This window comes from Pseudomonas sp. P1_F7 (assembly GCF_056405655.1).
This window is the reverse complement of sequence record NZ_JBFUBR010000014.1, coordinates 224,539-282,209: the sequence shown is the minus strand read 5'-3', so window position 1 is coordinate 282,209 and position 57,671 is coordinate 224,539. Positions and strand designations below refer to the sequence as shown.

Here is a 57,671-nt window from a genome sequence, read left to right as displayed (position 1 = left end):
CTCGGCTACAGCACCAAACAAACCAGCGCCTCCCAGCAAATCATTTTCGCCGGGATCCGCGACCAGCGTCTGGACCTGTTCCTCGGCTACTGGAACCCGCTGATGACCCAGACCATCACCCCGTTCGTCGACGCCAAACAGGTCAAGGTGCTTGAAGCCCCGAGCCTGCAAGACGCCCGCGCGACCCTAGCCGTGCCGACCTACCTCGCCGACAAGGGCCTGAAAACCTTCGCTGACATCGCCAAATTCGAAAAGGAACTGGGCGGCAAGATCTACGGCATCGAGCCTGGCTCGGGCGCCAACACCCAGATCAAGGCGATGATCTCCAAGAACCAGTTTGGCCTCGGCAAGTTCCAGCTGGTCGAGTCCAGTGAAGCCGGCATGCTCGCCGCCGTGGATCGCGCCGTACGTCGCAACGAAGCCGTGGTGTTCTTCGGCTGGGCGCCGCACCCGATGAACGTCAACGTGAAAATGACCTACCTCACCGGCAGTGAAAACGCCCTTGGGCCGGACGAAGGAAAGGCCACGGTGTGGACCGTCACTGCACCGACATACGCCGAGCAATGCCCGAACATCGGTCGCCTGCTGAGCAACCTGACGTTCACCGCCGAAGACGAGAGCCGGATGATGCAGCCGCTGCTGGATCACAAGGACGCTTTCGAGTCGGCCAAGCAATGGATCAAGGATCACCCGCAGGACAAAAAGCGCTGGCTTGAAGGCGTCACCACCTTCGATGGCAAACCGGCCGCTGAAAACCTGAAACTGACCAGTAAATAAACCCGAACGAACCACCGAGTCGCAGCCCCGACGGGCTGCGAACGGGACCGTCACACCTGGCCAAAACCAAAAACTCGCCTGTAAGGAACCGCCTCATGAACCACGACGTCATCATCACCTGCGCACTCACCGGTGCTGGCGACACGACCGCCAAGAGCCCACACGTGCCGGTCACCCCGAAACAAATCGCCGCTGCCGCCGTGGAAGCCGCCAAGGCCGGCGCCACCGTGGTTCACTGCCATGTGCGTGACCCGCAAACCGGCAAGTTCAGCCGTGACGTGGCGCTGTACCGCGAAGTGATGGAGCGCATCCGCGAGGCGGACGTCGACATCATCGTCAACCTCACCGCCGGCATGGGCGGCGACCTGGAGATCGGTGCCGGCGAGAACCCGATGGAGTTCGGCCCGAATACCGACCTTGTCGGCCCGCTGACCCGCCTGGCCCACGTCGAAGAACTGCTGCCGGAAATCTGCACCCTCGACTGTGGCACCCTGAACTTCGGCGACGGCGACACCATTTACGTCTCCACCCCGGCCCAGCTGCGCGCTGGCGCCAAACGTATTCAAGAGCTGGGCGTGAAAGCCGAGCTGGAAATCTTCGACACCGGCCACCTGTGGTTCGCCAAGCAGATGATCAAGGAAGGTCTGCTCGACAACCCGTTGTTCCAGCTGTGCCTGGGCATCCCGTGGGGCGCGCCGGCGGACACCACCACCATGAAAGCCATGGTCGACAACCTGCCGGCCGACGCGGTCTGGGCCGGCTTCGGTATCGGTCGCATGCAGATGCCGATGGCGGCGCAAGCGGTGTTGCTCGGCGGCAACGTGCGAGTCGGGCTGGAAGACAACCTGTGGCTGGACAAGGGCGTACTGGCGACCAACGGCCAACTGGTCGAGCGCGCCGGTGAAATCCTCAGCCGCCTCGGTGCCCGCGTCCTGACCCCAGCTGAAGGCCGGGCAAAAATGGGCCTGACCAAGCGCGGTTGACCCTTACACACTTTCCCCCTGTGGGAGCGAGCCTGCTCGCGATGACGTCGGTACATCCGAAGCATCATCTGCGGCAGGAATACCGCCATCGCGAGCAAGCTCGCTCCCACAGTTTTTTTTCCGAGCCAAATTCAGGAAATTGCCATGACCTTCATCACCGAAATCAAAACCTTCGCAGCGCTGGGCAGCGGTGTCATCGGCAGCGGCTGGGTGTCCCGCGCCCTCGCCCATGGTCTGGATGTAGTGGCCTGGGACCCGGCCCCCGGTGCCGAAGCCGCCTTGCGCAAACGCGTCGCCAATGCCTGGGGTGCGCTGGAGAAACAAGGCCTGGCGCCGGGTGCATCGCAGGATCGCCTGCGCTTTGTCGCGACCATCGAAGAGTGCGTTCGCGATGCCGATTTCATCCAGGAGAGCGCCCCGGAACGGCTGGAGCTGAAACTGGACCTGCACAGCAAAATCAGCGCGGCGGCCAAGCCTAATGCGTTGATCGGCTCCAGCACCTCCGGCCTGCTGCCGAGCGAGTTCTACGAGAGTGCCAGGCACCCGGAACGTTGCGTGGTCGGTCACCCGTTCAACCCGGTTTACCTGCTGCCACTGGTGGAAGTGGTCGGTGGCAAAAACACCGCCCCTGAAGCGGTGCAAGCGGCCATGAAGGTCTATGAATCCCTGGGGATGCGCCCGCTGCACGTGCGCAAGGAAGTACCGGGTTTCATCGCCGACCGCCTGCTCGAAGCGCTTTGGCGTGAAGCGTTGCACCTGGTCAACGACGGCGTGGCGACCACCGGCGAAATCGACGATGCCATCCGCTTCGGCGCGGGCTTGCGCTGGTCGTTCATGGGCACCTTCCTGACCTACACCCTGGCCGGTGGCGATGCCGGCATGCGCCACTTCATGGCGCAGTTCGGCCCAGCGTTGCAATTGCCGTGGACCTACCTGCCGGCACCGGAGCTGACCGACAAACTGATCGACGACGTGGTCGATGGCACCAGCGATCAACTGGGCAAACACAGCATTTCGGCGCTGGAGCGCTATCGTGATGACTGCCTGCTGGCGGTGCTGGAGGCGGTGAAGACCACCAAAGAGAAGCATGGGATGGCTTTCAGCGAGTAAGCCCAGGCTTTGGGCCAGCAGTGCTGACCCCATCGCGAGCAAGCTCGCTCCCACATTTGATCGCAGGTGTCTGATACAACTCGGTCACCTGTGGGAGCGAGCTTGCTCGCGATAGCGGCAGTCCAGTCACCACACAAATTGGATCAGAAACGATGCCCACCCTAACCACCTACCAAACCACCATCATCCCCGACTGGGTCGATTACAACGGCCACCTGCGCGACGCCTTCTACCTGCTGATCTTCAGCTACGCCACCGATGCCCTGATGGATCGCCTGGGCCTGGACAGCAACAGCCGCGAGGCCAGCGGCAACTCGCTGTTCACCCTCGAACTGCACCTCAATTACCTGCACGAAGTGAAGCTCGACGCCCAGGTCGAAGTGCACACCCAAATCATCGCCCACGACAGCAAGCGCGTTCACCTCTATCACAGCCTGCATCTGGTCGGTGATGCCCAGGAGCTTGCTGGCAACGAACAGATGCTGCTGCACGTGGATCTCGCCGGGCCGCGTTCGGCGCCGTTCAGCGAACTGTCCTTGGGCCGGCTGCAAGCTATCGTCGCCGAACAGGCGGACCTGCCAACACCCGAGTACATTGGCCGAGTGATCGCATTACCCCAAAAAAAATAACAAGGAGATCGCCATGAACACCGCTGCTGCATTTGCCGACTTTCGTACCTATCCGTTGATCAGCGCGCTGACTGGCGTGCAGACCCTGGCGGACCGTGTTCTGGTGAAGTGGGCCGACAATCGCGTCAGCCCTTTCCACCATCAATGGCTGCGGGATAACTGCCCGTGCCCGCAGTGCGTCTACAGCGTGACCCGCGAGCAAGTGCTTGAAATCGTCGATGTGGCTGAAGATCTGATGCCCGATAACGCCAGTATCGACAACGATGGCTGCCTGGCGGTTGATTGGCAGGACGGCCACTCAAGCCGCTTCGACCCTGGCTGGCTGCGCGCCCATGCCTATGACGACGAATCCCGTGCCGAACGCCAGGCAGGCAAACCGAAAGCCAGGCTCTGGCACAACGATTTATCGTTGCCGGTGTTCGAGTATCAAGCACTGATGAACGACTCCGACGCCTTGCTGCAATGGTTGCTGGCCGTGCGCGATGTCGGACTGACCCAGGTCCGTGGCGTACCCACCGAGCCCGGCTCGTTGAAGCTGATCGCCCAACGCATTTCCTTCATCCGCGAGAGCAATTTCGGCGTGCTGTTCAACGTGCAATCCAAGGCCGACGCCGATAGCAACGCCTACACCGCCTTCAACCTGCCGCTGCACAGCGACTTGCCGACCCGGGAGTTGCAACCGGGGCTGCAATTCCTGCATTGCCTGGTCAATGACGCCGAGGGTGGCGAGAGCATTTTTGTCGATGGTTTTGCCATTGCCGACGCCTTGCGTCGGGAAGACCCCGAATCCTTCAAAAGCCTCTGCGAAATCCCCGTGGAGTTTCGCAACAAGGACCGTCACAGCGACTACCGCTGTCTGGCGCCGATCATTGCCCTGGATGCGTTGGGGCAGGTGTCGGAAATCCGCATGGCAAACTTTCTGCGCGGACCGTTCGATGCATCGGTGGAGCAGATGCCAAGGCTGTATCAGGCCTACCGGCGCTTTATCGCGATGACCCGCGAGCCTCGATTCAGGTTGATGCAGCGGATCAATCCCGGTGAGCTGTGGTGCTTCGACAACCGCCGCACCCTGCATGCCCGCAACGCCTTCGACCCCGCCACCGGCGCCCGGCATTTCCAGGGTTGCTATGTCGACCGGGATGAGTTGTTGTCGCGGATTCTGGTGTTACAGCGTTAAACCGTTGAAAAGATCGCAGCCTCCGGCAGCTCCTACAGGTATACACCGTTCCCCTGTAGGAGCTGCCGGAGGCTGCGATCTTTTGCTTTTCAAACGAAAAAAAAGCCCCGATCAAGCCGTGACAGGATCGAGGCAGAGGGTACTGTTGAGGAGCTGCCGTGCGAGGGTGACCAAACCTTCGTGAAGCGAGCTGAGTCCAGTGTGCCCCCTCCTTTGGCCGGTAAGTTGCCCGAAAACGACCTGTTCATAGCCAATGCTGCCATTGCGACAAATCGTCCTTGCCGACACCCGGCACCCCCACCAGAATCGAACCACGACACCGTTCCCTGAAGAAGGATTGCGTCATGATGCACGCCGATTTGATAGACCAGGAAGACCTGTTGGGCCAGCTCAAGTCGTTGGGATTCAACGTGCCCAGTGGAGCCACTGCCGAGCAGGCTTGCGAGTGCGTGGTAAGGGGCCTGGACGATGCTCGGGCGTATGAGCTTCGCAAGATGGTCAAGGAGATGTACACCAGCAGCGCGACGATCCTGCCGGCAGTGCGCCAGGCCATCGACAAACAATTGCTGCCGGCGTTGTCGGAGTATCAGCAAAGCCATCGCGGCTGACAGAGAATCAAAAGATCGCAGCCTTCGGCAGCTCCTACAGTTGAAACACGTTCCCTGTAGGAGCTGCCGAAGGCTGCGATCTTTTAATGGCTTCTCGGCTTAAAGCCTTACGCTAGCGAAAGTCGACTCATTACGCGCCTGGCTCAGCGCCGACAACGGCCCGGACAACGGCGACAGCACCAGCGCTTGCGGCAGCGGCATCATCGCCACTTGCTGGGTGGTGTTGGACCCTACGCGCTCGTCACGCGGCGGAATGCCGAAATATTCGCGGTAGCACTTGGAGAAGTGCGGCGTGGACACGAAGCCACAGACCGACGCCACTTCGATGATCGACATCGGCGTTTGCTTGAGCAGCTGGCGCGCGCGGATCAAGCGCAGCTTGAGGTAATAACGCGACGGCGAACAGTGCAGGTATTTCTGGAACAGGCGTTCGAGCTGACGACGGGATACCGCGACATACACCGCCAGCTCGTCGAGGTCGATCGGCTCTTCGAGGTTGGCCTCCATCAACGCGACGATTTCTTGCAACTTCGGCTGGTTGGTGCCGAGCATGTGCTTGAGCGGCACACGCTGGTGATCCTGTTCGTTGCGGATGCGCTCGTAGACGAACATTTCCGAAATGGCCGCCGACAGTTCACGGCCGTGATCACGGCTGATCAGGTGCAGCATCATGTCCAGCGGCGCAGTGCCGCCGGAGCTGGTGAAACGGTTACGGTCGAGGGTGAACAAGCGGGTGCTCATCGCTACACGCGGGAAAGCTTCCTGCATCGCCGCCAGGCATTCCCAGTGCACGCTGCAATCGAAACCGTCGAGCAGGCCGGCGCAGGCCAGAGCCCAGCTGCCGGTGCACACCGCGCCGAGGCGGCGGGACTGGCGGGCCTGGCTTTGCAGCCATGACACGTGTTCGCGGGTAACAGTGCGCTGAATACCGATACCGCCGCAGACGATGACAGTGTCCATTGGCGGGGCTTTGTGCATGGACGCGTCGGGGGTGATCTGCAGGCCGTCACTGGCCCAGACCTGGCCGCCATCGACGGTGAGGGTGGTCCAGCGATACAGCTCGCGACCGGACAATTGGTTGGCCATGCGCAGGGGTTCCACTGCGGAGGCCAGAGAAATCAGCGTGAAATTGTCCAGCAGCAGAAAGCCGATGGATTGAGGCGCACGGTTCTGGGGTTGGGCCCCGGAGTTGAACGTCGTCATCGCGGTATCTCCTCACACAAAGCGGGTGATGGCCTCAGGCGGAGGCTCTTTTTATCGCCATCGTTCTCGCGTGGGAGACGGGCTTTGTAATGACAGAGCAATTGCCATGCCTAAATTTGAATGCGCGTTCAATAACTCCTAAAAACGACGTCGGAATGTGTCTATATATGTCTCGCAAGGCGTGGGGATTTAAATGGCCATCAGGGCTGGCAAGCGCCCCGGCCCACAAGCTGTGAGCAATTCGGTAGCACTTGTGGGAACAGGGCTACGAGCGGCCGGGAAAGAGTGTCACCGCAGGCACGGGCGACGGGCGGTCGAAGGCTGGTTGGCCCTCGATCAGTGGCAAGACAATTTATCTGTAAGCGACGCTCTAAAAGGTGGCGCGCTTTTGAGCTGGTGTTCACTTAGTGCGCAGTTTTGACTGGTCTGAAGCTATCGCGAGCAAGCTCGCTCCCACAGGGATTTATGGTGTGTCTCACTTCTCCAATCCACACCGAATCCTGTGGGAGCGAGCTTGCTCGCGATGGGGTCGACGCGGTCTCAGCACTCCACCGCACTCACCGCCAACCCACCCCGCGATGTCTCCTTATATTTGTCATGCATATCCGCACCGGTATCACGCATGGTGCGGATCACCCGATCCAGCGAAATAAAGTGCTGACCATCGCCCCGCAATGCCATTTGCGCGGCGTTGATCGCCTTCACCGCGGCAATCGCGTTGCGCTCGATGCACGGCACCTGAACCAGTCCACCCACCGGGTCGCAGGTCAGGCCGAGGTTGTGTTCCAGACCGATCTCCGCCGCATTGCACAGTTGCTCTGGCGTGGCACCAAGGATTTCAGCCAACCCGGCTGCCGCCATCGCGCAGGCCGAACCGACTTCGCCCTGGCAGCCGACTTCGGCACCGGAGATCGAGGCGTTCTTCTTGCACAGGATTCCCACTGCCGCCGCACCGAGGAAGTAATCCACGACATTGGCGTCGGTCACCGCTTCGCTGAACTTCATGAAGTAATGCAACACCGCCGGAATGATCCCCGCCGCGCCGTTGGTCGGTGCCGTGACCATACGCCCGCCGGCGGCGTTTTCTTCGTTGACCGCCAGGGCGAACAGGTTGACCCATTCCATGGCGCTCAAGGTCGAGCCGATCACGTTGGGTTTGTTCAGTTCCTGCAGGCTGCGATGCAGCTTGGCCGCACGGCGGCGCACGTTCAGCCCGCCGGGCAGGATGCCTTCGTGTTTCAGGCCCTGTTCAACGCAATCCTGCATGGCTTGCCAGAGTTTCATCAGGCCGCTGCGGATTTCGTCCTCGCTGCGCCACACCCTCTCGTTAGCCATCATTAATTCAGCCACGCGCAGCTTGTGCTTTTTACACAGCTCCAGCAGCTCGGCCGCACTGGAAAAGTCATATGGCAACACGGTGCGGTCGAGGTCGACGACACCGCTGGAGGCCTGAGCCTCATCGACGACAAAACCGCCGCCGACCGAATAGTAGGTGTCGCGATGCAACTCGCCGTCATCACCCTCGACAATCAGGGTCATGGCGTTGGGGTGGAATGGCAGGTTCTCGTCGATCAGGCGCATGTCCCGGGCCCAGATGAAGGGCACCGGCAAGCGACTGTCGAGCAGCAACGTATCGGTCTCACGCAGGGTGGCGATACGAATGCCGATTTGCGACGGATCGATCGCATCCGGCCACTCGCCCATCAGCCCCATGATCACGGCATTGTCGCTGCCGTGGCCGATACCGGTGGCCGACAACGAGCCGAACAGCTGGACTTCGACACGCCGTACCTGCTCAAGCAGCCCGCGCTCACGCAAGCCCTGCACAAACAACGCCGCCGCCCGCATGGGCCCCACGGTGTGTGAACTGGAAGGGCCGATGCCGATTTTGAACAGGTCGAAAACACTGATAGCCATTACTGCCGAACTCCTGGATGGGCCCACTGCGCACGCAAAAACGCACGGTGACGGAGCTGCTACGCTCAAGCTGCAATCCGCCGAGATGACCGCATCATCAAGCTTTTATCCAGTTGTTCGACGTCTCTAACCGACGCACTCATGCCCACCAGCGCCGCGTGTCTTTTACGCCGTGTTTTCGCCGTTTTTTTGCGGTTCAGAGGGGGAAAATGGGCTGAAAAAATCTGTAAACGACGTCACCGACACTGGATGCGACCATCCCTGTACTGGATACGACGCACCCTGTAGGCGTCAGATTTTCACTGGTACATGATCATATCGACTCGATTGCAAGGCGCCGTGGTAGAGCTGTCTCCAAAACGCCATCCAACCGCAACCTATAAGTGCGGTGGTCCAGTCGGAACACTGCCAAAAAAAACACCAAGGAGTCCATCCATGAAAGGTTCCCCGTCGTTGTTGTTGGCCGCCATGCTTAGTCTGCCGGTTCTGGCGCAAGCCGCAGAACCGGCGCAATGCAGTACCGTAAACTTCTCCGATGTCGGCTGGACCGACATTACCGCGACAACCGCGACCACCAGCGTTGTACTTAACGCCCTCGGCTACAAGACCAAGACCACCATGATTTCCGTGCCTGTGACCTACAAGTCCCTGGCCGACGGCAAGAACATGGACGTGTTCCTGGGCAACTGGATGCCGACCATGGAAAACGACATCAAGGCCTACCGAGATGCCGGCACCGTGGAAACCGTGCGTACCAACCTCAAGGGCGCCAAGTACACCCTCGCCGTCCCGCAAGCGCTGTACGACAAGGGGCTGCATGACTTCGCCGACATCGCCAAATTCAAGAAAGAGCTCGACGGCAAGATCTACGGCATCGAGCCTGGCAACGACGGCAATCGTCTGATCCAGAGCATGATCGACAAGGATGCCTTCGGCCTGAAGACCGCCGGTTTCAAAGTCGTCGAATCCTCCGAAGCCGGCATGCTGTCGCAGGTGGACCGTGCACAGAAACGCGACACCGCCGTGGTATTCCTCGGCTGGGCGCCGCACCCGATGAACAAGCGCTTCAAGATTCAATACCTGACCGGTGGTGATGATTTCTTCGGCCCGGACTTCGGTGCCGCCACCGTGGCGACCAACACCCGCAAGGGTTATGCGCAGGAGTGCAGCAACGTCGGCCAGTTGCTGAAGAACCTGGAGTTCACCGTCGACATGGAAAGCTCGCTGATGGGCAACATCCTGGATGACAAGATGAAACCTGACGCGGCCGCCAAGGCCTGGCTGAAAAACAATCCACAGGTGCTCGATACCTGGCTCGCTGGCGTGACCACCATTGACGGTAAACCAGGCCTGGAGGCCGTGAAAGCCAAACTGGCCGGGCCCTTGAAATAAAGAAAACCGGTTATGCCGGGCGGCTTCGGCCGCCAGGCTGTTTTATTTCCTTGCATGCGGACGTTCACTACCATGCTGATTGATCAGAAAATCCCCTTAGGCCAGTACATCGCGAGCTTCGTTGAATGGTTGACGCAACACGGCGCCAGCACCTTCGACGCAATCGCCGTGACACTGGAAACGATGATCCACGGCGTGACGTTTGCGCTGACCTGGTTCAACCCGCTGGCACTGATCGGCCTAATCGCACTACTGGCACACTTCATTCAACGCAAATGGGGTCTGACCGCGTTTGTCGTTGCCTCCTTTCTGCTGATCCTCAATCTGGGGTACTGGCAGGAAACCATGGAAACCCTCGCCCAGGTGCTGTTCGCCACCCTGGTCTGCGTGGTCATCGGCGTGCCGCTGGGCATCGTCGCCGCGCACAAGCCGATGTTCTATACTTTAATGCGTCCGGTACTCGATCTGATGCAGACCGTACCGACCTTCGTGTACCTCATTCCTACCCTCACCCTCTTCGGGCTGGGTGTGGTCCCGGGCCTGATCTCCACGGTGGTGTTCGCGATTGCCGCGCCTATCCGCCTGACCTACCTGGGTATCCGCGATGTTCCGGAAGAATTGATGGACGCCGGCAAGGCCTTTGGCTGCTCGCGACGTCAGCTGCTCTCGCGAATCGAACTGCCCCACGCCATGCCAAGCATCGCGGCCGGCATCACCCAGTGCATCATGTTGTCCCTTTCGATGGTGGTGATCGCGGCACTGGTGGGCGCCGATGGCCTGGGCAAACCGGTGGTCAACGCACTGAACACTGCTGATATCGCCCTGGGCTTCGAAGCTGGCCTGGCGATCGTACTGCTGGCGATCATGCTCGACCGTATCTGCAAACAACCCGACGCCAAAGTAGGGGGTGACGCATGAGCATTATTCGCTTCGATAACGTTGACGTTATCTTCTCCAAGGATCCACGCGAGGCACTCAAGCTGCTGGATCAAGGCATGACCCGTAACGAGATCCTGAAAAAGACCGGGCAGATCGTGGGGGTCGAAAAGGCCAGCCTGGATATCGAAAAAGGTGAAATCTGCGTACTGATGGGTCTGTCCGGCTCCGGCAAGTCCAGCCTGCTGCGCTGCATCAACGGCCTCAACACCGTCAGCCGCGGCAAGTTGTTCGTCGAGCACGAAGGCAAGCAGATCGACATTGCCTCGTGCACGCCGGCAGAACTGAAAATGATGCGCACCAAGCGTATCGCGATGGTGTTCCAGAAGTTCGCCCTGATGCCCTGGTTGACCGTTCGCGAAAACATCAGCTTCGGCCTGGAGATGCAGGGTCGTCCCGAGAAAGAACGGCGCAAACTGGTGGACGACAAGCTTGAGCTGGTTGGCCTGACCCAGTGGCGCAACAAGAAACCCAACGAGCTGTCCGGTGGTATGCAGCAACGTGTTGGCCTGGCCCGTGCCCTGGCAATGGACGCCGACATTCTGCTGATGGACGAACCGTTCTCGGCCCTCGACCCGCTGATCCGCCAGGGCCTGCAAGACGAACTGCTGGAACTGCAACGCAAGCTGCACAAGACCATCGTCTTCGTGAGCCACGACCTTGATGAAGCGCTGAAACTCGGCAGCCGTATCGCGATCATGAAAGACGGCCGGATCATCCAGTACAGCAAACCGGAAGAAATCGTCCTCAACCCTGCGGACGACTACGTGCGGACCTTCGTGGCCCACACCAACCCGCTGAACGTACTGTGCGGTCGCAGCCTGATGCGCACCCTGGACAACTGCAAACGCATCAACGGTTCGGTGTGCCTGGATCCGGGCGGCGATTCGTGGCTGGACCTGGCCGAAGGCAATACCATCAAAGGAGCTCGCCAGAACGGGTCTGCGCTGGACTTGCAGAACTGGATACCGGGTCAGGCCGTTGAAGGCCTGGGTCGTCGACCAACCCTGGTGGACTCGAACATCGGCATGCGCGACGCGTTGCAGATTCGTTATCAGACCGGCAACAAGCTGGTGCTGCATGACAACAACAAGGTGGTGGGGATTCTCGGCGACAGTGAGCTGTATCACGCACTGCTCGGCAAGAACCTGGGGTAAGGCAACAGATGCAAAAACGCCGCGATAGAATCGCGGCGTTTTTGTTTGTAGAAGATCAAAAGATCGCAGCCTTCGGCAGCTCCTACAGGGGAATGCGTTCGGCGTAGGAGCTGCCGAAGGCTGCGATCTTTTCAAGCAGCGACGCGGTGCAACTGAAACACCGCGCCCCTCACCTCTTAGCTATAAACCCGGCCAAGGAGCTGCCGATGGCTTTCAAACTGATCGAGCACGTCACGGGTGATCTGATCCTGGGTGAAGCCCATCAAGTCGTAGTCCTGGCTGCCGTTGTGCAGGTACACCTCGGCGCGGTAGTAACGCTGACGCGCCTCATCGGACTGAGCCGATTCGGTCGGCGTGGCCAGGTAACCGTCCAGGCTCACTTCGTAGACGAAAGGGTTGCCCTCTTCCATCTCGACCCGCACGCCCATGCAACGCTTGGACTTGCCCAGCAGCGTTTGCACTTGCAGACCTTGAGCACGCATTTGCACCGTCGCATCTTCCAGCGCCGGGCTGACGTGCTTGTCCATGAAACGCTGCACGATCGACTGACTCGGTTGCAGGTCCAGTTGGGTCAAGCGCTCGCTGAAACCACGACGACCGCGTGCCGCCAACTCGGCTTGTTCCTGTTCGATCTGCACATCCTGGCGCATGGCCTTGTGCAAGCCGAACATGAAGAACACCAGCACCACCGAGAACGGCAGACCGGCCAGCACCACCATGGTTTGCATGGCTTCGAAGTTGCCGGCGAACAGCAGGCCGATGGTCACCAGGGTGATCACCGCCGACCAGAAAATCCGCAACCAGTGCGGCGCGTCTTCATCGACGGTGCCGCCCTTGCACGACAGGTTGGCCATCATCACCGCGCCGGAATCCGCCGGGGTCAGGAACAGCACGAAACCGACAAAAATCGATACGCCGATCACAACCTTCGACGCCGGGTAATGCTCAAGCAACTGGTAGATCGCCATGGACGGCTGTTCCAGCGCCGTCTTCCCGAGTTCTACCGCCCCGTGGTTCATCACCAGGTCCAGGGCCGAGTTACCGAAGATCGACAGCCACGCCAGGGTGAAGCCCAGCGGAATCAGCAGCACGCCGGCGACCAGTTCGCGCACGGTACGACCACGGGAAATACGCGCGATGAACATGCCCACGAATGGCGCCCAGGAAATCCACCAAGCCCAGTAGAACAGGGTCCACAGGCCCAACCAGCGGTCGGACTTCTCACTGTCGCCTTCGTACACATAGAGGTCGAAAGTCTTCAGCACCACGCCGTTCAGGTAGTCGCCGACGTTCTGCACGAAGCCGTTGAGCAGGTGCAGGGTCGGGCCGAACAACAGGACGAAAATCAGCAGGCCGCTGAACAGCACGATGTTGAGGTTGGACAGACGACGGATGCCGTTTTCCACGCCCGACACGGCAGCGATGGTCGCCACGGTGCTCATCACGATGATCACGATCAGCAGGTTGGTGTTGCTGTGCTCCATGCCGAACAGGTTTTCCAGGCCCGACGACACTTGCAGCGAACCAATCCCCAGGTTGGTCACCAGACCCAGCAGGGTCACGAACATGCCAAAGCCGTCTACCGCATGACCGGCCGCGCCTTTGACCCAACGCTCGCCCACCAGCGGATACAACGCCGAACGCAACGCCAGCGGCTGGTTATGCCGGTAAGCAAAGTAGGCAACGGCCAGACCGACCAATGCGTAAATCGCCCAGCCGTGCAGGCCCCAGTGCAGGAATGTCAACTGAACGGCCTGACGGGCGGCAAGGTTACTGCCGGCCACACCTTCCGGCGGGTTGAAGTAGTGGTCCAGCGGCTCCGACGCGCCGAAGTACAGCAACGAGATGCCGATACCCGAGGAGAACAGCATCCCCGCCCAGGCGCCGTAGCTGAAATCCGGGGTGTCGTCCTTGCTGCCGAGCTTGAGTTTGCCGTAGGACGAAAACGCCAGGCCGACGACGAAAATCAGATAGGCGGCAATCACCACCATGTAGTACCAGCCGAAGCTGCGGGACAACCAGGCTTGCGCCATACCCAGCATTCTGCCGGCCTCTTGCGGGGCGATGATCAGAATGGCGGTCAACAACAGAATCAACGCGGTAGAGGTGTAGAACACCCAACCGTTGACCGTCACCTTCTCGGGTGGGGTCTTTATTAGCGAGGCAGAACTCATGGCACAGATGCTCCGGGCAGTGCGAGAGAAGAACGCAAGACAAACGTGTTACCCGACCAATCGGTTAGTGGGCAGCCGACCGGCGGGTGATATAAAGACAGCCCGAAAAAAGCCCGAAACCCCTGGAGCGCCGCGGCGCGTAGGTTTCGAGCAGTTTCGGAAGTCGTTTTTTCCGCCGCTACATGTAGGAAAAATCTGTAGGCAGCGACGATTTGTCGCAGATCTTATTCTTTGTTGATTGAACGTTCAATCAAAACAAAATAGACTGGCCTTCAACCCGGTAGCCGTCCTACGTCCACCGGAAGGCCTAAGGAGATGTGCAAGATGCCCAAGGTCGGTATGCAACCCATCCGCCGCCAGCAATTGATCGAAGCCACTTTGCAGGCCGTCGATCAGGTCGGAATGGGGGACGCCAGCATTGCGCTGATCGCCCGTTTGGCCGGTGTCTCGAACGGCATCATCAGTCACTACTTTCAGGACAAGAATGGCCTGATCGCCGCCACCATGGGGTACCTGATGACCGTCCTGAGCGAGAACGTCACCCTGCGCCGACAGGCGCTGAAAGATGACAGCCCACGGGCGCATCTGCAGGTGATCATCGAAGGCAACTTCGACGCCAGCCAGGTCAATGGCCCGGCAATGAAAACCTGGCTGGCCTTCTGGGCCACCAGCATGCACCAGCCGTCTTTGCACAGGTTGCAGCGGATCAACGATCACCGTCTGTATTCCAACCTGTGCTGCCAGTTCCGCCGCGTGCTGCCGCTCAATGATGCGCGCAGCGCCGCCCGGGGCCTGGCAGCGTTGATTGACGGCTTGTGGTTGCGCGGCGCGCTGTCGGGAGATGCTTTCGACACCGGGCAGGCACAACGGATCGCTTACGAATACATGGATACCCAACTGGCCAAGCGGGTGAGTTAGAGCACACATAAACGCTCAACCACCGAACCGTGCCAACCACTTAATGCTCTTGCGAGGACTTTATGGCCCGTTTCGAACTGCAAAAACTCTACATCGATGGCGCTTACAGTGACGCCAGCAGCGACGCCACTTTCGAAGCCATCAACCCGGCTAACGGCGAAGTCCTCGCAAAAGTACAACGTGCGACCAAGGACGACGTCGAGCGCGCTGTGGTCAGCGCCGAAAAGGGCCAGAAAATCTGGGCCGCGATGACCGCCATGGAGCGTTCGCGCATCCTGCGTCGCGCCGTGGAAATCCTGCGCGAGCGCAACGACGAACTGGCCGCCCTGGAAACCCTGGACACCGGCAAGTCGTACTCCGAAACCCGCTACGTCGACATCGTCACCGGCGCTGACGTACTGGAGTACTACGCAGGTCTGGTCCCGGCCATCGAAGGCGAGCAGATTCCGCTGCGCACCACTTCGTTCGTCTACACCCGTCGCGAGCCGCTGGGCATCGTGGCCGGTATCGGCGCGTGGAACTACCCGATCCAGATTGCCCTGTGGAAATCCGCACCAGCCCTGGCCGCCGGTAACGCGATGATCTTCAAGCCAAGTGAAGTCACCTCGCTGACCACCCTGAAACTGGCCGAGATCTACACCGAAGCCGGCGTGCCAAACGGCGTGTTCAACGTTCTGACCGGCAGCGGCCGTGAAGTCGGCACCTGGCTGACCGAACACCCGCGCATCGAGAAAGTCTCGTTCACCGGCGGCACCGACACCGGCAAGAAAGTCATGGCCAGCGCTTCGAGCTCTTCGCTCAAGGATGTGACCATGGAACTGGGCGGCAAGTCGCCGCTGATCATCTGCGACGACGCCGACCTCGATCGCGCTGCCGACACCGCGATGATGGCCAACTTCTACAGCTCCGGGCAGGTCTGCACCAACGGCACTCGCGTGTTCGTACCGGCCCACCTGAAAGCCGCTTTCGAAGCCAAGATCGCTGAGCGCGTTGCACGCATCCGCATCGGCAACCCGGAAGACGAAAACACCAACTTCGGTCCGCTGGTCAGCTTTGCGCACATGGAAAGCGTGCTGGGCTACATCGCCAAGGGCAAGGAAGAAGGTGCCCGCCTGCTGTGCGGCGGTGAGCGCCTGACCGACGGCGAGTTCGCCAAAGGTGCGTTCGTGGCTCCAACCGTGTTCACCGACTGCACCGACGACATGACCATCGTCCGTGAAGAAATCTTTGGCCCGGTCATGGCGATCCTGTCCTACGAAACCGAGGAAGAAGTGATCCGTCGCGCCAACGACACCGAATTCGGCCTGGCCGCCGGTATCGTCACCAAGGACCTGAACCGCGCCCACCGCGTGATTCATCAGCTGGAAGCCGGTATCTGCTGGATCAACGCCTGGGGCGAGTCCGACGCGAAGATGCCGGTTGGCGGCTACAAGCAGTCGGGTGTCGGCCGCGAGAACGGCATCAGCTCGCTGAACAACTTCACCCGCATCAAATCGGTACAGGTCGAGCTGGGCGATTACGTCTCGGTGTTCTAAGGCGACATTCGCTTCGCCTGCGAGGCCGTCATCGCGAGCAGGCTCGCTCCCACAGGAGTCCCCATTCCAATGTGGGAGCGAGCCTGCTCGCGATCGAGTGCGCAGCACTCACCAAGGCCTGACCTGACCAACTTCAAAGAGGGTGCATTCAATGTCCCAAGAATTCGACTACATCATCATCGGTGCCGGCTCGGCCGGTAACACCCTGGCGACCCGTCTGACCGAAGACGCAGGCGTCACCGTCCTGCTGCTCGAAGCGGGCGGCCCGGACTACCGTTTCGACTTCCGCACGCAGATGCCGGCCGCCCTGGCGTTCCCGCTGCAAGGCCGTCGCTATAACTGGGCCTACGAAACCGATCCGGAGCCACACATGGACGGTCGTCGCATGGAGTGCGGTCGCGGCAAGGGCCTGGGCGGTTCTTCGCTGATCAACGGCATGTGCTACATCCGCGGCAACGCCATGGACTACGACGGCTGGGCGAAACTGCCAGGCCTGGAAGACTGGACCTACCTCGACTGCCTGCCGTATTTCCGTAAAGCGGAAACCCGCGACATCGGCCCGAACGACTACCACGGTGGTGAAGGCCCGGTCAGCGTGACCACGCCGAAAGCCGGCAACAACCCGCTGTTCCATGCCATGGTTGAAGCCGGTGTGCAGGCCGGTTATCCGCGCACCGAAGACTTGAACGGCTACCAGCAAGAAGGCTTCGGCCCGATGGACCGCACCGTGACGCCTAAAGGTCGTCGTGCCTCCACCGCTCGCGGGTACCTGGACGTCGCCAAGAAGCGTTCGACCCTGACCATCGTCACCCACGCCCTGACCGACAAGATCCTGTTCGAAGGCAAGCGTGCGGTCGGCGTGCGTTACCTGGTTGGCGCGGCTGAAGAGCGCGTTGAAGTCAAAGCGCGCAAGGAAGTACTGCTATGCTCCGGCGCCATCGCTTCGCCGCAGATCCTGCAACGCTCCGGCGTCGGCCCGGCCGAACTGCTGAACAAGCTCGACATTCCGGTGGTCCACGACCTGCCGGGCGTCGGTGAAAACCTGCAGGATCACCTTGAGCTGTACCTGCAATACGCTTGCACCCAACCGGTCTCGCTGTATCCGTCGCTGCTCTGGTACAACCAGCCGGCCATCGGTGCCGAGTGGCTGTTCAACGGCACCGGCATCGGCGCCAGCAACCAGTTCGAAGCCGGCGGTTTCATCCGTACCCGTCCGGAATTCGAATGGCCGAACATCCAGTACCACTTCCTGCCGGTAGCGATTAACTACAACGGCAGCAACGGTGTGAAGGAGCACGGCTTCCAGGCGCACATGGGCTCCATGCGCTCGCCAAGCCGTGGTCGCATCCAGGCCAAGTCCAAGGACCCGCGCCAGCACCCGAGCATCCTGTTCAACTACATGGCCACCGAGCAGGACTGGCAGGAATTCCGCGACGGCATCCGCCTGACCCGGGAAATCATGCAGCAACCTGCGCTGGACGCCTTCCGTGGCCGCGAAATCAGCCCGGGCATCGAAGTGCAAACCGATAAACAGCTGGACAAGTTCATCCGCGAGCACGCCGAAACCGCGTTCCACCCGTCCTGCTCGTGCAAGATGGGCACCGACGAGATGGCCGTGGTCGATGGCGAAGGTCGCGTGCATGGCATGCAGGGTCTGCGTGTGGTCGATGCGTCGATCATGCCGATCATCACCACCGGCAACCTCAACGCACCGACGATCATGATGGCCGAGAAAATCGCCGACAAGATCCGCGGCCGCAAGCCGTTGCCGCGCAGCACCGCCACTTACTATGTGGCCGGTGAAGCGCCGGTGAAGGGCAAGCCGGTGCGGGATTTGAGCCAGACTGCATAAGTCGACAGACCGCGTCGAACCTATCGCGAGCAAGCTCGCTCCCACAGGTTTCGGGTTGGATTGCAGATTTGTGATCCAACCGAGCCCCCTGTGGGAGCGAGCTTGCTCCGGGCGGCGTTCCGACGATGGCGCCCGAACAAACAACACACAGCTCCCAGTAATCCCCCCCTCCACAGATCCAAACTTGATCCTCCCCCCTTCGCAGGCCTAATCTAGCGCCACGCAATCGTTCCCCCCCCCTCGCAACACCGCTCCATCGCCACTCCATACCCAGGAGGTTCATGAATGTTTGATTTCCATCCCCAGCTCAAGCAGCGATTCGCTGCCTTGCGCACGGGTGCTGAATTCTTTTCCCTGCGTTATGTGCGCGAATCCGGGCAGTACCTGTCGGTGCGCAAGAACGTCGCCGAACCACCGAGCCTGAGCCGCGACGAAGGCGCGATGCTGACCGTGCGGGTCAATGGCGTCGAGGCCTATGCGGCCACCAACGACCTGTCGCAACAAGGCCTGCAAGCCGCCCTCGAACGCGCCGAACTCCAGGCCCGTCGACTCAAGCCCCACGCTTTGCTGGACCTGCGTGAACAGGCTGTATCCAGCGACCGCGCCGATTACTTTTCACCCAACCTCGACCAGGCCTTCCCGACTCTGAGCGACTGCTACCAACTGCTTGGCAGCGAGTCGGCCGCCGTGCCCAAGGACGAGCGTCTGGTGAACTGGCAGGTCAGCCTCGGTATCACCCACGTCGAGCAGATCTACCTCAATAGCGCCGGTGCCGAACTGCGCCAGGCCCAACGCTTTGTGTACCCCGGCCTGGACGTAACGGCCTACGACGGTAACGACAGCCAGACCCGCAGCCTTGGCCGCGAGAACTTCGGCCAGCAAGGCGCGGCGGACGTCATCAGCCGTTGTGGCCTGATCGGCGCCGGTGCCCAAGTGGCCGATCAGGCCCTGCAATTGCTCCTTGCGCCAAACACCCCGCAAGGCAAGCGTGACCTGCTGCTGATGCCCGACCAGATGATGCTGCAAATCCACGAGTCCATCGGCCATCCGCTGGAGCTGGACCGCATCCTCGGCGACGAGCGCAATTACGCCGGCACCAGTTTCGTCAAAGCCAGCGATTTCGGCAGCCTGCAATACGGTTCCGGCCTGCTCAACGTGACCTTCGACCCGGACATTCCCGAGGAACTCGCCAGCTACGGCCATGACGACGACGGCACGCCCGCCAGCAAACAATTCCTGATCCGCGAAGGCCTGTTGCTCCGCCCGCTGGGCGGTGCGTTGTCGCAATTCCGTGCCGGCATGGACGGTGTCGCCAACAGCCGCGCCTGTGGCTGGAACCGCCCGCCGATCGACCGCATGGCCAACCTCAACATCGAACCGGGCGATCAGTCCATCGAGCAGTTGATCGGAGGTATCGAACACGGCGTGCTGATGTCGACCAACCGTTCATGGTCGATCGACGATGCCCGCAATAAATTCCAGTTCGGCTGCGAGTGGGGCCAACTGATCGAAAACGGCGAACTCAAGGGCGTGGTGAAGAATCCCAATTACAGGGGCATCTCCGCGCAGTTCTGGAAAAGCCTCAGCGCCGTCGGCGATGCCAGTACCTTGAAGGTCCTCGGCACACCGAACTGCGGCAAGGGCGAACCGAACCAGGTGATCCGCGTCGGCCACGCGTCACCGGCCTGCGTGTTCAGCAACGTTGATGTATTCGGAGGAGACGCATGATGAATCCTTCAAACAGCCAGTCCGCGTCGTTCAAGGCGCTGGTCAACAGCCTGCGAGCAGCCCTGCGCGAGCCCGAGCAGTTCACCCTCAGCTATGCAGCTGAATCGTCGGCCTTCATACGTTTCAACCACGCCAAGGTGCGTCAGGCCGGTCAGGTGCAACAGGCAAGTATCGGCCTGAAGCTGATCAACGAAGGCCGCCATGCCGACCTGCACATCACCCTGGCCGGCGATCCGCAGGTGGATGCGCAGCGCCTGAGCGAAGGTCTGCAACAGCTGCGTGACACCTTGCCGCTGCTACCTCCTGACCCGTATCTGCTGCTCAACTACAACGGTTGGCAGAGCAACAACGTGCAGTCGCAACCGCTGCCGGACACTGAGCAGGTGGTCGCGCAAATCACCCAGGCCGCCGAAGGCCTGGATCTTGTCGGTTTCTACGCTGCGGGCCCGATCAGTCGTGGCTTTGCCAGTTCTTCTGGCGCCTTCGGCTGGCATCAGGCCAACAGCTTCAACTTCGACTTCAGCCTGTTCCACGAGAACGGCCAGGCCGTGAAAGCCAGCTACGCCGGTCACGACTGGAACAGCGAGGGCTTTGCCAGACGCTTCCAGCTAGCCCGCGAGCAGCTTGAATATCTGGGCCGGCCGCTGCGCACTTTGCCGCCCGGCCAATACCGCGCCTACCTGGCACCGGCGGCGCTGGAAGAAATCATGGGCATGCTGTGCTGGGGTGGCTTCTCGGCACAGTCGATTGCCAGCAAAAGCAGCCCGCTGCAAAAGCTCTACGGTGGCGACAGCGCGTTCAGCCCGCTGGTCTCGCTGGATGAAAAAGTCAGCGGCTCGCTGAGCCCGGCGTTTTCCGATGAAGGTTATCCGCGCAGCGATCTGGGGTTGATCGTCGACGGCAAGGCCGGGGCACGACTGGTCAGCTCGCGCAGCGCCGCCGAATACGGCTTGACCGCCAATGGCGCCAGCGGCGGTGAATCGCCGAGCGCGCTGAACATGAAAGCCGGGGCATTGCCTGACGCGGACATCCTCAAGCAACTGGGCACAGGGTTGTACATCAGCAACCTGTGGTACCTGAATTTCTCGGACCAACCGGCCGCACGCCTGACCGGCATGACCCGGTTTGCCACATTCTGGGTCGAGAACGGCGAGATTCAGGCACCGGTCAACACCATGCGTTTTGATGACAGCGCCTTCAGCCTGCTCGGTTCGCAGCTGGAAGCGTTGACCGAGGAGCGGGAGTTGTTGTTGTCGGCGAGTACGTACAGCCAGCGGGCGACGGCTTCGGCGTTGTTGCCGGGGGCACTCGTAAAACGGCTCACATTAACGCTGTAACCACAAACTCCCGGAACACCGGGAACCTTGTGGGAGCGAGCTTGCTCGCGATAGGGCCATTTCATTCAACATCAGTGTCGACTGATCTACCGCTATCGCGAGCAAGCTCGCTCCCACACAGACTGTGATCACAAAGTATTTTGAGTTGACTTCATCCACAAGAGGTCCCATGCCCAACCGCCCGCCTCTCGACGCTGTAACCGCCCGCTGGATACCCTGGGTCGTCGCCATTGCCTTCTTCATGCAGTCCCTCGACGGGACGATTCTCAACACTGCCCTGCCGGCCATGGCCCGGGACCTGGCCGAAGACCCATTGCGCATGCAGGGTGTGATCATCGCCTACATGCTCACGGTCGCGCTGCTGATCCCGGCTTCGGGCTGGATCGCCGATCGCTTCGGCACCCGAAAGATCTTCTTCAGCGCCATTCTGCTGTTCAGCTTCGGTTCGCTGCTCTGCGCGCTGTCGAGCAGCCTGACCATGCTAATCGGTGCCCGGGTGATCCAGGGCCTGGGAGGCGCGTTGATGTTGCCGGTCGGGCGGCTGGTGGTGTTGCGCGCCTACCCGCGCTCGGAACTGGTGCGGATCATGGGCTTCATCACCATTCCCGGACTGCTCGGCCCGTTGATCGGCCCGACCATGGGCGGCTGGATGGTGCAATACCTGACCTGGCACTGGATCTTCCTGATCAACCTGCCGGTGGGGCTGGTCGGTTGCTACGCCGTGTGGAAATTCATCCCCGACCTGCGCGGTTCCGAGCGCACCCGTTTCGATAGCCTGGGCTTCGTGCTGTTTGGCGCGGCGATGATTCTGATCACCATCGCCATGGAAGGCCTGGGCGAATTGCACCTGCCGCACCTGCGGGTGATGTTGCTGCTGTTCGGCGGCATGGCGTGCCTGGCGGCGTACTGGCTGCGTGCCGGGCATATCGACAATCCGTTATTCGCGCCGTCGCTGTTCAAGACCCGGACCTTTGCCGTGGGCATTCTCGGCAACCTGTTCGCCCGCCTCGGCAGCGGCGCCCTGCCCTTTTTGGTGCCATTGCTGCTGCAAGTGGCGCTGGGCTATTCGCCGTCCCAGGCCGGGATGAGCATGCTGCCCCTGGCGGCGGCGGCGATGATCGCAAAGTGGGTCGCGCGGCCGCTGATCGAGCGTTTGGGCTACCGCATCGTGCTCACCGGCAACACCCTGGCGCTGGGGATCATGCTGGCAAGCATGGGCCTGGTCAGCGAGCAGACGCCGTACTGGCTGCTGCTGTGTCTACTGGCGATCCTTGGCGCGATCAATTCCTTGCAGTTCACTGCGATGAACACTGTGACCCTGATCGACCTCGACGATGCCAGCGCCAGCAGCGGCAACAGCCTGCTGTCGGTGGTCGCGCAATTGTCCCTGAGCCTGGGCGTGGCCTGCGCCGGTGCATTGCTCGGCGGGTTCACGGCGGAGATTGGAAACGACGGGGTAGACACGGTTCTGGGTGCCTTCCAGCTGACATTCGTGACGGTAGGCATCATGGCGATGCTGGCCGCGACGATCTTCTCGCAACTGTCAAAGAATGACGGACGGCGTGTTAAACGTCCGGAACAGCACATAGAGCCTTAGGGCGAATCGCCATCGGACTGGTACACTGCGCGACATTTTGTTTTGCAGGCCAGTCCCGTGACCACCATCGCCACCGAATTTAATACTTTGCCGCTGTCCGCCGCCATGCTGGCTAACCTCGACTCCCTCGGTTATGCCCAGATGACGCCGATCCAGGCGCAAAGCTTGCCGGTGATCCTCAAGGGGATGGACCTGATCGCCCAGGCCAAGACCGGCAGCGGCAAGACCGCCGCCTTCGGCATCGGCCTGCTGAACCCGATCAATCCGCGCTACTTCGGTTGCCAGGCGCTGATCCTGTGCCCAACCCGCGAGCTGGCCGACCAGGTCGCCAAGGAAATCCGTCGCCTGGCCCGTGCCGAAGACAACATCAAGGTCCTGACCCTGTGCGGCGGCGTGTCCCTCGGGCCGCAGATCGCTTCGCTGGAGCATGGCGCGCACATCATCGTCGGCACCCCAGGCCGTATTCAGCAGCACCTGCGCAAGGGTTCGCTGGTACTCCACGGTCTCAACACTCTGATCCTCGACGAAGCCGACCGCATGCTCGACATGGGTTTCTACGATTCCATCGAAGAAATCATCATGCAGGCCCCGGAACGTCGCCAGACCCTGCTGTTCTCCGCCACTTACCCGGTGGGCATCAAGCAGCTGGCCTCGAAGTTCATGCGTAACCCGCAGCAAGTGAAGGCCGAAGCGTTCCACGACGACACGCAGATCGAGCAGCGTTTCTACGAGATTTCCCCGGACGACCGCATGAGTGCGGTGACCAAGGTGCTTGGCCACTTCCGCCCGGCTTCCTGCGTGGCCTTCTGCTTCACCAAGCAGCAGGTCCAGGAAACCGTCGATCACCTGACCGCCAAAGGCATCTCCGCCGTCGGCCTGCACGGCGATCTGGAACAGCGTGACCGCGACCAGGTATTGGCGATGTTCGCCAACCGTAGTACTTCGGTACTGGTCGCCACCGACGTCGCCGCCCGCGGCCTCGACATTGACTCGCTGGACATGGTGATCAACGTCGAATTGGCCCGTGATTCGGAAATCCATATCCACCGTGTCGGCCGTACTGGCCGTGCCGGTGAGAAAGGCCTCGCGATCAGCCTGGTGGCGCCGTCCGAAGCACAGCGCGCACAAGCCATTGAGCAATTGCAGAAGACACCGTTGACCTGGGATCAGGTCGACAACCTCACCTCCAAGGGTGGTGGTCCGCTGCTGCCGCAGATGAGCACCCTGTGCATCGGCGCCGGCCGTAAAGACAAGGTTCGTCCGGGCGACATTCTGGGTGCACTGACCGGTGACGCCGGCATCCCCGGCGCCCAGGTCGGCAAGATCGCGATTTTCGACTTCCAGGCCTACGTGGCCGTGGAGCGCGGCGTTGCCAAGCAGGCCTTGCAGCGCTTGAACGACGGCAAGATCAAGGGCCGTTCGTTGCGCGTGCGCATCCTGTAAGAACAACGCTTTTCCCTGTGGGAGCGAGCTTGCTCGCGATGGCGGACTGTCAGACAACAACTATGTTGAATGTGCCGACCTCATCGCGAGCAAGCTCGCTCCCACAATTGTTTTTGTGGTGAAACACTGAGAGGACACCGTTTTGCGCTCTACCGAAGTCGTGATCATTGGCGCTGGCGCCGCAGGGTTGATGTGTGCACTGACCGCCGCCGGGCGCGGGCGCAAGGTGTTGCTGCTCGACCATGCCAACAAGGCCGGCAAAAAAATCCTGATGTCGGGCGGTGGTCGCTGCAATTTCACCAACATGTACACCGAACCGGGCAATTTCCTCTCGCAGAATGCGCACTTCTGCAAATCTGCCCTGGCCCGTTACACCCAATGGGATTTCATTGGCATGGTGGCCAAGCATGGCGTGCCGTACCACGAGAAAAAACTCGGCCAGTTGTTCTGCGATAACAAATCCAGCGACATCCTGGAAATGCTGCTGAACGAGTGCGATCAGGTCGGCGTCAGCCTGCACCTGGACACCTCGATCCAGACCATCGAGAAGCTTGAGAAGGGCTATTTGCTGGACACGACGCTCGACCAGATAACGTGCGAATCGCTGGTAATCGCCACCGGCGGCCTGTCGATCCCCACCCTGGGCGCCACCGGTTTCGGTTACCAGGTCGCCAGGCAGTTTGGCCACGAGCTGCTGCCGACCCGCGCCGGTCTCGTGCCGTTCACCATCACCGACCAGCTCAAGGCCTTGTGCACCGAGTTGTCCGGCACGTCGGTGGATTGCCTGGTGAGCTGCAACGACCAGAGTTTCCGCGAGAACATCCTGTTCACCCACCGCGGCCTCAGCGGCCCGGCGATTTTGCAGATTTCGTCGTTCTGGGAGTCCGGCGATACCGTCGAGATCAACCTGATGCCCGACCACGACGTACCAAACTGGCTGCAACAGCAACAGGCCGAACGCCCCAACAGCGAGTTGAAAACCCTGCTCGGGGAAATCTTCACCAAGAAGATGGCCAACCTGCTGGCGGACAACTGGTTCATCTCCAAACCGATGAAGCAATACACCCACGCGGAACTGGCCGATATCGCGGAAAAACTGGCGAGTTGGAAAGTCGTGCCGGCGGGCACCGAAGGCTATCGCACCGCCGAGGTGACCCTGGGCGGCGTCAACACCAATGAAGTGTCGTCCAAGACCATGGAATCGCTGAAAAGCCCGGGGCTGTACTTCATCGGCGAAGTGCTGGACGTGACCGGGCATCTGGGCGGGTTCAATTTCCAGTGGGCGTGGGCATCCGGATACGCCGCCGCGCAGTACGTCTGATTCAAAAATCAACACAATCCCTGTGGGAGCGAGCTTGCTCGCGATGAGGGCATAACATTCAACAGAGATGTTGACTGACAGTCMGCCATCGCGAGCAAGCTCGCTCCCACAGGTTTCTCGGCCAGCCACAAAACCGGTGACCAACCCAGATCACCCATGCTCAAAGGAACAAATTTTGCTGTCTGATGTGATCGACGCCATTGCGTCGGCGTCATTAGTGGCTCAATTTAGCGTCATTGCCTCGGAAGGCCTTCGCATTTCATGTCATCGACTTCGTTCCGCCAGTCTCTGCGGCGCCTTTGGGCGCTGGATAAATTCAGCTACAGCGTGCGGGTATTCATTGCCCTGACCGGCACCATGGCGCTGTGTTGGTATCAGGACGAAATGGGCCTGCTGATCCCGTTGTTCCTGGGGATTATCGCCAGCGCCCTGGCCGAGACCGACGACAGCTGGCAGGGCCGTCTCAATGCGCTGGCCGTGACGCTGGTGTGTTTCGCGGTTGCCGCCCTGTCTGTCGAACTGCTCTTCCCCTACCCCTCGCTGTTTATCATCGCCTTCGCCCTGGCCGCGTTCTGCCTGACCATGCTCGGCGCTCTCGGCGAGCGCTATGGCGCGATCGCCTCGGCGACGTTGATTCTGTCGGTCTACACCATGATCGGCGTGGACCAGCGTGGCGGCGCGGTCATCGATGTCTGGCACGAGCCGGTGCTGCTGGTGGCCGGTGCCGCCTGGTACGGCCTGCTCTCGGTGTTGTGGCAGGCGCTGTTTTCCAATCAGCCAGTGCAGCAGAGCCTGGCGCGGTTGTTCCGCGAGCTGGGTTTTTACCTGAAGCTGAAATCTTCGCTGTTCGAACCGATCCGGCAGATGGACGTGGAAGCGCGGCGCCTGGAATTGGCCCAGCAGAACGGCCGGGTGGTGGCGGCACTGAACGCCGCCAAAGAGATCATCCTGCACCGGGTCGGCAACGGTCGCCCGGGGTCGAAAGTCAGCCGCTACCTGAAACTGTATTTCCTCGCCCAGGACATCCACGAACGCGCCAGCTCATCGCACTATCCTTACAACGCCCTGGCCGACGCCTTCTTCCACAGCGACGTGCTGTTCCGCTGCCAACGCCTGTTGCGCCAGCAAGGCAAAGCCTGCCGGGCCCTGGCCGAATCGATCCAGATGCGCCAGCCGTTCACCTATGACGCCAATTTCGCCGAAGCCCTGAGCGACCTGGATGCCTCTCTCGAACACCTGCGCATCCAGAGCAACCCGGCCTGGCGTGGTTTGCTGCGTTCACTGCGGGCACTGGCGGCCAACCTCGGCACCCTCGACCGCTTGCTCAGCGATGCCAGTAACCCTGACGCCCTGGCCGACGCCACCGACAGCAGCCTGCTCGACCGCTCGCCGCGCAACCTCAAGGACGTGTGGCTGCGGTTGCGCACGCAGCTGACGCCGACCTCGCTGCTGTTCCGCCATGCCCTGCGATTGCCCCTGGCCTTGAGCATCGGCTACGCCATGGTGCATTTGATCCACCCGTCCCAAGGCTACTGGATCATCCTCACTACGCTGTTCGTCTGCCAACCGAACTACGGCGCCACCCGCCGCAAACTCGGTCAGCGGATCATCGGCACCGCCATCGGCCTGACCCTGGCCTGGGCGTTGTTCGACCTGTTCCCGAACCCGCTGATCCAGTCGTGTTTCGCCATCGCCGCCGGGGTGGTGTTCTTTACCAACCGCACCACCCGCTACACCCTGGCGACGGCGGCAATCACCTTGATGGTGCTGTTCTGCTTCAACCAGGTGGGTGACGGTTACGGGCTGTTCCTGCCACGGTTGTTCGATACCTTGCTCGGCAGCCTGATCGCCGGGCTGGCGGTGTTCCTGTTCCTGCCGGACTGGCAGGGGCGGCGCCTGAACAAAGTGCTGGCCAACACCCTGGCCTGCAACAGCATTTACCTGCGCCAGATCATGCAGCAATACGCTGCGGGCAAAAGCGACGACCTGGCCTACCGCCTGGCCCGCCGCAACGCGCACAACGCCGACGCGGCGCTGTCGACCACACTGGCCAACATGCTGATGGAGCCGGGGCATTTCCGTAAGGAAGCGGATGTCGGATTCCGCTTCCTGGTGCTGTCGCACACCCTACTCAGCTACCTGTCAGGCCTGGGCGCACATCGGGAAACCCAACTGCCGGCGGACGTGCGTGAACATTTGATCGACGGGGCCGGGGTGAAACTGGCTGCGAGCATCGACGAAATCGCCCAGGGGCTGGCGAGCAAGTCTTCGATTGCGATTCAGAGCGATGAAGAAGAAGCACTGGCCAATGAACTGGAACAGATGCCCGATGAAATCGATGAAGGGCAGCGGCTGGTGCAGACGCAACTGGCGCTGATTTGTCGTCAGCTCGGGCCGTTGCGGACGTTGGCGGCGCATCTGATCAAGGATACGAGTGAGGATTGAGACCCGCGGTGTCCGGGCGGGCCTCATCGCGATGAGGCCATCAGCAACAGCACAGAATCTGGATCAACTCACTTACATCCCATGCTGCCTCATCAACTTGTCATAACTCCCGTCCGCCTTCATCGCCGCGATCTCGCGATCGAAACCGGCTACGATCCGTGCATGCTCGGGGTTCTTCAGGCTGACCAGAATATGCAGGCTGTTCTCGCTCAAGGGCTTGGGCAGGAATTCCACGGCATTACGTACCTTGGGTGACTCACGGGCCAGGTAGTAGCGGGCGACGTACTCATCTTCCAGCGTCAGTTTGACCCGGTCGGCAGCGACCATGCGCACTGCCATGGCGAAGCTGTGCACCGGGATTTTCTGCAACGAGTCGTCGTTGTCGAACGCTGGCGAATAGGCGTAACCGCGCACGATGGCAATCGGATACGTGTGCAATTGCTGCAGGTCATTGAATTCGATGACCGCGTCTTTGCGCTTGATAAAACGTACGCGATTGAGCAGGTACTCGCCGGAAAACTGGCCGAATTTTGTACGCTCGTCGTTGTACCAGGCATTGACCAGCACGTCGTAGCGGCCCTCACCCACGCCCATCAAGGCCCGTGCCCAGGGCACTTGTTCAAACTCACTGGCATAGCCGGCCCTGGCGAGCGCGGTACTGACAATATCCGTGGCCAAACCACCGTTGACGAGCGTGGAATCGGTAAAGGGGGGCCAGGCATCAGCGACCAACCGCAGTTTTTCTGCCGCCGCTCCCTGAACCAGCAACAGCAATCCAATCAAAGCAAATGCTTGATGCAATCGCGGCATGCTAGAAAATCCTTAGCGGGCGGATTGCCCGACGTGTTTTCAGCCAAAACCCCAAGGCTCCATACCGGCAAGACCCGGGTACTAAACATTAGCTCATCGAAGCCACAGCACAGCGCTTCGATCCAGATTACACAAAGAAGCCATGCGCGCGAGAAATGAATGATGGCATTTTGGCCTATGTCACAGATTCTTCCGCCATAAAGACTTCTGGCGTGACTGCGCTTAGTATCGGAACGACGTTTTCAGGGAATCAAAACATGACAGTCGATTGGATCTGCAAACACCACAGTGACCTGGGCAAGGAGCAGCTGTACGCCATTTTGCAGCTGCGCGCCGAGGTGTTCGTCGTCGAGCAGCAATGCGCTTATCAAGACGTGGATGGCCAGGACCTGGAAGGTGACACTTGTCACTTGATGGCCTGGGACGGCAATCAACTGGTGGCCTATCTGCGGCTGCTCGACCCGGAACTGCAAGGCGGGGACGTAGTGATCGGTCGGGTGATCATTGCTCCACACGCACGAGGCGCCGGGCTTGGACATGAGTTGATGGACCAGGCGTTGAAGCAGATTGAAGAACGCTGGCCTGAAACGCCGATCTACCTCTCGGCCCAGACGCATTTGCAGGGGTATTACGGGCGGTACGGGTTTGTCGTGACGGGTGAGGAGTTTGTCGAGGATGGCATTCCACACATTGGCATGCGTCGTCCTTGAAGGACCCATCGCGAGCAAGCTCGCTCCCACAGGTTTCCGGTTGGATTGAATAATTTTGATCCAACCGCGATCACTGTGGGAGCAAGCTTGCTCGCGATGGCGTCAGTTCAGGCAACGCAAATCTCAGGGATACTCCAGCACCGCCTTGATCTGCCGCAGATTACGTTCGATCCAACCGCGATCAATCGCCCCCCACTCGCGAATCCGATAGCGCCCCGCATGGTTGCGCGCGCCCTCTTCCTGCTCGAATTCACAAACGATATCCAGATCCGCCAACGCCGCGATGGTGTCCTGCGCCGTGCGCCGGGGCATGCCGGTGACCTCGGTCAGCGTCGGGACACTGCTGGCCAGCCCGCTGTCGATCAAGTACGCCACGTACAACCGGCGGTAGAAGCTGCTCTTGGTCTTGCTTACGTCCATCCAATGCTCCTTAAAAGATCGCAGCCTGCGGCAGCTCCTACAGATCCCGCCACGTCAGGTACACCCGCACATCAAATTCCACCTGGTGATAACCCGGCAGCATGTGCTCGCACAGTTTGTAGAAGGCCTTGTTGTGGTCCGATTCCTTGAAGTGCGCCAGCTCATGCACCACGATCATTTTCAGGAACTCGCAAGGCGCTTCCTTGAACAGCGAAGCGATGCGGATTTCCTTCTTGGCCTTGAGTTTGCCGCCCTGCACCCGCGAGATCGTGGTGTGCAGGCCAAGGGCACGGTGGGTCAGGTCCAGGCGGTTGTCGAACAGCACCTTGTCGATGGCCGGAGCATTACGCAGGTACTCCTGCTTGAGGTCCAGGGCATAGGTGTACAGCGCCTTGTCGCTCTGCACCCCATGCTTTTGCGGGTAACGCTGGCTCAGGTAATCGCCCAGCCGACCGTCGGCGATCAGCTGGCGCACCTGGTCCTGCAAGGTAGCGGGATAGGCCTGGAGATATGTCAACACGGTCATCGGGGCGGCAATACACGTCACTAAAAGGTCGCCAGTGTAGCGAATTCAGCAGGGCAGCGCGCTCCAGTCAAACGGCTGGACAAAGACCCCGGTGTCTTCGGCCATCATCGGCCGGGCCACCAGAAAACCTTGCACATACTCACAGCCATTGGCTTGCAGCCATTCATACTGCGCGACGGTTTCCACCCCTTCGGCAATCACCAGCATCCCGAACTGTTTGCACAGGTCGATCACACTGCGTACCAGCGCCGCATCCCTTGTCGACTCCGGCAACCGGGCGATCAGATGGCGGTCGATCTTGAGGGTGTCCAGTTCCAGGTCGCGCAAGTACGACAGGGAGCACGGTCCGGCCCCGAAGTCATCGAGTGCCACTCGTACGCCCAAATTGTGCAGCAGGCGCAATTGCTTGCGGGCTTCTTCGGGGTTGTGCATCAAGGCCTCTTCCGTGACCTCGACTTCCAGAAGATGCGGTTGCAAGCCATGGCGCACCAGCACCTGGCGCAACTCGGTGACAAGGTTGAGCATGCCGAACTGAGTACTGCTCAAGCTGACGCCGAGCACCAGGTCCTCGGTAAACAGGGACTCCCAGGCTTTGCGTTGCCCGGCGCCGCGATGGTAGATCCAGCTGCCCAGGCGACTGATCAGCCGCGCCTCCTCCAGCAACGGCAAAAACAGCCCCGGGGGGACATCGCCAACGCTCGGATGCTGCCAGCGCAACAAGGCCTCGAAGCCACGAATGCGCCCGTCGGCAATCGCAACCTGAGGCTGATACACCAGATTGAAATCGTGGTTCTCGATGGCCGTGCGCACACTTTCTTCCAGCATCAGCCGCGTGCGAGCCCGGCCGTTCATTTCATGATCGTAGAAGCGATATTGCTGGCGGCCGGCACGCTTGGCTTCATACATGGCGATATCGGCCGCCCGCAGCATGCCGTCGAGATTGGCACCACAATCAGGGAACGTGGCGATGCCGATGCTGGCACCCAGGGCGATATCGAGGCCGTCGATCTGCTGACAGATCGACACTCGCTCGATGAGCTTCTCGGCAATCTTCGCCGCTTGCTCGGGGAACTCCAGATCCAGCAGCGCGGTGAATTCGTCGCCGCCCATCCGCGCCAGAATGTCGAAGGGCCGCAAGCAGGCCTTCAACTGTTCGGAGACCCAGCGCAGCACCCGATCGCCGGCATCGTGCCCGAGCGAATCATTGACTCGCTTGAAGCCGTCAAGGTCCAGGTACATCAAGACCCAGGAACTGTCGGAACGCTCGCCGCGCAACAGCAGGTTCTCTACGGTCTGGTAGAAACCCCGGCGGTTGAGCAACCCGGTCAGCGGATCGGTGACCGCCTGAAATTCCAGTTGCTTATGCAGATGGCGCACCACCGACATGTCCAGCACGGTCACCACCATCGCATGTTGCTCGGCAGGCAATGGCGCGCAGGACAAGGCCACCGGCACCTGCTGGCCGGGTGCCGTACGCAACAGGGCATCATGCAGGCGCAAGGTTTCACCGCGTTTGTAGCCCGTGAAAAACTCGGAATCGACCCAGATCGGGACATGCGGTTTTTGCAGGTAGTCCAGAAATTCCTTGCCTTGCAGCTCCTGCACGGGGGCATTGAGCAACCGCGACATCGCCGGGTTGGCAAAACGAATCAGACCGTCCTCACCCAACACCAGAATGCCTTCGGCCGCGTTATCCAGCACCGACGCATTAAAGGCACGAGCGGATTCCAGATCATGACTCAGACGCTGCAAGGCCCGGCGGTTACGCTGGTGTTCGAGCAACGCCTGGACCTTGGGCGTGAAGATTTGTGGGTCGAACGGCTTGAACAGGTAATCCACCGCACCGCTGGCATAGCCCTTGATCACCGCGTCCTGGGACTGTTCGTTAGCGGTCAGGAAAATGATCGGCGTGAGACGGGTCCGCTGGCTACCACGCATCAGGCGTGCCACTTCATAACCGTCCATGCCCGGCATCTGCACGTCCAGCAGCACCAGGTCGATATCGTGTTCAAGTAACAAGCCGAGGGCCTCGAAACCCGAGGCGGCAGTAATGACCCGCCAGTCCTGGCGCTGTAACAACGCGCGCATGCTGATCAGGTTTTCAGGGTAATCGTCGACGACTAAAAGGGTTGAGCCGCCTTCTACTGGCGTGGGTTGCGCGCATTCCATGCTGCTTCTCTTATTGCGGGGAGTCAGGCCGGTTTCTCGTGAAAACCGGACAAATACTGTGCCCTCACTCTAGACCCGGTTCTGCAAAAGCAGAAGGTGTCAGTGAGCCATCATTTAATCATTGTGTCTTTTTACCGACTAACGGTCGATGGTGCAGGCCCATGAAGACCGGGAAAGATGGTATTCCGACAGGATGTTGACGTCAGCCACCCGTCAGACGAACATTAACAAAATATCCCGCTACGCTTATAAAGGCCGCCCCAAAGGTGCGGCCTAGAGCTTCTGGCACGTCCGTGCAGCATGAATCAAATGGAAGAACCGACATGATCGATCTTGCAACCTGGAACCTCAGCGTCCCCGTCGGCAGCCCGCCGTACACCGTCGAAACCTCCAAACTGGTGGACGGCTTCAAGGATCAATACTTCCATTCCGACACCGGCACATTGTTTTTCTGGACGCCCGTGACCGGCTCTCGTACAGAAAACGCGATTTATCCGCGCACCGAATTACGTGAAACCTACAGCAACGGCACGTTGCACAACTGGTATTACCCGGATGCCGACAATTTGTTGTATGCCACTCTGGCAGTGAACCAGGTGCCGAGTTCCGGGAAAATCGTCATCGGCCAGATCCATGCCTATCAAAGCCAGAAACCTCTGGTGAAGGTCGAATACCAATACAAAACCAGTACAGCCACCGGCAATATCGTCGCCAAAGTCCGGATGCATCCCGATGATGATGTGGGCCAGGTGATCACCATTGCGACGGGGGTGAAACTCGACCAGGAGTTTTCCTACCTCATCCACTTGAGCCCCGGCGGTGCACTGGGCATCAGTGCGGCGGGTTACCAATGGGATACCAATATCAGTACGACGTGGCGCGACAAACCGCTGTACTTCAAGGCCGGGGTGTATGTGCAGGACAACACCGGGTACACCACTGAAGGCGGGGAAGTGACCTTCAGCAAGCTGGATATCGATCACAATCAATAGCGCATATTCCGACAAGCCCCCTCGCCACAATGACTCAGCCAAAATCGATTTAGCGCCCACAAAAAAACCCGCCTCTCGGCGGGTTTTTCATCAAGGCAGTTTAACGCTAAGGCTTAGTTGACCTTGGCGTTCAGCTCACCTTTCAGATAACGCTGATACATGCCTTCCAGCGAGATCGCCTTTATCTTCGAAGCGTTGCCGGCAGTGCCGAAGGCTTCGTAGCGAGCGATACACACGTCGCGCATGGCGGTGACGGTGGCGCCGAAGAATTTACGCGGGTCGAACTCGCTCGGGTTGGTGGCCATCAGGCGACGCATCGCACCGGTGGACGCCAGGCGCAGGTCGGTGTCGATGTTGACCTTGCGCACGCCGTGCTTGATGCCTTCGACGATTTCTTCAACCGGTACGCCGTAGGTTTCCTTGATGTCGCCGCCGTACTGGTTGATGATCGCCAGCCACTCTTGTGGAACCGAAGACGAACCGTGCATCACCAGGTGAGTGTTCGGAATGCGCTTGTGGATTTCCTTGATGCGGTCGATCGCCAGCACGTCACCGGTAGGCGGCTTGGTGAACTTGTAGGCGCCGTGGCTGGTACCGATGGCGATGGCCAGGGCATCAACCTGAGTGCGTTTTACGAAGTCAGCGGCTTCTTCCGGGTCGGTCAGCATCTGGCTGTGATCCAGAACGCCTTCGGCGCCGATACCGTCTTCTTCACCGGCCATGCCGGTTTCCAGCGAACCCAGGCAACCCAGCTCGCCTTCTACCGAAACGCCACAGGCGTGAGCCATGGCCACGGTTTGTTGGGTAACACGGACGTTGTAGTCGTAGTCGGTCGGGGTCTTGCCGTCTTCACCCAGGGAACCGTCCATCATCACCGAGCTGAAGCCCAGTTGAATGGAGCGCTGGCAGACGTCAGGGCTGGTGCCGTGGTCCTGGTGCATGCACACCGGGATGTGCGGGAATTCTTCGATGGCTGCCAGGATCAGGTGACGCAGGAACGGTGCGCCGGCGTATTTGCGAGCACCGGCCGAAGCCTGGACGATCACCGGGGAGTCAGTCTTGTCAGCGGCTTCCATGATGGCGCGCATCTGCTCAAGGTTGTTGACGTTGAAGGCTGGAACGCCGTAGCCGAACTCGGCTGCGTGGTCCAGCATCTGGCGCATGCTGATAAGTGCCATTGTGTGTATCTCTCCCGGTTGAGGGTCGTTAATCGTGCCAGCCTGCCGGAGCGGCGGCGGCTATTCAAGTTTTTGCAGATCGGGGGTTGGCCCGGGCTGCGGATTCGGGTGTTGCATCAACTCTAAAACGTCGGTCCCTCTGTGGGAGCGAGCTTGCTCGCGATGGTGGCCCAGACAACGTGGGCATTCAGGCACCCAGCGTCATCGTTAACGACCATCGCGAGCAAGCTCGCTCCTACAGGTGACAGCCACGGCCGATCAAATCATTGGTGGCGACCCAGTAAACCAGGCCTTCCTCACCCTTTATGTGAAACGCCAGCATGTCATTGCTGTACAGCGAACCCGATGCACCCGGTTCCTGCTTCAGGCGGTAGACCTGATCGGCACCGCCCAGGCGCACGTCGACTTCCCTAAGGCTGTCGTCGGTGTAGCGCCACAGCACTTTGGCCTGGCTGTCGCAGGTCCAGGTGGTCCAGTTATCCACAGGGGTGGACGACTGGAACAGGTTCAACTGAGCACAACCCGCCAACAGCGCCAGCGCCGTAACGGCGATAAAACCTTTCATCCGTGTCCCTCGGCTGACGACGCACGCCACCAGCCCTGAGTAAAGAGTCAGACCCGTCAAGGGCAGCCATGTTCCTTGGCGGGTGTCTGGGTCTCGTATTTGTCCAGGCCCTCGGGCCCGGAGCGCTTGTTGAGCACCGGGTTGGTTTCGGCCTGCCAGTCAGCCTGGTAGCAGCCTTTTTCCGACTCGGACGGCGCAGGTTCCGGTGTAGCCTTCGGGTTACTCCCGCACGCCACCAGTGAACCCGCGACGATCAACAGCGCTAACGTCTTGACCATGTAAACACTCCCTTGCCTGGTCAAACGGGCGACCCTCAGGCCTTGGCCCGGCTTTCCAGGACTTCAACGGCTGGCAGAACCTTGCCTTCGACGAATTCAAGGAACGCGCCACCGCCGGTAGAAATGTAGGAGATCTGCTCGGCAACGCCATACTTGTCGATGGCGGCCAGGGTGTCGCCACCGCCGGCAATGGAGAACGCCGCGCTGTCTGCGATGGCCTGGGCCAGCACTTTGGTGCCGTTTCCGAACTGGTCGAACTCGAACACGCCGACCGGACCGTTCCACAGGATGGTCTTCGACGACTTCAACAGCTCGGCGAAATTCGCCGCGGTCTGCGGGCCGATGTCCAGGATCATGTCGTCGGCAGCGACGTCAGCGATCAGCTTGACCGTCGCAGCGGCGCTTTCAGCGAATTCCTTGGCAACCACCACGTCCACCGGCAGCGGCACGCTGACTTTGGCGGCGATGGCACGAGCAGTGTCCAGCAGGTCCGGCTCGTACAGCGACTTGCCGACCGGATGGCCGGCAGCGGCCAGGAAGGTGTTGGCGATGCCACCGCCAACGATCAACTGGTTGCAGATCTGGCTCAGGCTGTTCAGCACGTCGAGTTTGGTCGAGACCTTGGAGCCGGCGACGATGGCCGCCATTGGCTGTGCCGGGGCGCCCAGGGCTTTGCCCAGTGCGTCCAGTTCAGCGGCCAGCAGCGGGCCGGCAGCAGCGACTTTGGCGAACTTGGCCACGCCGTGGGTCGAACCCTCGGCACGGTGAGCGGTGCCGAAGGCGTCCATCACGAACACGTCGCACAGGGCGGCGTATTGCTGGGCCAGTTCGTCAGCGTTCTTTTTCTCGCCCTTGTTGAAGCGCACGTTTTCGAACAGCACGATGTCGCCCGCTTTCACGTCGACACCGCCCAGGTAGTCGGCCACCAGCGGCACTTCACGACCCAGAGCACGGCTCAGGTAGTCGGCGACTGGCTTGAGGCTGTTCTCGGCCGAGAACTCGCCTTCGGTCGGACGGCCAAGGTGCGAGCAGACCATCACGGCCGCGCCTTTTTCCAGGGCCAGCTTGATGGTCGGCAGCGAGGCCAGGATACGCGCATCGCTGGTGACAACACCGTCCTTGACTGGGACGTTGAGGTCTTCGCGGATCAATACGCGCTTACCTTGCAGATCGAGGTCGGACATCTTCAACACGGTCATGGGTCGCACTTCCTACGGTTTTTTTGAAGTTGCTGTTTGCAGATAGTGTTCTGCAACGTCCAGCATTCGGTTGGCAAAACCCCATTCGTTGTCGAACCAGGCCAGGATGTTCACCAGCCGTGGGCCGGAAACGCGGGTCTGACTGGCATCGACGATCGCCGAATGTGGGTCATGGTTGAAATCACAGCTTGCGTGGGGTAGCTCGGTATAGGCCAGCAGGCCTTTGAGCGGGCCGCTGGTGGCGGCTTCGCGCAGGATCCGGTTGACCTCGGTGGCGTCGGTCGCGGTGGCGGTCTGCATCGTGATATCGAGGCAGGACACGTTGACCGTCGGCACCCGCACGGCTTTGGCCTGAATTCGGCCGGCAAGTTCCGGCAGCAGGCGTTCGATACCTCGCGCCAGACCGGTGGACACCGGAATCACCGACTGGAACGCCGAGCGGGTGCGGCGCAGGTCTTCGTGGTGATAGGCATCGATGACCGGCTGATCGTTCATGGCCGAGTGAATGGTGGTGATCGACACGTAATCCAGACCAATGGCCTGATTCAGCAGACGCAACAGCGGCACGCCGCAGTTGGTGGTGCAGGACGCGTTGGACACCAGCAACTCGTCGCCGGTCAGGCAATCCTGGTTCACGCCATAGACGATGGTCGCGTCGACGTCCGTCTCGCTGGCCATCGGCTGGGAAAACAGCACACGCGGGGCGCCGGCGTCGAGGAAACGCTGGCCGTCTTCGCGGGTGTGGTAAGCGCCGGAGCACTCCAGCACCAGATCGACGCCCAGGGACGCCCAATCGATGCCTTCGGGGGTGGCACTGCGCAGGACCTTCACGCAGTCGCCATTGATATGCAGACAATCGCCGTCGACCTTCACTTCGCCGGGGAACCGGCCATGGGTGGAGTCGAAACGTGTCAGGTATTCGATGCTGGCCATGTCGGCCAGATCGTTGATCGCGACAATCTCGAACCCGGCCTTCTCGCCTCGCTCGAACAACGCACGCAAGACGCAACGACCAATCCGGCCGTAGCCGTTGAGTGCAACTTTGTAAGGACGCGGTTGAGGCATGGGGTTCTCGATTACCGTGGTGAATCCGTCAGTGCAGCGTTGAATGTTCCATTGTCATCGCGAGCAAGCTCGCTCCCACAGGGTATGCACCGTCCATGTGGGAGCGAGCTTGCTCGCGATAGCGTCAGTTCAGACAACCCGATTTCCGGACTTAGTCTTCCAGCAGCTCTTCAGCCTGCCCCAGGATGTTTTCCAGGGTGAAGCCGAACTCTTCGAACAAGGCCGACGCAGGCGCCGACTCGCCGTAGGTGGTCATGCCGATCACGCGGCCTTCCAGGCCCACGTATTTGTACCAGTAGTCCGCATGGGAAGCCTCGATGGCGATACGGGCGCTGACCTGCAACGGCAGGACCGATTGCTTGTAGCCGGCTTCCTGGGCATCAAACACGCTAGTGCACGGCATGGAAACCACACGTACCTTGCGGCCCTGCTCGGTCAGTTTGTCGAAGGCTTGAACAGCCAGACCAACTTCGGAACCAGTGGCAATCAGGATCAGCTCAGGCTCGCCTGCGCAGTCCTTCAGTACATAACCACCACGGCTGATGTCGGCGATCTGGCCGGCATCACGGGTTTGGTGCTGCAGGTTCTGACGCGAGAAGATCAGGGCCGAAGGACCGTCCTTGCGCTCCAGTGCGTATTTCCAGCTCACTGCCGATTCAACGGCGTCGGCTGGGCGCCAGGTATCGAGGTTCGGGGTGCAGCGCAGGCTGGCCAGTTGCTCGATTGGCTGGTGAGTCGGGCCGTCTTCGCCCAGACCGATGGAGTCGTGGGTGTAGACGTGGATCACACGCTGCTTCATCAGGGCCGACATGCGCACTGCGTTGCGGGCGTATTCCATGAACATCAGGAAGGTCGCGCCGTAAGGCACCAGGCCGCCGTGCAGGGCAACGCCGTTCATGATCGCGGTCATGCCGAACTCGCGCACGCCGTAGTACATGTAGTTGCCGCTGGCGTCTTCGGCGGTGACGCCTTTGCAACCTTTCCACAGGGTCAGGTTGGAACCGGCCAGGTCAGCCGAACCGCCGAGGAACTCAGGCAGCAACGGGCCGAACGCGTTCAGGGCATTCTGGCTGGCTTTACGGCTGGCGATGGTTTCGCCCTTGGCCGCCACTTCGGCGATGTAGGCCGAGGCTTTTTCGCTGAAGTCTGCTGGCAGGTCACCGCTCAGACGACGCACCAGTTCGCTGGCTTCAGTCGGGAACGCGGCGGAGTAGGCAGCGAAACGCTGATCCCACTCGGCTTCCACGGCGCGACCGGCTTCCTTGGCGTCCCACTCGGCGTAGATATCGGCCGGGATTTCGAACGGGCCGTGATTCCATTTCAGCGCCGCACGGGTCAGGGCGATTTCCGCGTCACCCAGCGGGGCGCCGTGGCAATCTTCCTTGCCTTGCTTGTTCGGCGAACCGAAACCGATGGTGGTCTTGCAGCAGATCAGGGTTGGCTGCTCGCTTTTGCGTGCAGTGTCGATCGCGGTCTTGATCTCTTCCGGATCGTGACCGTCGACATTGCGAATCACTTGCCAGTTGTAGGACTCAAAACGCTTCGGCGTGTCATCGGTGAACCAGCCTTCGACTTCGCCATCGATGGAGATGCCGTTGTCATCGTAGAAAGCGATCAGTTTACCCAGGCCCAGGGTACCGGCCAGGGAAGCGACTTCGTGGGAAATGCCTTCCATCATGCAGCCATCACCCAGGAACACATAGGTGTGGTGGTCGACGATGTTGTGGCCAGGACGGTTGAACTGCGCTGCCATGACTTTTTCAGCCAAGGCAAAACCCACGGCGTTGGCCAGGCCCTGGCCCAGTGGACCGGTGGTGGTTTCTACGCCTGGGGTGTAGCCGAGTTCCGGGTGGCCCGGGGTGCGGCTGTGCAGTTGACGGAACTGCTTCAGGTCGTCGATCGACAGGTCGTAGCCGGTCAGGTGCAGCAACGAGTAGATCAACATCGAGCCGTGGCCGTTGGACAGCACGAAGCGGTCACGGTCGGCGAACGATGGATTGCTCGGGTTGTGCTTGAGGTAGTCGCGCCAAAGTACCTCGGCGATATCCGCCATACCCATCGGGGCACCGGGATGGCCGCTGTTGGCTTTTTGCACGGCATCCATGCTGAGGGCACGAATGGCGTTGGCACGCTCACGACGGCTAGGCATCGCTGTTCTCCTGGGATTCTGAAACAAGAGTGAGTAAATCGAAACGGAAAAAAGGCGAGCATTTTCCCTCACCCGGACGCCTCGGGGCAATGACAGATAGTCATCTGAAGGCGTTTTTCCAATGGATAACGGCGGTTTCGGTTGATGAATCCTTTCCGCCGTCCGTTTGTTGACTGAAGCTAACGCCGAGAAGTGCCATCTATCGAGCAATATCAAAACTTTTTGATATTGCTCTTGCGATGCATTCGACCCATGACTAGACTGCCGGCCTTATGAATTTACGCGTGCCCTCCATTCAACATGACGATTGCGATGAGCTGGCGGCCTTGTGCAAGGCTGGCGGCGATCCCCTGCGGTTGAATGTTTTGCGCGCGCTGGCCAACGACTCGTTCGGCGTGCTGGAACTGGCGCAGATCTTCGGCATCGGCCAGTCAGGTATGAGCCACCACCTCAAGGTACTGGCCCAGGCCGACCTGGTGGCGACGCGCCGCGAAGGCAACGCGATTTTCTACCGCCGCGCCCTGCCCCACACCGAACTGCTGGGCGGCAAACTGCACGCAGCCCTGCTCGAAGAAGTGGACAACCTGACGCTGCCGACCGACGTACAGTCGCGCATCGCCCAGGTCCATGGGCAACGCGCGGCCGCCAGCCAGGACTTTTTCTCACGGGTGGCGGAGAAGTTTCGCGCCCAGCAAGACTTGATCGCCGGCCTGCCGCAGTACCGCGAAAGCGTGGTGGCCCTGCTCGACAAGTTGAGCTTCGACAAAGATGCCACGGCCATTGAAGTCGGCCCCGGCGATGGCGCATTCCTGCCGGAACTGGCGCGCCGCTTCTCGCAAGTCACGGCGCTGGATAACAGCACCGCGATGCTCGAACTGGCGCGCCAGGTCTGCGAACGCGACAAGCTGACTAACGTTAGCCTGCAACTGGCCGATGCATTGAACGGCGTCAGCCTCAAGGCCGATTGCGTGGTACTGAACATGGTGCTGCACCATTTTGCCGCGCCGGCCGATGCGCTCAAGCACATGGCCCACTTGCTGCAACCAGGCGGTAGCCTGTTAGTGACAGAGTTATGTAGCCACAACCAGAGTTGGGCCAAGGAGGCCTGCGGTGATCTCTGGTTGGGGTTTGAACAGGACGATTTGGCCCGTTGGGCCACCGCTGCGGGACTCGTTCCCGGGGAAAGCCTCTATGTAGGCTTACGTAATGGTTTCCAGATCCAGGTCCGCCATTTTCAGCGGCCGGCTGGCGACACTCACCATCGGTAATTTCAGGAAAACATCGAGATGAGCGAATACTCCCTTTTCACCTCCGAGTCCGTGTCTGAAGGGCATCCGGACAAAATCGCCGACCAGATTTCTGATGCGGTGCTGGACGCCATCATTGCTGAAGACAAGTTCGCCCGTGTGGCGTGCGAGACTCTGGTGAAAACGGGCGTGGCGATCATCGCCGGCGAAGTCACCACTTCGGCCTGGGTTGACCTCGAGCAGATCGTTCGTGACGTGATCACCAACATCGGCTACACCAGTTCCGACGTTGGCTTCGACGGCGCGACCTGCGGCGTGATGAACATCATCGGCAAGCAGTCCCCTGACATCAACCAGGGTGTCGACCGTGCCAAGCCTGAAGATCAGGGCGCCGGCGACCAGGGCCTGATGTTCGGCTACGCCAGCAATGAAACCGACGTGCTGATGCCAGCACCGATCACCTTCTCGCACCAACTGGTGCAGCGCCAGGCCGAAGCCCGCAAGTCCGGCCTGCTGCCGTGGCTGCGTCCGGACGCCAAGTCGCAAGTGACCTGCCGCTACGAAAACGGCAAGGTAGTCGGTATCGACGCCGTCGTTCTGTCGACCCAGCACAACCCGGAAGTGTCGTACAACGACCTGCGCGAAGGCGTGATGGAGCTGATCGTCAAGCACGTGCTGCCTGCCGAACTGCTGTCCAAGGACACCCAGTTCCACATCAACCCGACCGGCCAGTTCATCATCGGCGGCCCGGTGGGTGACTGCGGCCTGACCGGTCGCAAGATCATCGTCGACAGCTACGGCGGCATGGCCCGTCACGGTGGTGGCGCGTTCTCCGGTAAAGACCCATCGAAGGTTGACCGTTCAGCGGCCTACGCCGGTCGTTACGTGGCCAAGAACATCGTTGCCGCCGGCCTGGCCGAGCGCTGCGAGATTCAGGTGTCCTACGCCATCGGCGTTGCTCAACCGACTTCGATCTCGCTGAACACCTTCGGTACCGGCAAGATCAGCGATGACAAGATCGTCAAACTGGTCCGCGAAGTGTTCGACCTGCGTCCATACGCGATCACCACCATGCTCGACCTGCTGCACCCGATGTATCAGGAAACCGCAGCGTACGGCCACTTCGGTCGCACCCCGGCGACCAAGACCGTTGGTGACGACACCTTCACCACGTTCACCTGGGAAAAAACCGACCGCGCCGACGCTCTGCGTTCTGCTGCCGGCCTGTAAGGTTTCCCCGCAACACCCGAAGCCCCGCACGGTTCGCGCCTTGCGGGGCTTTTTATTTGGATTCGCTTTACACCGCGTCGCGGCCTTCGCGGGCAAGCCCGCGAAAAGGCCTGCCCTGTCACCAGAAACACTCGGTAAAAACCCCGCCCGCTATGCCAACCGATACTGACCTAGCCTTCACGCACCTCACCGAGCAAGGACGCTCAAGATGCTTCCCGACCTGCGCCTGTTTTTCGTCTTTCTACTGACCTTTGCCTACCTGACCGCCAGTGCCGCCGAGTGCCCGGGCTGGCCATCCGAACGCGCCCTGAACGAAGTCGGCAAACTGCAACAGCAAATCGACTTCTGGGACGACAGCTATCACCGCCAGGGACGCTCACTGGTCGCCGATGAACTCTACGACCAGTCCCGCACGCGACTCACCCAATGGCGCCACTGCTTCAACCTGAGCCCGTCCGCAGACCCCTTGCGCACTGCGCGCGGCACGCTGCCCCACCCCATCGCCCACACCGGTCTGGACAAACTGCACGATCGGCCCGCTGTCGAAAAATGGCTGCGTGACCGGGTGGACGTCTGGGCCCAGCCTAAAATCGATGGCGTGGCGGTGACTCTGGTTTACCGCAATGGTCTGTTGGCCCAGGCCATCAGCCGCGGCGACGGCGAGAGCGGTCAGGACTGGACGGCTCCGGCACGACAGATTCCGGCCATCCCGCAACGGCTATCGCAGGCCCGGGACTTGCTCGTGCAAGGCGAACTGTATTGGCGCCTGACCGATCATGTGCAGGTCCGGGCCGGCAGCCTCAATGCTCGTGCCTCCGTGGCCGGCCTGATGGCGCGCAAGGTCTTGAGCGCCGAACAGGCCGCCGGCATCGGCCTGTTTGTCTGGGACTGGCCCCAAGGGCCGGCGAGCGTGCCCGAGCGTGCGGCGGCGCTGACTGCGCTGGGCTTCCCGAGTACCACGGCATACAGCCAGCCCATTGCCTCCGTCATTGATGCCGAACGCTGGCGCGAACACTGGTATCGCTCCGCCCTGCCCTTTGCCAGCGACGGCATCGTCCTGCGCCAGAACCAGCGCCCAGCCGCCGAACGCTGGCAGGCCAAGTCACCCTACTGGGCCATCGCCTGGAAATACCCCTTCGCCCAGGCACTGGCCGAAGTCCGCCAGGTTCACTTCAAAATCGGCCGGACCGGGCGGATAACTCCGGTACTTGAACTGACCCCGGTGAAGCTCGATGACCGGCAGATCAAACACGTCAGCGTCGGTTCGTTGCAACGCTGGCAGGCGCTGGACATACGCCCGGGTGATCAGGTTGCCATCAGCCTGGCCGGGCTGACCATTCCCAGGCTCGATCGCGTTGTATTGCGCAGCAGCGAACGCGCCGAATTGAACGCGCCGCAGGCAGCGGACTTTCATTTATTGAGTTGCTGGCAACCGACTCCGGGCTGTGAGAGCCAGTTTCTCGCGCGCCTGACCTGGCTCAGCAGCAAGCAGGGTCTGGCGCTGCCCAATGTAGGTCCGGGGACTTGGGAAAAACTTCTTTCAACAGGTCACCTGAACGGTCTGCTGGATTGGTTGACCCTCGATACCCAAGAGCTTGCTACCATTGACGGTTTCGGCGAGCGCAGCGCGGCTCGCCTTGCAGACAGCTTCAACCGAGCCCGGCAACGCCCGTTCGCGCACTGGCTGAAAGCCCTGGGATTGCCACCGACAGGCCAGGCGCATCTCGGCGATTCATGGCAGGCACTGGCGCAGCGAGACATCCAACAATGGCAGGCCGAGGCCGGTATCGGGCCAGGACGCGCAGCGCAACTGAACGCCTTTTTCCGCGATCCGCAGGTCCTGGCCTTAAGTGAAACATTACGTGATGCGGGGATTGACGGCTTTTAGGGGTCAGCCTTGCGCCCAGCGGGAACCCCAAGGGGACCGCCGGGCTCCAACAAGCCATTGCCACACCGGCCCGCTTGTCTTCTTACATGGAGCTTTTATGAAATTTCTTTCACCGCTCGTCCTGTTGGCCCTTTGCAGCGTGCTGGCCACCCCGTTGATGGCGGACGAGGAAGCGCCGGGGCTGACCGGTTGCGCCGCCAAGAAGCAAGGTATCGTCAACCAGATCGAATTGGCCAAGGTCCACGGCAACGCCGACCAGCAGGCCGGCCTGGAAAAAGCCCTGAGCGAAGTCGAAGCGAACTGCACCGATGCCTCGCTGAAGAAAGAACGGGAAAACAAGGTGCTCGACGCCAGGCACGAAGTCAGCAAGCGTCAGGCGGACCTCGACAAGGCCATGAGCAAAGGCGACTCCGACAAGATCAACAAACGCAAAGACAAACTCGCCGATGCCCGCAAGGAATTGCAGAACGCGTTGGATGAGCTGGATAAGTAAACAAGCAACACCCAAGGCTAACCGTGGCGAGGGAGCTTGCTCCCCCGCCACAACAGCAGACCGTCGCAGCCGAGAGTCAATGATCCCGAAACGCCTTATGACACGCACTGCATGCATCTTCGACTTTCTGCACCGATGGCCCCAGGTTGCTGGCCTTGTAGGGTTGAACCTGGCTGGCGATCACCAATTCACCGGTGGCGGATTCAAGGTCACGGGCCATGGACTGGAAGCGCGCCTGCTGCTCCCAGACATCGCTCTTGGCGCTGGTGTGATCTTCTTCGCGAACCTGCGGAAAGTGTTGCCACGGCTCACGGGACAGCGCATCGAGTTTCACCGAGCCCTCGGCGAACTTCGGGCCATCGAACGGAATGCGCCCACGCAGCATGCCGCCCAGGTCTTCGCCAGTCTTGAGCATCTGCTTGAAAATGGCCTTGCGCTGGCCGAGCGGCGAGTTGGGGTCGACTCCGCCACAAGCGGACAACGTCAGGCAGGCCAGCAATACAACAGAAAGTCTTTTAAGAGTCATGGTGGCTTCAGGTCACGGGAAACGGCGGCCAGTATCCTCGCGTCATCGGCAAAGACCAATAGCCCTATTATCAATAAGGGTTGCCTGAGCGCATGGAGCGCTCAGGCAACCAGCAAAGGAATCACTCCATGAACAGCCGTTTCAAGGCATGGCGTCACAGCCTGGCCTGGACCCTGCCGATGGTGGCCCTGCTCACAGGCTGCACTGGTGGCGACAACAAACAACCGAAAACCCACGCCCTGGCCACTTACTCCAGCGCCACATGGGAAGCACTGCCGGCGGTGTCAGACAACGACCTGCTCGCCGGCTTCGGCTCGTGGCGTAGCGCCTGTACCCGACTCAAGGCCGACCCGGTCTGGGGTGGCACCTGCGCAGCGGCTGCCAACGTGCCGCAAACCGCCAGCGACATTCGCGGTTTTCTCAAACAGAACCTCGATGTCTTTGGCCTGCGCGCTGCCAATGACAACCCCAACGGCTTGATCACCGGCTACTACGAACCGGTCTATCCCGGGAGCCTGACCCAGACCAGCGCTGCCAATGTCCCGGTCTATGGCGTCCCCGAGGACATGATCATCGTCGCCCTCGACAGCATTTACCCGGAACTCAAGGGTAAACGCCTGCGCGGTCGACTCGAAGGTCGTGTGCTCAAGCCGTACGACGATGCGGCAGCCATCGAAAGCAAAGGGGTCAAGGCGCCAGTCGTGGCCTGGCTGACCGATCCGATGAACCTGCAGTTCCTGCAAATCCAGGGTTCGGGTCGTATCCAGCTCGACAATGGTCGTCAGTTGCGTATTGCTTACGCCGATCAGAACGGCCATCCGTATCGACCGATCGGCCGCTGGCTGGTGGAACAGGGCGAACTGAAAAAAGAAGACGTGACCATGGGCGCCATCAGCACCTGGGCCAAGGCCAATCCGTCGCGGATTCCCGAACTGCTCGGCAGCAACCCCAGTTACGTGTTCTTCACCCGTAACCCGGACAGTAACGAAGGCCCGCGCGGTTCGCTGAACGTACCGTTGACCGCCGGTTACAGCGCGGCCGTGGATCGCAAGGTGATTCCGCTAGGTAGCCTGTTGTGGCTCTCCACCACCAAACCGGACGGTACCTCGCTGGTTCGCCCGGTAGCCGCACAGGACACCGGCGGCGCCATTGCCGGCGAGGTTCGGGCGGATCTGTTCTGGGGCACTGGCGATGCGGCCGGGCAACTGGCCGGGGACATGAAACAACAGGGGCAGATCTGGATGCTTTGGCCCAAAGGTGCTGCGCTGCCACAAGTACCGCAGGTGGCGGATGCCGAGAAGACCAAGCCCTGAGGCGAGTGCTGACCGTTAGATAGCTTTCGCGAGCAGGCTCGCTCCCACAGAAGACATGCGTTCCAATGTGGGAGCGAGCCTGCTCGCGATGAGGCCGCTAAAAACCCCTGGGGATCTTTCAGACCGACACCACAAAAAAACTCACGATCAACGCCATTCCCACGAACCACACCAGCGACCGCAGCGTCGCCCAGTCCGCCAGGTAGCAAATGATGTAGAGCAGGCGACTGGTGATGAACAGCACGGCCAGCACATTGATCGTCACCAGTTCGGCATTGCCTGCCAGGTGCGCCACGATCACCGCCGCGGCGAACGCCGGGATCACTTCGAAACTGTTCAGTTGCGCCGAGTGCGCCCGTCTGCCCAAGCCTTCCAGAGAGTCGAGAAAATCCCGAGGGTCATGATTGTCTTTCAGCCTGAACCCGCCACTGATCTTGGCGACCCACGTACACACATACGACAGGAGAATCGCGATCAAAATGCACCACAGAGCAACCGTCATTACGCAGTCCCTTCTTCAAGTTGTAGAAAATCGAATCCATCAACGGCGATCAAAACTTCATCACCAGTATGCCGATCAGCACCAGCCCACAGGCTAAGAGGCGCGGCCCGCCAAAAGGTTCTTTCAGGTAACGCATACCAAACAGCACCACCAGAATCACACTGATCTCGCGCAGCGCTGCGGCCTCGGCAATCGAACCCAACTGCATCGCCCACAGCACCAAAGCGTAGCTGAACAACACGCAGAACCCGACTGCCAGGCCCAGCCGCCACTGCTCGCGCCAGAACAACATGAACGCGGGTCGTTTGCGCACCAACGCCAACAACGGAAACGGCCAGGCACTGAGCAAGGTGACCCAGACCAGGTAATCCAGTGGATGGGACCAGCGCCGCAATGCCTGACCGTCGATGTAGGTATAGCAACCGATGCACAGGCCGATCAGTGCCACCACCGGTAGCATCGACCATGGAAGGCGCGCTCCGCCGCCGCCCTGCCAGAGCAGGCACAACATGCCGAACGGGATCAGCAGGATTCCGAAAATCTGCTGATGAGTCAGTACTTCCCCGGCAAAGATCAGCGTCAGCGCCAGCACCACCAACGGTGACAGGCCGCGCATCAATGGATAGACCAGCCCGAGGTCGCCGACCCGATAGGCCTGGATCAGCAGATAGCGATAGAGCAATTCGAACGCCGCCGATGCCAGGATCCACGGCCAGATCTCCAGCGGCGGCACGCTCAGGAACGGCAACATCAGCGCGACAAAGAGCAGCGCCACGCTGTCCATGCAGGCCACCACCAACAGGCGCTCCGCACTGAACTTGATCAGGGTATTCCACGCCGCATGCAACAGCGCCGCCACCAACACCAACGCCGTCGCAAGCACGGCCTACTCCTTGTTTTGTCTTGCCCCCTGTAGGAGCGAGCTTGCTCGCGAAGGTCGTCAACGATGACGCGCGCATCCTGGATAAACGCGGCATGTTTGAGTTTTTCGCGAGCAAGCTCGCTCCTACAGTATTCAGGCAGAGAATTGATTCGCCATATGTCAGTGGCTGTTTATACTGCAAGCGACCACGCCGCACTCAGTTGCGCACAGACTAATTCCAATAAAAATCCTGCCCGGCCCGCTCTCGTCGAGAACGGTCGTCGGCCTGCGTACGCCTGATCACAGCGTCAAGACTACCGACAGAGACCTTGCGCATGCCACTCGCTTTGCTTGCCCTCGCTGTTGCCGCGTTCGGCATCGGCACCACAGAATTCGTCATCATGGGCCTGCTGCCCGATGTCGCCCGCGACCTCAGCGTGAGCATTCCCGATGCCGGATTGCTGATCACCGGCTACGCCCTGGGCGTGGTGTTCGGCGCTCCGATCCTCGCCGTCGGCACCGCCAACATGCCGCGCAAGGCCACACTGTTGGGCATGACGCTGATGTTCATCCTCGGCAACATGCTCTGCGCGCTGGCGCCGAACTACGCCACGCTGATGGCCGCGCGAGTGATCACGGCACTGTGCCACGGCGCATTTTTCGGCATCGGTTCGGTGGTGGCCGCCGGGCTGGTGGCACCCAACAAGCGGGCTCAGGCGATTGCCATGATGTTCACCGGTCTGACCCTGGCCAACGTGCTCGGTGTGCCACTGGGCACCGCACTCGGGCAATACGCCGGTTGGCGCTCGACCTTCTGGGCGGTGTCGGTGATCGGTGTGCTGGCGGCCATTGCGCAGTGGGTCTGGCTGCCGAAAAACATCGCGATGGACAAAGCCAACCTGGCCAGCGAGTTCAAGGTACTGGGCAAGGCCAACGTACTGCTGGCCCTGGGCATGAGTGTGCTGGCCTCGACCAGCCTGTTCAGTGTGTTCACTTACATTGCGCCGATCCTGCAGGACATCACCGGCGTCAGCCCCCACGGCGTCACCCTCATGCTGCTGTTATTCGGCGTGGGCCTGACCGCCGGCAGCATGCTCGGTGGTCGTCTGGCGGACAGCCGCTTGCTGCCTTCGCTGGCGGGCATGGCGCTGGCGGTGCTGGTGGTGCTGGCGGCTTTCACGCAAACCAGCCATTCGGTGATCCCGGCGGCAATCACGCTGGTGCTGTGGGGGACGTTCGCCTTTGCGCTGTGCCCGATCCTGCAACTGCTGATCATCGATCAGGCCTTTGAGGCGCCGAACCTGGGTTCGACCTTGAACCAGAGCGCCTTCAACCTCGGCAACGCCGCCGGAGCCTGGATCGGCGGCCTGGTGGTGGCCAGCGGCGCGGACCTGGCGGACTTACCGTGGACCGGTGCGCTGGTCAGCGGGCTGACCGTGTTGACTGCACTGTTCTTCATCTATCGCCAGCGTCGCGGTGCGGCTGCGCTTGATGTGGCGGGCTGAGCATCAACTTGATTGTATGCTCGCGAAGGGGGCACCACCGATCTCACTGAACGGCGTCATCATCCTTGAACTGGTCCTTGACGTACTTGATCTCGGTCCGGCCGTGAGGTGCCGGCAAGCCGTCTTCACCGAGGTTCACGAAAACCATTTTCTCGACGGTGAGGATGCTCTTGCGGGTGATCTTGTTGCGCACTTCGCATGTCAGGGTGATCGAGGTGCGGCCAAATTCGGTAGCCGTGATGCCCAGTTCGATGATGTCGCCCTGGCGCGAGGCGCTGACGAAGTTGATTTCGGAAATGTACTTGGTCACTACGCGCTGATTACCTAACTGGACGATGGCGTAGATCGCCGCCTCTTCGTCGATCCAGCGCAGAAGGCTGCCACCGAACAACGTACCGTTGGGGTTGAGGTCTTCGGGTTTTACCCATTTGCGGGTGTGGAAATTCATATTCACTCCTGACCATCTTGCCGATTGATGCCCGGCATCATGGCAGAGCCCGGGCTAGAGCTCTATTAAGCATCGACTATGGTCTCGATTACCGTTCGGACATTGACCAACAGAAACACTTTGGAAGATCAGCATAGCCCGCTATAATCGCCTCCGTTTCAAAACGGTCATCATCGCTTGATACCGTTTTCCCGCCACCTGTCCGAGGGGCGCTGCAGCAGGTTCGACCTGTCAGGCTCGGATGGGGCGTTGCCTGGCCTTAAGCCAGACACTAAACGCACAACGGCGCCCATTCGCATACATTACGAATGGAGGCTCTTCATGAGCGCTGTCAACACGCCTGCAGATTTTACCGACTACAAAGTCGCCGACATGTCCCTGGCTGCCTGGGGCCGTCGCGAAACCATCATCGCCGAATCCGAAATGCCAGCCCTGATGGGTCTGCGTCGCAAGTACTCCGAAGAGCAACCGCTCAAGGGCGCGAAGATCCTCGGCTGCATCCACATGACCATTCAGACTGCCGTGCTGATCGAAACCCTGGTTGCCCTGGGTGCCGAAGTGCGCTGGTCGTCCTGCAACATTTTCTCGACTCAGGATCAGGCCGCTGCTTCCATCGCCGCTGCCGGCATCCCGGTTTTCGCCTGGAAAGGCGAGACTGAACAAGAGTACGAGTGGTGCCTGGAGCAGACCATCCTGAAAGATGGCGCGCCTTGGGACGCCAACATGATCCTCGACGACGGCGGCGACCTGACCGAACTGCTGCACAAGAAGTACCCAGCCGTTCTGGACCGCGTCCACGGCGTGACCGAAGAAACCACCACCGGCGTTCACCGCCTGCTGGACATGCTGGCCAAGGGCGAGCTGAAAATCCCGGCCATCAACGTCAACGACTCGGTGACCAAGAGCAAGAACGACAACAAGTACGGCTGCCGTCACAGCCTGAACGATGCGATCAAGCGCGGCACCGACCACCTGCTGTCCGGCAAGCAAGCGCTGGTCATCGGCTACGGTGACGTGGGCAAGGGCTCCGCTCAGTCCCTGCGTCAGGAAGGCATGATCGTCAAGGTTTCCGAAGTCGACCCGATCTGCGCCATGCAAGCCTGCATGGACGGTTTCGAACTGGTTTCGCCGTTCATCGACGGTATCAACAACGGTACCGAAGCAAGCATCGACAAGGCGCTGCTGGGCAAGATCGACCTGATCGTGACCACCACCGGCAACGTCAATGTTTGCGACTCGAACATGCTCAAAGCCCTGAAGAAGCGTGCTGTTGTCTGCAACATCGGCCACTTCGACAACGAAATCGACACCGCTTTCATGCGCAAGAACTGGGCATGGGAAGAAGTGAAGCCGCAGGTTCACAAGATCCACCGTACCGGCGCTGGCGATTTCGATCCGCACAACGACGACTACCTGATCCTGCTGGCCGAAGGCCGTCTGGTTAACCTGGGTAACGCAACCGGCCACCCGAGCCGCATCATGGACGGTTCGTTCGCCAACCAGGTTCTGGCTCAGATCTTCCTGTTCGGCCAGAAGTACGCCGACCTGTCGCCAGCCCAGAAAGCCGAGCGCCTGACCGTTGAAGTACTGCCGAAGAAACTCGACGAAGAAGTGGCCCTGGAAATGGTCCGCGGCTTCGGCGGCGTCGTGACTCAACTGACCAAGACCCAGGCCGACTACATCGGCGTGACCGTCGAAGGTCCGTTCAAGCCGCACGCTTATCGCTACTGATCGGTCGGCTCTTCCTGTGTAGGAGCGAGCTTGCTCGCGATGGACGTTAACGACAACGCGCGCTATCTGGCTAAACGCGTTGCCTGACGTTTTTCGCGAGCAAGCTCGCTCCTACAGGGGCCAGCGTCCGCCTTACGCGTTTTCAAGGGTATTCCCATGTCCCAAGATCGTCGCTACAGCTTCGAGTTCTTCCCTACGAAGACCGATGCTGGGCAAGAAAAGTTGCTCGCCACTGCTCGCCAGCTGGCCACCTACAACCCCGATTTCTTCTCCTGCACCTACGGCGCCGGCGGTTCGACCCGTGATCGCACGCTGAACACCGTGTTGCAGCTCGAAAGCGAAGTCAAAATCCCCGCCGCTCCGCACCTGTCCTGCGTGGGCGATAGCAAAGCTGACCTGCGCGGCCTGCTGGCCCAGTACAAGGCCGCCGGCATCAAGCGTATCGTCGCCCTGCGCGGTGACCTGCCTTCGGGTATGGGCATGGCCAGTGGTGAAATGCGCCACGCCAATGACCTGGTTGAATTCATTCGTGAAGAAACCGGTGATCATTTCCACATCGAAGTCGCCGCTTACCCGGAAATGCATCCGCAAGCGCGCAATTTCGAAGACGATGTTGCCAACTTCGTGCGCAAGGCCAACGCTGGCGCCGACAGTGCGATCACCCAGTACTTCTTCAACGCCGACTGCTACTTCTACTTCGTGGAACGCGTGCGGGCGCTGGGTGTGAACATCCCGATCGTGCCGGGCATCATGCCGATCACCAACTACAGCAAGCTGGCGCGCTTCTCCGATGCCTGCGGTGCGGAAATCCCGCGCTGGATCCGCAAGCAACTGGAAGCCTACGGCGACGACACCCAGAGCATTCAGCGCTTTGGCGAACAGGTCATCACCGAGATGTGCGAACAACTGCTGCAGGGCGGCGCTCCAGGGCTGCACTTCTACACGCTGAACCAGGCTGAAGCGAGCCTGGCGGTGTGGAAAAACCTGAAGTTGCCGCGTTAAAAGTCGTTAAAGCACGATTAAAAGATCGCAGCCTGCGGCAGCTCCTACAACGGAAAGTTTAATCCCGTAGGAGCTGCCGCAGGCTGCGATCTTTTGCTTTCAGCGCACTATTAATGTGCGGCAATCCACGGAGTTAGAGCATCTGCGGTCAGTTTCTGGCTCTTTCCGGTTTCTCGTCGTAATCTCAAGCCCATGCCTTTGATCACGCAGTTAGTCGCCGCGCTTGTCTTCACTTGCCTGAGCTTCGCCGCCCGGGGCGAGAAGCTGCGCATTGTCACGGAGCCGTGGGCGCCTTATGTGTACGAAGACAATGGCAAATCACTGGGCCTGGACTACGAAACCACCGCCATTGTCTTCAATCGCCTGGGTATCGAAGTGGAGTGGCAGTTCCTGCCATGGAAACGTTGCCTGTCGATGCTTGAAACCGGGCAAGCCGACGGCGCGCTGGACATCTTCCACAGCGACGAGCGTGATGCGACCCTGCTCTACCCCAGCGAACCACTGTCTGAAGTCCAGTTCGTGATGTTCTACGCCAATGACCGGCCCCATCCGTTTCGCACCCTTGATGACTTGCGCGGCCTGACCGTCGGCACCTCGCCGGGTTACCTGTATAGCAAGGATTTCAGCGATTCGACGCTGTTCACCCGCGAGCCGGCCCCCACCCATGAAGCCAACTTCGGCAAACTGGTGCGCGGGCGCATTGACCTGTTGATCACCGACCGCCGGGTCGGCCAGCATTTGCTCGATGAACTGGGCATCCGCGACAAGATCACCGAAAACCCCACGATCATCAGCCAGCAAAGCCAGTTTCTCGCGGTGCGGCGCAATGCGGGCATGGATCTGCTGGTGCAGCGTTTCGGCGCCGAACTCAAACGCTTCAAACGCGAGCCCGCCTACGCTGAACTGAGTGCCCGCTACGGCGCGGAACCGGCAGCCAACGTGAAGACTGAAAAGACCACGGCCGCCACGGAAAAAACCGTTGAGCAGCAGGAAAGCGGCGCGCAGTGATTGCTCTGTTATACTCCGGCCTTCCCGCCAGGCTCACGCCCGGACGCTCGGAATCGTTAAAGGCATCTCAACCCCGCTACTGCGCAGCTTTCAGCCCGCGCGAGCGCTTGCAGACGAGCCTTCGAGACCCAGCAGGACCGGACGGGATTGCGTCCTCTTAAACGCCATTCGCGCCAGGCAAGACTCCCATTGGGCCAAGCCCTAACTTAAAACAGGATTACTCATGTCCTTTGCTTCCCTCGGTCTCTCCGAGGCTTTAGTCCGCGCCATCGAGGCAGCGGGCTATACCGAGCCTACTCCGGTGCAACAGCGGGCCATTCCCGCCGTGTTGCAAGGTCGCGACCTGATGGTCGCGGCACAGACAGGTACTGGTAAAACCGGCGGTTTCGCCCTTCCGATCCTGGAGCGGTTGTTCCCCAACGGTCACCCGGACAAATCCCAGCGTCACGGCCCGCGCCAGCCACGCGTGCTGGTCCTGACCCCGACTCGCGAACTCGCCGCGCAAGTGCATGAAAGCTTCAAGGTCTATGCCCGTGACCTGAAGTTCGTCAGCGCCTGCATCTTCGGCGGTGTCGGCATGAACCCGCAGGTTCAGGCCATGGCCCGCGGCGTAGACGTGCTGGTGGCCTGCCCTGGCCGCCTGCTCGACCTGGCCGGCCAAGGCAGCGTCGACCTGTCCCACGTGGAAATCCTCGTGCTGGACGAAGCCGACCGCATGCTCGACATGGGTTTCGTCCATGACGTGAAGAAAGTGCTGGCGCGTCTGCCGGCCAAACGCCAGAACCTGCTGTTCTCGGCGACCTTCTCCAAGGACATCACCGACCTCGCCGGCAAGCTGCTGCACAACCCGGAACGTATCGAAGTCACGCCGCCGAACACCACGGTCGAGCGTATCGAACAGCGCGTATTCCGCCTGCCGGCCAGCCACAAGCGTTCGCTGCTGGCGCACCTGATCACCGCCGGCGCCTGGGAACAAGTGTTGGTGTTCACCCGCACCAAGCACGGCGCCAACCGCCTGGCCGAGTACCTGGACAAGCATGGCCTGAGCGCCGTCGCGATCCACGGCAACAAGAGCCAGAACGCCCGCACCAAAGCCCTGGCCGACTTCAAGGCTGGCACCGTGCGCATCCTGGTTGCCACCGACATCGCCGCTCGCGGTCTGGACATCGACCAGTTGCCACACGTGGTCAACTTCGAGCTGCCGAACGTCGATGAAGACTACGTGCACCGCATCGGCCGTACCGGCCGTGCCGGTCGTTCGGGCGAGGCGATTTCGCTGGTAGCCCCGGACGAAGAAAAACTGCTGAAAAGCATCGAACGCATGACCAGGCAGAAAATCGCCGACGGCGACCTGATGGGCTTCGATGCCAGCGCCGTGGAAGCCGAGAAACCAGAAGTGCGCGAGCGTCCGGACATGCGTAACCCGCGCAATCCACGTGGCCCGCGCGGCGACGGTCCGAACGGCAGCGGTGGCGGTGGCGGTCGCAAGGACAAAGGTAAAGACAAGGGCAAGGAAAAACCGGCCGGCGAACGCGGCGAGCGCCCTGCCCGTCAGCAAAAGCCCCGCGAAGGTACTCCGGCCCGTGAACAGCATCAGCCGAGCCAACAACCACGTGCCGCCGCTGATCGTGCCCCGGACGAGTTCCTGGACGACGATATCGATAACTTCGGTAACCGCGTCGACTACGTGCCGCAGCAAAAACCCGCTCAAGGCCGTGGTCGCCGTCCGGGTGCTCCGGCACAAGGCACCGCCGCCGGTTCGGGCGCTCCACGTTCCGGCAAACCACAAGGTCGCCAGAGCGGTCCGCGCAACAGCGATGGCGCCAGCACCGGCACTCCACCGGCCAAGCGCAATGGCCCTCGCAGTGGCGCACCGCGCGACGGCCAGGCCCGCCGCGAAGACTCGCGCAATCGCCGTCCGGCCCGTGACGACCAGCCGCGTTCGGAACCTGCCGTACAGAACCCGCGCGGTCCCGCGCCGAAGATCATGCACAAGGAGTCGAAGGCTGACCGCTTCCCGACACCTGAGCAGCTGGATCAACTGCCAAGCCGTCCTCGTGGTGAGAAACCAGCGCTGCTGACCCGCAATCGCTGAGTTATCGCCGCAATAAAAATGCCCCGGTTCGAAAGAGCCGGGGCATTTTTGTATGTGCTGCGAAGTGCTTTTGTAGGAGCTGTGGCGAAGCCTGCGATCTTTTGATCTTGAAAAGATCGCAGCCTGCGGCAGCTCCTACCGTCTCAGCATTACTTCGCTTTAACACCTTCAAACGTGATGTACAGATCGACGGCGTCGGACTGTGGACCCAAGTCCATCATCTTGCCGAAATCGGAACGCTTGATGCTGGTAGTACCCTCGAAGCCTGCACGGTAGCCGCCCCATGGATCCTTGCCTTCACCCAGGAAAGTGGCCTTGATCACGACTGGCTTGGTAACGCCAGCAATTGTCAGGTCGCCGGCCACGTCGGCCGTGTCTTTGCCAGCGGCGTTTTTACCGGTGGCTTTAACGCTGGTGGACACGAACGTGGCCTTAGGGAAATCAGCCACTTTCAGGAAGTCTTTGCTGGAGACGTGCTTGTCACGTTCGGCGTTGTTGGTGAAAACGCTGGCGGTGTTCACGTTGAACTCGATCTTGCTGTCTTCAGGCTTGGCAGCGTCGAAGCTGAACTTGCCGTCCATAGTCTTAAAGGTACCGGTAATGAAGCTGTAGCCCAGGTGGCTGATCTTGAAGTTGACGAAGGCGTGCTGGCCTGTTGTGTCTACAACGTAGTCAGCCGCCATCACGTTGGCGGACAGCAGAGCGGAGCCGATGGCCAGAGCGGCGAGAGTCTTTTTCAACATGCGTTGTTTTCCTTGGGAGTCGAGGTTGAACTTCAGGCTTTGCGACCCAGCATTCGCTTGAGGGTCACATCACGGTCGATAAAGTGGTGCTTCAATGCTGCCAACGCATGGAGGCCGGAAAAAATTACCAGCACCCATGCCAGGTAGAGGTGAATCGCACCGGCGTTATCTGCCTGGTCCGGCAATCCGGAAACCAGGGCAGGCACTTCAAACCAGTCAAACACCGGAATCCCGGCACCTTCTGCGGTGGAAATCAGGTAACCGGCAATCATCACAGCGAACAGACAGAGATACAGAAAGGCATGGCCGAACATGGCACCCAGACGCGTCATGCGGCTGTAGCTGGCCAGGGTTGGCGGCGGCGGGCTGATGAAACGCCACAACACGCGCAATACCATGACCCCCAGCAGGATCAAACCGATGCTTTTATGCAGATCCGGCCCGTCCTTGCGCCATGGGTCGTAATAGCCGAGGCCAACCATCCATAGCCCAAGGGCGAACAAACCGAACACGGCCAGTGCCACGCCCCAGTGCATGAAGATGCTGACCCAGCCGTAGCGGGAGGTAGAGTTACGTAGCTGCATTGCCTAGATCCCTGTAAGTGCTGGCCCAAGACTATCGAGTTATCTATCGAATTAAAGCGGAAAATTTTGCTTTGAAATATCGAGAAATACGATCAAGAGTCTGAAACAGGCGAGTTAAGGAAAGATTAAAGTCGAAATTGTCAGGAAAAGTGAATACAAACCGAAGAACACCTGTATCAAATGTTTTATTCGTT

Annotated in this window: 49 protein-coding genes, 1 pseudogene and 1 riboswitch (1 of these 51 running past the window's edge); of the genes and pseudogenes, 31 read left to right on the top strand and 19 right to left on the bottom strand. The window is 60.5% G+C overall.

What is annotated here, in order from left to right; all coding sequences use genetic code 11:
* The 6 genes from AC1D1M_RS22295 to AC1D1M_RS22270 all read left to right on the top strand — a co-directional run.
* Positions 1–777, top strand: partial view of a choline ABC transporter substrate-binding protein gene (locus AC1D1M_RS22295; protein ID WP_477777274.1) — the 3' portion only. It extends 168 nt beyond the left edge of the window; the window shows 777 of its 945 coding nt (coding positions 169–945); its start codon lies off the left edge, out of view; the stop codon is at positions 775–777.
* 95 nt (positions 778–872) lie between these two features.
* Entirely contained in the window at positions 873–1,760 is an 888-nt protein-coding gene (gene cdhC, locus AC1D1M_RS22290) for a 3-dehydrocarnitine:acetyl-CoA trimethylamine transferase CdhC (protein ID WP_008048151.1), read from the top strand.
* A 144-nt stretch (positions 1,761–1,904) separates the two neighbouring features.
* A complete protein-coding gene (locus tag AC1D1M_RS22285; RefSeq protein WP_477777273.1) occupies positions 1,905–2,870 on the top strand; it encodes an L-carnitine dehydrogenase in 966 nt (321 codons plus the stop codon).
* A 152-nt stretch (positions 2,871–3,022) separates the two neighbouring features.
* Positions 3,023–3,499 (top strand): thioesterase family protein, encoded by a 477-nt coding sequence (locus AC1D1M_RS22280; RefSeq protein ID WP_477777272.1) that lies wholly within the window; start codon positions 3,023–3,025, stop codon positions 3,497–3,499.
* A 13-nt stretch (positions 3,500–3,512) separates the two neighbouring features.
* Positions 3,513–4,676 carry a gamma-butyrobetaine dioxygenase gene (locus AC1D1M_RS22275; RefSeq protein WP_477777271.1) on the top strand — a complete coding sequence of 388 codons (1,164 nt, stop codon included), beginning with the start codon at positions 3,513–3,515 and terminating at the stop codon, positions 4,674–4,676.
* Positions 4,677–5,020: 344 nt separating this feature from the next.
* A complete protein-coding gene (locus AC1D1M_RS22270; RefSeq protein ID WP_223456790.1) occupies positions 5,021–5,284 on the top strand; it encodes a hypothetical protein in 264 nt (87 codons plus the stop codon).
* A 99-nt stretch (positions 5,285–5,383) separates the two neighbouring features.
* Here the strand turns inward: AC1D1M_RS22270 and gbdR are convergent, their stop codons facing one another.
* Entirely contained in the window at positions 5,384–6,487 is a 1,104-nt protein-coding gene (gbdR, locus tag AC1D1M_RS22265; RefSeq protein ID WP_007975492.1) for a choline metabolism transcriptional regulator GbdR, read from the bottom strand.
* A gap of 540 nt (positions 6,488–7,027) precedes the next feature.
* The gene (locus AC1D1M_RS22260; RefSeq protein WP_477777270.1) at positions 7,028–8,404 is read right to left on the bottom strand and encodes an L-serine ammonia-lyase; all 1,377 of its coding nucleotides are present in this window, start codon (positions 8,402–8,404) and stop codon (positions 7,028–7,030) included.
* 435 nt (positions 8,405–8,839) lie between these two features.
* On the opposite strand from AC1D1M_RS22260, the gene AC1D1M_RS22255 reads away from it, so the two are divergent.
* The 3 genes from AC1D1M_RS22255 to choV all read left to right on the top strand — a co-directional run bounded on the left by AC1D1M_RS22255 (position 8,840) and on the right by choV (position 11,889).
* Positions 8,840–9,796 carry a choline ABC transporter substrate-binding protein gene (locus AC1D1M_RS22255; RefSeq protein ID WP_477777269.1) on the top strand — a complete coding sequence of 319 codons (957 nt, stop codon included), beginning with the start codon at positions 8,840–8,842 and terminating at the stop codon, positions 9,794–9,796.
* Positions 9,797–9,868: 72 nt separating this feature from the next.
* Complete coding sequence (gene choW / locus AC1D1M_RS22250; protein WP_110662211.1) at positions 9,869–10,714, top strand: choline ABC transporter permease subunit; 846 nt, start codon at positions 9,869–9,871, stop codon at positions 10,712–10,714.
* Positions 10,711–11,889: a choline ABC transporter ATP-binding protein gene (choV, locus tag AC1D1M_RS22245; RefSeq protein ID WP_477777268.1), complete on the top strand. Its 1,179-nt coding sequence runs from the start codon at positions 10,711–10,713 to the stop codon at positions 11,887–11,889. The genes choW and choV overlap by 4 nt, the downstream gene beginning before the upstream one ends.
* 176 nt (positions 11,890–12,065) lie before the next feature.
* Here choV and AC1D1M_RS22240 read toward each other — a convergent pair whose 3' ends face one another.
* A complete protein-coding gene (locus AC1D1M_RS22240; protein WP_477777327.1) occupies positions 12,066–14,006 on the bottom strand; it encodes a BCCT family transporter in 1,941 nt (646 codons plus the stop codon).
* A gap of 381 nt (positions 14,007–14,387) precedes the next feature.
* Here AC1D1M_RS22240 and betI point away from each other — a divergent pair, with 381 nt between their 5' ends.
* The 9 genes from betI (at position 14,388) to yccS (ending at position 28,239) form a co-directional block, all read left to right on the top strand.
* Entirely contained in the window at positions 14,388–14,981 is a 594-nt protein-coding gene (gene betI, locus AC1D1M_RS22235) for a transcriptional regulator BetI (protein WP_477777267.1), read from the top strand.
* Positions 14,982–15,043: 62 nt separating this feature from the next.
* A complete protein-coding gene (gene betB, locus AC1D1M_RS22230) occupies positions 15,044–16,516 on the top strand; it encodes a betaine-aldehyde dehydrogenase (protein WP_477777266.1) in 1,473 nt (490 codons plus the stop codon).
* Between the two features lie 151 nt (positions 16,517–16,667).
* Positions 16,668–18,368: a choline dehydrogenase gene (gene betA / locus AC1D1M_RS22225; protein WP_477777265.1), complete on the top strand. Its 1,701-nt coding sequence runs from the start codon at positions 16,668–16,670 to the stop codon at positions 18,366–18,368.
* A 285-nt stretch (positions 18,369–18,653) separates the two neighbouring features.
* A complete protein-coding gene (locus tag AC1D1M_RS22220) occupies positions 18,654–20,096 on the top strand; it encodes a TldD/PmbA family protein (RefSeq protein WP_477777264.1) in 1,443 nt (480 codons plus the stop codon).
* Positions 20,096–21,433 (top strand): TldD/PmbA family protein, encoded by a 1,338-nt coding sequence (locus tag AC1D1M_RS22215; RefSeq protein ID WP_477777326.1) that lies wholly within the window; start codon positions 20,096–20,098, stop codon positions 21,431–21,433. The genes AC1D1M_RS22220 and AC1D1M_RS22215 overlap by 1 nt, the downstream gene beginning before the upstream one ends.
* Before the next feature lie 169 nt (positions 21,434–21,602).
* Positions 21,603–23,030, top strand: coding sequence for a multidrug transporter subunit MdtD (mdtD, locus tag AC1D1M_RS22210; protein WP_477777263.1), 1,428 nt, complete (start codon positions 21,603–21,605; stop codon positions 23,028–23,030).
* Between the two features lie 105 nt (positions 23,031–23,135).
* The gene (gene dbpA / locus AC1D1M_RS22205; RefSeq protein ID WP_477777325.1) at positions 23,136–24,473 is read left to right on the top strand and encodes an ATP-dependent RNA helicase DbpA; all 1,338 of its coding nucleotides are present in this window, start codon (positions 23,136–23,138) and stop codon (positions 24,471–24,473) included.
* A gap of 142 nt (positions 24,474–24,615) precedes the next feature.
* Positions 24,616–25,794, top strand: coding sequence for a BaiN/RdsA family NAD(P)/FAD-dependent oxidoreductase (locus tag AC1D1M_RS22200; protein ID WP_477777262.1), 1,179 nt, complete (start codon positions 24,616–24,618; stop codon positions 25,792–25,794).
* 261 nt (positions 25,795–26,055) lie between these two features.
* Complete coding sequence (gene yccS / locus AC1D1M_RS22195) at positions 26,056–28,239, top strand: YccS family putative transporter (RefSeq protein WP_477777261.1); 2,184 nt, start codon at positions 26,056–26,058, stop codon at positions 28,237–28,239.
* Between the two features lie 72 nt (positions 28,240–28,311).
* On the opposite strand, the gene AC1D1M_RS22190 is transcribed toward yccS, so the two are convergent.
* The gene (locus AC1D1M_RS22190) at positions 28,312–29,049 is read right to left on the bottom strand and encodes a substrate-binding periplasmic protein (RefSeq protein WP_477777260.1); all 738 of its coding nucleotides are present in this window, start codon (positions 29,047–29,049) and stop codon (positions 28,312–28,314) included.
* A 257-nt stretch (positions 29,050–29,306) separates the two neighbouring features.
* Between AC1D1M_RS22190 and AC1D1M_RS22185 the strand changes: the two genes are divergently transcribed.
* Positions 29,307–29,759, top strand: coding sequence for a GNAT family N-acetyltransferase (locus tag AC1D1M_RS22185; protein ID WP_477777259.1), 453 nt, complete (start codon positions 29,307–29,309; stop codon positions 29,757–29,759).
* Positions 29,760–29,882: 123 nt separating this feature from the next.
* On the opposite strand, the gene AC1D1M_RS22180 is transcribed toward AC1D1M_RS22185, so the two are convergent.
* The 3 genes from AC1D1M_RS22180 to AC1D1M_RS22170 are packed head-to-tail and all read right to left on the bottom strand — an operon-like array spanning position 29,883 to position 32,874.
* A complete protein-coding gene (locus AC1D1M_RS22180; RefSeq protein WP_116261465.1) occupies positions 29,883–30,179 on the bottom strand; it encodes a winged helix-turn-helix domain-containing protein in 297 nt (98 codons plus the stop codon).
* Positions 30,180–30,216: 37 nt separating this feature from the next.
* Positions 30,217–30,705: a YgjP-like metallopeptidase domain-containing protein gene (locus tag AC1D1M_RS22175; protein ID WP_477777258.1), complete on the bottom strand. Its 489-nt coding sequence runs from the start codon at positions 30,703–30,705 to the stop codon at positions 30,217–30,219.
* A 45-nt stretch (positions 30,706–30,750) separates the two neighbouring features.
* Positions 30,751–32,874 carry a putative bifunctional diguanylate cyclase/phosphodiesterase gene (locus tag AC1D1M_RS22170; protein WP_477777257.1) on the bottom strand — a complete coding sequence of 708 codons (2,124 nt, stop codon included), beginning with the start codon at positions 32,872–32,874 and terminating at the stop codon, positions 30,751–30,753.
* A gap of 323 nt (positions 32,875–33,197) precedes the next feature.
* On the opposite strand from AC1D1M_RS22170, the gene AC1D1M_RS22165 reads away from it, so the two are divergent.
* A complete protein-coding gene (locus tag AC1D1M_RS22165) occupies positions 33,198–33,866 on the top strand; it encodes a polysaccharide lyase family 7 protein (RefSeq protein WP_477777256.1) in 669 nt (222 codons plus the stop codon).
* A 113-nt stretch (positions 33,867–33,979) separates the two neighbouring features.
* Here the strand turns inward: AC1D1M_RS22165 and fba are convergent, their stop codons facing one another.
* From fba to tkt, 6 genes are all read right to left on the bottom strand, one after another.
* Complete coding sequence (gene fba / locus AC1D1M_RS22160; protein WP_007981624.1) at positions 33,980–35,044, bottom strand: class II fructose-bisphosphate aldolase; 1,065 nt, start codon at positions 35,042–35,044, stop codon at positions 33,980–33,982.
* 235 nt (positions 35,045–35,279) lie between these two features.
* Positions 35,280–35,609: an MliC family protein gene (locus tag AC1D1M_RS22155; RefSeq protein ID WP_477777255.1), complete on the bottom strand. Its 330-nt coding sequence runs from the start codon at positions 35,607–35,609 to the stop codon at positions 35,280–35,282.
* Between the two features lie 56 nt (positions 35,610–35,665).
* Positions 35,666–35,887, bottom strand: a complete 222-nt coding sequence (locus tag AC1D1M_RS22150; protein WP_477777254.1) for a hypothetical protein — start codon at positions 35,885–35,887, stop codon at positions 35,666–35,668.
* Positions 35,888–35,922: 35 nt separating this feature from the next.
* The gene (locus AC1D1M_RS22145; protein ID WP_057712964.1) at positions 35,923–37,086 is read right to left on the bottom strand and encodes a phosphoglycerate kinase; all 1,164 of its coding nucleotides are present in this window, start codon (positions 37,084–37,086) and stop codon (positions 35,923–35,925) included.
* A gap of 12 nt (positions 37,087–37,098) precedes the next feature.
* Positions 37,099–38,151, bottom strand: a complete 1,053-nt coding sequence (gene epd / locus AC1D1M_RS22140; protein ID WP_008050248.1) for an erythrose-4-phosphate dehydrogenase — start codon at positions 38,149–38,151, stop codon at positions 37,099–37,101.
* A 151-nt stretch (positions 38,152–38,302) separates the two neighbouring features.
* Positions 38,303–40,300 (bottom strand): transketolase, encoded by a 1,998-nt coding sequence (gene tkt / locus AC1D1M_RS22135; protein ID WP_477777253.1) that lies wholly within the window; start codon positions 40,298–40,300, stop codon positions 38,303–38,305.
* Between the two features lie 272 nt (positions 40,301–40,572).
* Between tkt and AC1D1M_RS22130 the strand changes: the two genes are divergently transcribed.
* The 4 genes from AC1D1M_RS22130 to AC1D1M_RS22115 all read left to right on the top strand — a co-directional run bounded on the left by AC1D1M_RS22130 (position 40,573) and on the right by AC1D1M_RS22115 (position 45,158).
* Complete coding sequence (locus AC1D1M_RS22130; RefSeq protein ID WP_477777252.1) at positions 40,573–41,568, top strand: ArsR/SmtB family transcription factor; 996 nt, start codon at positions 40,573–40,575, stop codon at positions 41,566–41,568.
* 18 nt (positions 41,569–41,586) lie between these two features.
* Positions 41,587–42,777, top strand: a complete 1,191-nt coding sequence (gene metK, locus AC1D1M_RS22125; RefSeq protein WP_008050251.1) for a methionine adenosyltransferase — start codon at positions 41,587–41,589, stop codon at positions 42,775–42,777.
* A 208-nt stretch (positions 42,778–42,985) separates the two neighbouring features.
* Positions 42,986–44,665, top strand: a complete 1,680-nt coding sequence (gene ligB / locus AC1D1M_RS22120) for an NAD-dependent DNA ligase LigB (protein ID WP_477777251.1) — start codon at positions 42,986–42,988, stop codon at positions 44,663–44,665.
* A 97-nt stretch (positions 44,666–44,762) separates the two neighbouring features.
* Positions 44,763–45,158, top strand: a complete 396-nt coding sequence (locus tag AC1D1M_RS22115; RefSeq protein WP_477777250.1) for a DUF1090 domain-containing protein — start codon at positions 44,763–44,765, stop codon at positions 45,156–45,158.
* 76 nt (positions 45,159–45,234) lie between these two features.
* Here the strand turns inward: AC1D1M_RS22115 and AC1D1M_RS22110 are convergent, their stop codons facing one another.
* The gene (locus AC1D1M_RS22110; RefSeq protein ID WP_477777249.1) at positions 45,235–45,684 is read right to left on the bottom strand and encodes a c-type cytochrome; all 450 of its coding nucleotides are present in this window, start codon (positions 45,682–45,684) and stop codon (positions 45,235–45,237) included.
* 128 nt (positions 45,685–45,812) lie between these two features.
* Between AC1D1M_RS22110 and mltA the strand changes: the two genes are divergently transcribed.
* Positions 45,813–46,997, top strand: a complete 1,185-nt coding sequence (gene mltA, locus AC1D1M_RS22105; RefSeq protein ID WP_477777248.1) for a murein transglycosylase A — start codon at positions 45,813–45,815, stop codon at positions 46,995–46,997.
* A gap of 118 nt (positions 46,998–47,115) precedes the next feature.
* Here mltA and AC1D1M_RS22100 read toward each other — a convergent pair whose 3' ends face one another.
* Together AC1D1M_RS22100 and AC1D1M_RS22095 are read right to left on the bottom strand one after the other, a co-directional pair.
* Positions 47,116–47,499 carry an MAPEG family protein gene (locus AC1D1M_RS22100; RefSeq protein WP_477777247.1) on the bottom strand — a complete coding sequence of 128 codons (384 nt, stop codon included), beginning with the start codon at positions 47,497–47,499 and terminating at the stop codon, positions 47,116–47,118.
* A gap of 49 nt (positions 47,500–47,548) precedes the next feature.
* Positions 47,549–48,382 carry an EamA family transporter gene (locus tag AC1D1M_RS22095; RefSeq protein WP_223465283.1) on the bottom strand — a complete coding sequence of 278 codons (834 nt, stop codon included), beginning with the start codon at positions 48,380–48,382 and terminating at the stop codon, positions 47,549–47,551.
* Positions 48,383–48,402: 20 nt separating this feature from the next.
* Here AC1D1M_RS22095 and AC1D1M_RS22090 point away from each other — a divergent pair.
* Both AC1D1M_RS22090 and AC1D1M_RS22085 read left to right on the top strand, forming a co-directional pair.
* Positions 48,403–48,516: pseudogene (locus tag AC1D1M_RS22090) on the top strand (outer membrane lipoprotein carrier protein LolA); the annotation flags it as partial.
* 180 nt (positions 48,517–48,696) lie between these two features.
* The gene (locus AC1D1M_RS22085) at positions 48,697–49,866 is read left to right on the top strand and encodes an MFS transporter (protein WP_477777246.1); all 1,170 of its coding nucleotides are present in this window, start codon (positions 48,697–48,699) and stop codon (positions 49,864–49,866) included.
* 43 nt (positions 49,867–49,909) lie between these two features.
* On the opposite strand, the gene AC1D1M_RS22080 is transcribed toward AC1D1M_RS22085, so the two are convergent.
* A complete protein-coding gene (locus tag AC1D1M_RS22080) occupies positions 49,910–50,314 on the bottom strand; it encodes an acyl-CoA thioesterase (RefSeq protein ID WP_007981658.1) in 405 nt (134 codons plus the stop codon).
* 198 nt (positions 50,315–50,512) lie between these two features.
* Positions 50,513–50,612, top strand: a riboswitch (S-adenosyl-L-homocysteine riboswitch).
* A 23-nt stretch (positions 50,613–50,635) separates the two neighbouring features.
* Between AC1D1M_RS22080 and ahcY the strand changes: the two genes are divergently transcribed.
* The 4 genes from ahcY (at position 50,636) to AC1D1M_RS22060 (ending at position 56,150) form a co-directional block, all read left to right on the top strand.
* Positions 50,636–52,045 carry an adenosylhomocysteinase gene (gene ahcY, locus AC1D1M_RS22075; protein WP_477777245.1) on the top strand — a complete coding sequence of 470 codons (1,410 nt, stop codon included), beginning with the start codon at positions 50,636–50,638 and terminating at the stop codon, positions 52,043–52,045.
* A gap of 156 nt (positions 52,046–52,201) precedes the next feature.
* Positions 52,202–53,047 (top strand): methylenetetrahydrofolate reductase [NAD(P)H], encoded by an 846-nt coding sequence (metF, locus tag AC1D1M_RS22070; RefSeq protein WP_108229597.1) that lies wholly within the window; start codon positions 52,202–52,204, stop codon positions 53,045–53,047.
* Between the two features lie 192 nt (positions 53,048–53,239).
* Positions 53,240–54,055, top strand: a complete 816-nt coding sequence (locus AC1D1M_RS22065; protein ID WP_477777244.1) for a substrate-binding periplasmic protein — start codon at positions 53,240–53,242, stop codon at positions 54,053–54,055.
* 223 nt (positions 54,056–54,278) lie between these two features.
* Positions 54,279–56,150, top strand: a complete 1,872-nt coding sequence (locus tag AC1D1M_RS22060) for a DEAD/DEAH box helicase (RefSeq protein ID WP_477777243.1) — start codon at positions 54,279–54,281, stop codon at positions 56,148–56,150.
* Positions 56,151–56,299: 149 nt separating this feature from the next.
* On the opposite strand, the gene AC1D1M_RS22055 is transcribed toward AC1D1M_RS22060, so the two are convergent.
* Both AC1D1M_RS22055 and AC1D1M_RS22050 read right to left on the bottom strand, forming a co-directional pair.
* A complete protein-coding gene (locus AC1D1M_RS22055; RefSeq protein WP_477777242.1) occupies positions 56,300–56,893 on the bottom strand; it encodes a YceI family protein in 594 nt (197 codons plus the stop codon).
* 32 nt (positions 56,894–56,925) lie between these two features.
* Positions 56,926–57,477, bottom strand: coding sequence for a cytochrome b (locus AC1D1M_RS22050; RefSeq protein WP_477777241.1), 552 nt, complete (start codon positions 57,475–57,477; stop codon positions 56,926–56,928).
* Positions 57,478–57,671: the final 194 nt, after the last annotated feature.

Bases quoted from the DNA above. Each gene is read 5' to 3' on its own strand.
- cdhC (WP_008048151.1), top strand. From the start codon at position 873: ATGAACCACGACGTCATCATCACCTGCGCACTCACCGGTGCTGGCGAC.
- AC1D1M_RS22285 (WP_477777273.1), top strand. From the start codon at position 1,905: ATGACCTTCATCACCGAAATCAAAACCTTCGCAGCGCTGGGCAGCGGT.
- AC1D1M_RS22280 (WP_477777272.1), top strand. From the start codon at position 3,023: ATGCCCACCCTAACCACCTACCAAACCACCATCATCCCCGACTGGGTC.
- AC1D1M_RS22275 (WP_477777271.1), top strand. From the start codon at position 3,513: ATGAACACCGCTGCTGCATTTGCCGACTTTCGTACCTATCCGTTGATC.
- AC1D1M_RS22270 (WP_223456790.1), top strand. From the start codon at position 5,021: ATGATGCACGCCGATTTGATAGACCAGGAAGACCTGTTGGGCCAGCTC.
- gbdR (WP_007975492.1), bottom strand. From the start codon at position 6,487: ATGACGACGTTCAACTCCGGGGCCCAACCCCAGAACCGTGCGCCTCAA.
- AC1D1M_RS22260 (WP_477777270.1), bottom strand. From the start codon at position 8,404: ATGGCTATCAGTGTTTTCGACCTGTTCAAAATCGGCATCGGCCCTTCC.
- AC1D1M_RS22255 (WP_477777269.1), top strand. From the start codon at position 8,840: ATGAAAGGTTCCCCGTCGTTGTTGTTGGCCGCCATGCTTAGTCTGCCG.
- choW (WP_110662211.1), top strand. From the start codon at position 9,869: ATGCTGATTGATCAGAAAATCCCCTTAGGCCAGTACATCGCGAGCTTC.
- choV (WP_477777268.1), top strand. From the start codon at position 10,711: ATGAGCATTATTCGCTTCGATAACGTTGACGTTATCTTCTCCAAGGAT.
- betI (WP_477777267.1), top strand. From the start codon at position 14,388: ATGCCCAAGGTCGGTATGCAACCCATCCGCCGCCAGCAATTGATCGAA.
- betB (WP_477777266.1), top strand. From the start codon at position 15,044: ATGGCCCGTTTCGAACTGCAAAAACTCTACATCGATGGCGCTTACAGT.
- betA (WP_477777265.1), top strand. From the start codon at position 16,668: ATGTCCCAAGAATTCGACTACATCATCATCGGTGCCGGCTCGGCCGGT.
- AC1D1M_RS22220 (WP_477777264.1), top strand. From the start codon at position 18,654: ATGTTTGATTTCCATCCCCAGCTCAAGCAGCGATTCGCTGCCTTGCGC.
- AC1D1M_RS22215 (WP_477777326.1), top strand. From the start codon at position 20,096: ATGAATCCTTCAAACAGCCAGTCCGCGTCGTTCAAGGCGCTGGTCAAC.
- mdtD (WP_477777263.1), top strand. From the start codon at position 21,603: ATGCCCAACCGCCCGCCTCTCGACGCTGTAACCGCCCGCTGGATACCC.
- dbpA (WP_477777325.1), top strand. From the start codon at position 23,136: ATGCTGGCTAACCTCGACTCCCTCGGTTATGCCCAGATGACGCCGATC.
- yccS (WP_477777261.1), top strand. From the start codon at position 26,056: ATGTCATCGACTTCGTTCCGCCAGTCTCTGCGGCGCCTTTGGGCGCTG.
- AC1D1M_RS22190 (WP_477777260.1), bottom strand. From the start codon at position 29,049: ATGCCGCGATTGCATCAAGCATTTGCTTTGATTGGATTGCTGTTGCTG.
- AC1D1M_RS22185 (WP_477777259.1), top strand. From the start codon at position 29,307: ATGACAGTCGATTGGATCTGCAAACACCACAGTGACCTGGGCAAGGAG.
- AC1D1M_RS22180 (WP_116261465.1), bottom strand. From the start codon at position 30,179: ATGGACGTAAGCAAGACCAAGAGCAGCTTCTACCGCCGGTTGTACGTG.
- AC1D1M_RS22175 (WP_477777258.1), bottom strand. From the start codon at position 30,705: ATGACCGTGTTGACATATCTCCAGGCCTATCCCGCTACCTTGCAGGAC.
- AC1D1M_RS22170 (WP_477777257.1), bottom strand. From the start codon at position 32,874: ATGGAATGCGCGCAACCCACGCCAGTAGAAGGCGGCTCAACCCTTTTA.
- AC1D1M_RS22165 (WP_477777256.1), top strand. From the start codon at position 33,198: ATGATCGATCTTGCAACCTGGAACCTCAGCGTCCCCGTCGGCAGCCCG.
- fba (WP_007981624.1), bottom strand. From the start codon at position 35,044: ATGGCACTTATCAGCATGCGCCAGATGCTGGACCACGCAGCCGAGTTC.
- AC1D1M_RS22155 (WP_477777255.1), bottom strand. From the start codon at position 35,609: ATGAAAGGTTTTATCGCCGTTACGGCGCTGGCGCTGTTGGCGGGTTGT.
- AC1D1M_RS22150 (WP_477777254.1), bottom strand. From the start codon at position 35,887: ATGGTCAAGACGTTAGCGCTGTTGATCGTCGCGGGTTCACTGGTGGCG.
- AC1D1M_RS22145 (WP_057712964.1), bottom strand. From the start codon at position 37,086: ATGACCGTGTTGAAGATGTCCGACCTCGATCTGCAAGGTAAGCGCGTA.
- epd (WP_008050248.1), bottom strand. From the start codon at position 38,151: ATGCCTCAACCGCGTCCTTACAAAGTTGCACTCAACGGCTACGGCCGG.
- tkt (WP_477777253.1), bottom strand. From the start codon at position 40,300: ATGCCTAGCCGTCGTGAGCGTGCCAACGCCATTCGTGCCCTCAGCATG.
- AC1D1M_RS22130 (WP_477777252.1), top strand. From the start codon at position 40,573: ATGAATTTACGCGTGCCCTCCATTCAACATGACGATTGCGATGAGCTG.
- metK (WP_008050251.1), top strand. From the start codon at position 41,587: ATGAGCGAATACTCCCTTTTCACCTCCGAGTCCGTGTCTGAAGGGCAT.
- ligB (WP_477777251.1), top strand. From the start codon at position 42,986: ATGCTTCCCGACCTGCGCCTGTTTTTCGTCTTTCTACTGACCTTTGCC.
- AC1D1M_RS22115 (WP_477777250.1), top strand. From the start codon at position 44,763: ATGAAATTTCTTTCACCGCTCGTCCTGTTGGCCCTTTGCAGCGTGCTG.
- AC1D1M_RS22110 (WP_477777249.1), bottom strand. From the start codon at position 45,684: ATGACTCTTAAAAGACTTTCTGTTGTATTGCTGGCCTGCCTGACGTTG.
- mltA (WP_477777248.1), top strand. From the start codon at position 45,813: ATGAACAGCCGTTTCAAGGCATGGCGTCACAGCCTGGCCTGGACCCTG.
- AC1D1M_RS22100 (WP_477777247.1), bottom strand. From the start codon at position 47,499: ATGACGGTTGCTCTGTGGTGCATTTTGATCGCGATTCTCCTGTCGTAT.
- AC1D1M_RS22085 (WP_477777246.1), top strand. From the start codon at position 48,697: ATGCCACTCGCTTTGCTTGCCCTCGCTGTTGCCGCGTTCGGCATCGGC.
- AC1D1M_RS22080 (WP_007981658.1), bottom strand. From the start codon at position 50,314: ATGAATTTCCACACCCGCAAATGGGTAAAACCCGAAGACCTCAACCCC.
- ahcY (WP_477777245.1), top strand. From the start codon at position 50,636: ATGAGCGCTGTCAACACGCCTGCAGATTTTACCGACTACAAAGTCGCC.
- metF (WP_108229597.1), top strand. From the start codon at position 52,202: ATGTCCCAAGATCGTCGCTACAGCTTCGAGTTCTTCCCTACGAAGACC.
- AC1D1M_RS22065 (WP_477777244.1), top strand. From the start codon at position 53,240: ATGCCTTTGATCACGCAGTTAGTCGCCGCGCTTGTCTTCACTTGCCTG.
- AC1D1M_RS22060 (WP_477777243.1), top strand. From the start codon at position 54,279: ATGTCCTTTGCTTCCCTCGGTCTCTCCGAGGCTTTAGTCCGCGCCATC.
- AC1D1M_RS22055 (WP_477777242.1), bottom strand. From the start codon at position 56,893: ATGTTGAAAAAGACTCTCGCCGCTCTGGCCATCGGCTCCGCTCTGCTG.
- AC1D1M_RS22050 (WP_477777241.1), bottom strand. From the start codon at position 57,477: ATGCAGCTACGTAACTCTACCTCCCGCTACGGCTGGGTCAGCATCTTC.